Origin of the sequence: Vibrio owensii CAIM 1854 = LMG 25443, from assembly GCF_000817815.1 — a bacterium.
GTDB lineage: Bacteria > Pseudomonadota > Gammaproteobacteria > Enterobacterales > Vibrionaceae > Vibrio > Vibrio owensii.
This window is the reverse complement of record NZ_JPRD01000015.1, coordinates 334702-380039: the sequence shown is the minus strand read 5'-3', so window position 1 is coordinate 380039 and position 45338 is coordinate 334702. Positions and strand designations below refer to the sequence as shown.

The following is a 45338-nucleotide window of genomic DNA, read 5'->3' as shown; positions in this document are numbered from 1 at the left end:
TGCTGACCTTCACCTTGAGAACTTTCGCCATTTTCAGGGCTCTGTTCAGGTTGAAGTGTAGTAAGCCAATCAACAATCTCATTAGCAAGATTAACCGAATCCATAGAACACATAACACTACAGCCCTCGCTAACATACTCATCAAGAGTTTCCATGTAGTGAGTGCCGAGCATATCACGCACGTGTGAACGTAAGCTGTTGTATTCTTTTTTGACAGGATTGTTTAGGCGAAGCATTCGCAAAGCGATTTGCACATATCGTGCAATAATCTCAATCGGGTTCATGTATTCTGGATCAGGTATCCATCCTTGTTCTGACGCAATAACTAAACGCCGTTCAAGAATTCGTTTCAGTCCAGGATAATCATCACTACCACGAAGTTCGACGTATGGATCTTCAAAAGCCATGAAAAACGACATGCGTACTTCATTATGAGCTCTTTTGAGATACATCAACGTCCTTTCTTGAGAGTACATGTGATGACAAGCTTCATGGGCTGATTGCCCTTCCGCTATATCTCTGTTTATTTTTACTGACCAGTCTGCATTGGGAATCCCAATAACCGGCATTTTATTCCGCTGTCCAGTACTTGGCTTCTCTTCAAAAGAAAAAGCCGATGTACCATTAGTTAGTTCAATTCTTACTCTTGAACCGACCAAAGCGGTAGAGAACATTTGCATTGTTCCCATCATTCGTTTTGCGTTAAATGCACCCATTAGGTAGCTCCTTTTTCAAATTTAAAAAAAAGAGCCTCCCGTAACGGAAGGCTCCCGTTACGGGTGGCAGAACATCAAAAGAGACCATTAAATAGATCATTAATCTCGATTGCTTTAGCACCAAAAGCCGCAATTGGCTCTGGAGCTTGTTCTGGTTCTTTTTGGGCGTCATCTGACGCTTGTTGTTCATCAACAACTGGTTGTTCTTCTATCACAGGCTGTTCATCGATAATCTCTGCTTCACGAGCGTATGAGCTTACCGACGTATGAGCTAGCATAGACAACTGTTCTTCTGACTTTGAATCAGACTCAAGGAATGCTTTTTCGTCTTCTGATAACTCATCAGCGAAAGCAGGAACCTTATCTTCTTCTATGTCTAAAGTAACACCCAATGCTTCAGCAAACGCATCGGCTAAGTTGCTTAAGTCCTCTTCTTGAATAGCTAGTTGCTCTTCTTCCGTTGGACCTGTTACTACTTTTGGAGCATCTGTCAGTTCTAAATCAGCAACAGATAATTGGTCAGGCTCAGTTTGAACACCGTTGGATGTGATTCCTCCGAGGAGTTCATCCATTGTTGTTTCAATAACTGCTTGACCGTCACTAGCTGATTGAGCGTACATATCATCAAGACTGATTTCTGCACTCTCATCGGCCATCGCGTTTTCAGCAATTTCAACCTGCATTTGGTCATAAAGATCAGAAGATTCTCCATAACTAATCACAAGGTTGCGTACTGTTTCTGTGCATTTTAGCTCTGTCATTACATCCAGACATTTTTTCATCGCAGCGAAGTCTTTGATTGAAGTTGCTTTTGTGTTGTATCCATCCGGCAATAAAGCCACCGTTGAATCAAGCTTTTCCCCAATTGCAAAGAAACCCGGTTGCAATAATTGAACTTCCTCAACCTTAGACTTAAGGTTTTTAAGAATTTCGATTGCAACACCAGCAACACCTGAGTTACTGATTTTAGGATCTTCGAAACGTTTTCTTTTTTCTGGGTCAGCAACCGCATTTTTAATTTGGCGCAAGCTGTAGTTCCAGAAATGGGTAACGTCTTTACAGAAGCCATCTACAATCTGATCAAGCAAACTGCTTGTCATAGTTGTATCAGCATTACCCGATTGTTGTAACAACTCTTCGACTTCAGTCATTGCACCACCATGAATAGCCAAAGCTTGGGGCGCACTGATTTTCATACGAATTTGTTGTTTAATTTTTTCACGCTTAGGAACGTATTGTTCAATAATATCCTTGAGCTTGGGATTAAGAATCTTTTGCTCAGCAATAATATCTGGATATTTGTTATAGAACTCTTCCGTTTCATGTGTGAGCTTTGCCTGTATTGCCAGTAACTCTTTGTATACCATCAAAGCTTTATCGTGCTTCAACAGAAACATGTTTTGACCCAAGTTAAAACCTTCTTTTCTAAACAGAGCGTAGATATTATCTCGGGCTTGGTTCTGGAAGTTCAGGCTTGATGTTGGCAGAAGTTGTACAGAAGGGTTTTTTACCGCTTCTTGTCCTGACAATTCTTCACCTGATGCGGCATCATAAATCTTGGTATTTTTAATAGTGTATTTACCACCGATACCACTGATCATGACGTGAATCAGAATGAAAAGACCTTCATTACCCTGCATTCGAACAGATGTATTGCTGATGGCCTCATTGACGAACTCTTCATTGCTCACACCTTTTACTGATGGCGCGATTGGTTTTACAGTTGTGTTTAAAGTTGTAGTTTGGTTGTTCATTTGTAGCTCCTTGAAAGGTAGCTACTACTCCCCTGTAAGGGGTAAGTAGTAACCCCTTATGGGTGAGTGAAATTAGATATTAAGAATTTTGATTTGGTGTTACTTCGTACAACTGACCAGTTTCAAGATTGCAAGTAATCAGACCTTTGGCTAAATAACCTTTTTCTAATTTCTCTGCAATCTTAGTCGTGACATAGTCTCGTACGTTGTCTTCACCAGGGAACTTAGCCATCTCTACGTGGTAGTAAGAGATATCACCAGTTACCGGATTTCTGTAAATCGTATGCGTACCGCGACGGTCTGCTCCGATAGCCCAGAACTTTCTTTCATCACCTTCTACATAGACATATAAACCCAACTTTACGTTAGTAATGTCTTGAATAGGTGACTCTGGATAGTTAGGTTTTTCTTCTTCAGTAGATTGTATTTGCTGTGATTTGGCTTTTGGTTCAGCTGCAACTGGTTCAGCTTCTGGCTGTTCTGGTTGCGCTTTGGCTTCTGGCTTAACTGCAGTTTCTGTCTGAGCAATTGGTTCTGGTTTAGCTTGCGCAGCAACAACCTTAGGTTGTGCTACTTTCTTAGCTGGCAACAAGACTGGAGACTTCTCCAGAACATCACCGAACGCAGATTCAAGCATCAGTTCCAATGCACGAACATCATCTTCTTCAGCTGAATGGCCGATCGTTCTTTGGTAACCATCTCGGACGGTACGGTATTGACCGAACTTGACCAACTCATTTGCCCAACCTTTCATCAAACGAATTGATGCAGGAGTATTTAGACGTTGAGTTGTATCAGAACCATCGAGGACTCTGACCATTGCTTTACCTTCTTCTTCCAGACGTACGTTCTCAAGAGCCTTGATACACATGTCATAGAATAAGCCGAGCTTATTAACCAATCCATCTGTCAGACGCGGAAATGCGTCTTTCAGAATTAGCTTAATCACCTCCATTGAAGGGTAAGGAACGCGAGTCCACATAAAACGCGCACAAAAGGCACGGTCTAGCTTATCAACGTTATAAATACCACGAGCATCACCATTACCAGCTGTTTGACCAGTACAGATCAAACGGAATGAGTCATGCGGGAAGTAAGTTGTGCCTGTATCATCTACCGTAAAAGGTTTGTAATCTGCTACGTCGTGGCATTTAGCGACAACGTTTTCAGCACCTTTATCGATTTCATCAATTACAAGACAGTAACCTACCGATTCAGCATCGTATGCGCGTGGAAGTACACCTTCTTCAAAGAATGTCATCCCATCCTTAACCATCATAGTACCCATTAACTTATCTTCTTTCGAAGATGGAGTTAACGATACTTGTAGCAAAGGAATGTTTAGAACATCGCACACGTAACGTGGCATTTCAGATTTACCGGTACCAGTATCACCATATAAGCCTAAACTTAAATGACGTTCACCAACCAGGTACAATACTGTATCCATCAGAGCACGCTCATCTGGGTAATATATTGCAGGACCTTTACGGCAGTCTGGATGACGATACTTACGTTTCGCAAGAACTTCCTGAGGGTTCCCTTTCCAAAATTCACCAAACAAATCACCAGCATGAAAAAACTCAACTTCCTGCCATAAAGACCGTTTGTTGATTAGTTTGCGCTGTTCCTGAGTGGTATCATTATCAAGGTAAAGCTCGTATAGCTCTTCGTAAGACATGGCTTCGATAGCTATTGGCGTCACATCATGCTTAGAAACAAATTCAGCGTGTGTTTCACCAGTTGTGTTTTCGATTGTATTTACTGCAGCGTTAGTCATTAGTAGCTCCTTAGCTAATTAGTTTTTAAAGGCTACTAATCCCCTTGAGGGAGATTAGTACGCCCTCGAGGGTTTGTTACAGTGAGTTATTTAAACGAAGTTCAGAGATTAAGTGGTTCAAGTGACGTTTAACAACGTCAGCCTTAACGCCGTTGTGATCAAGATAATTCCAGTAAGTAACACTGGTTAACTTATCCTTGAGTTCAAACGTAGAGTCATTACGCATTTCGAACAGCTCGCAAGCTAGTTCAAATGCAAACTCAAGCGTATTGACAATGCGATACTGCAGATTTGGAGCCATGTCCATAGCCTTGTTAATTTCCATAACGTAAGCTTTTGAGTATCTACGCGCTAAATATTCAGCTCGATTTGCAGAATCATCAGCATCCATTCCAGCAACAACGCAACATTTGATAAAACCATCGGTTTGTACAAACTCCATTGCGCTCAAGTAGTCAGGATCTTTAAACGATTTACCGCCCACTCTTTCTAAGTCTTTTTTGACCAGATTAAGTTGAGCAATCGCTATCTCTTTAACATGTTTTTCAGTAAAGGTTACGGTAAAAAGTTCAGCTTCCGGATCGAATTCGCCATTTTTGGCTAATTGAACAGTTGGCCCTCGTTGAAACTCTTTAATCATGTCCTCGCTGTTAACTTCATACTGGAGCGCAAATGCACCATCTTCCGTTTCAGTGAATGTTGATGTAAAAGTTTTTTCCGCACCTAAGATTTGTCCATCACGAACTTGAAGAATTTGACGACTTTTCATGATTACGCCCCCATAAATTGTGGGTTTGAAGCGAACTTGAAGGTGCAGTATTTCTTCACCTCAGCTCTGATCTGAAAACGGTCGCAACGTTCAATAACTCGTGATTTACTGAAGTCTTTTACAAGAACTCCATTATTGTATAGACGGTTTGTGGTTTCATTATAAACGTACATAGTAGCTCCTTAGCTATAGTAACGAAGGACTACTATCCCTTGAGGGGTTAGTAAGTCCCTCATGGGTTGGTTAGATTAAAAATTATTCGTTTAAGTATTTCGTTAATTCGGCTTGAGACTCGGAATATTCAACTCCATCATCTAACGTTTTACCTTCTAGGCCTTCGCTATCCGATTTGATCATAAATCCCGTTTTAGGCCAAAAACCCGTCTCTAAATAGAGAGTGACTTTCTTACCATTATTCTCGAGTGAATTAATTTTTGTGAATTGCTTTGACACTCCGCTAGCATCCTGGAGGTGCTTTACGCAATCAAGGAATACACTGGACATAGGCATTACCCATTACGTGTCATTGCAAGTCTGTCTAGACGTGCGCGTAAACGACGAGAACGAACTGGGTCTTTCTCTGCCATTTGAGTCGCGTGCTTGTAACTAGCCATGCTGCCTCCTTAATTGTGAGTGTAAAAGTTGTGTTCCCCAACAGCAGCATTAGCTACTGCTCCTGCAATATCTTGCAAGACATCTTGAGGATTCATATCGTTATTCAACCAATCTGGTTCTTGAAGAGAACATTCCCCATTACCTTGCGTCATTGCCGCATCAATAATTTCTTGAGGAATGCTCGCTGCTTGAGTAGTCATTTGTGCTTCAGGCTGTTGAACTGGTTGAGTCTGTACCGGCTGTGAGGCTGGTTGAGACACAGGTTGTTCATTTACAACTGGTTGAGTTGTAGTCTGTTCCACAGAGTGCGTTTGAACTGGTTGAGATTGAACTGGTTGCGACTGCACCGGCTGTGAGGCTGGCTGAGACACAGGTTGTTCATTTACAACTGGTTGCGATGCTTTCTGCGGTTGTGACTGATGCTGAACTGGCTGCGACTGTACCGGCTGTGAGGCTGGTTGAGAAGCGGCTGGTTGAGCTTGTGCCGTTGGCGTTGACTGGTTGACTTGAGGTTGTGAAGATTGAGCACTTTGCCCCTTCTGTGGTACACCTCCGCGCTGCTGAAAAGCTCTTAAAGTATTTTCCAAAACACCTTTCATAAGGTCTTGATTGGTAATCATGTCAAGCATTTCAGGGTTATTCATGTAGGCATAGTAAAGACCTACAAGTGCACGATGTTCTCCAGGACGAATTTTAACAATCTTCTTAACGAACAATGTAATTGATGGATGACCATTGTATTGCGTAATCCGCAATTCGCCTTCGACAGTGATTTCATCTCCGCGCTTTATCTTTGCAGCAAAAGCTTTGGATTGTTTTTCACTAAGTAGAACATTAAGCCAGTTAGCAGCTTTGGTTGGAACGCCATCTACCATTGTTGGGTATTCTTGACAGATACCGAACTTGAGACAGCCATTTTGTGTTTTATTTACATTGCCGATTGTTCCGCCAAATGTAGTTGTGTTTTCATTACTGAACATGCCCATAGTCGTAGCTCCTTATTTAGATAGACAACAAGGGAACGACTCCCTTGCAAGGGAATGAAGTTCCCCTGTAGGGTTGGGTGTTTTGATTAATGTTTAAGATTTGTTATCAATTTTTACCTGCCGATGTAGGCCGGGTTCTTCATTGCCGCAGTGAATATCTGCTAAATCACGCCTAATGCTCATGTTTGACCTATGCCAAAATTTGCACGCACGTTAATTTACTAACTATCAGAAAGATGGTGTCACAATGTGACGGAGGTATCTTAAGAGATAGTAAGGGGTGGTTATCTAAAAGCTCTCCTTTTGAAAAGAACGCTTAGGTAATAGATGAACTCCACCTTATAAGAGGTGAAGACCTTCTTTGTTGACATAGCTAAGAGCACTAACTTGAACGCCCTTAGGTATACACCTAGATAATTAGATAACGGATATTTGATATTTCAGCGAGAACTGATTTAGTTTGGATATAGTGAGGAAGCCCGCGCAGAGATTGAAAAACCCTTTTTGGGGACCCTCCCTCTGGCAAGAGAAGTAATTTAAATCGAAGTCGATTGGTTTGGTAGGTGTTCATGATGATTATCTCTTTTCATTTTGGTTCTGTCAACAATCTGAAAGAGAAATACAAGGATAGCCGACCAATGGTCAGCTATCACATGTAATAAGATAGGATTAAAGGATATTCCAAAGTAAACTTAAAATATCCAAGATAATGTTTGCACTCATGGCACATACTCCTTTGCTTAACTAATGAAATGATCGCCAAACATCGCTGTGAGAGATCACCTTAACAAGTTTTAACCTAAACACCTTTTGGGCGGTAGGTCTTAAACAGATTAAAGAATCTGCCAAAGTAGACCTAACAGGTCAAAAATGATGTTCACACTCATGCACAACACTCCTCTTCTTCACACGCAGCTAATAACATCATTTCCTGTAGTTCTGGGGAAATGTCGTTATTTACTGATGGTAATTTTTCAATATTACTTAATTCAACGTCAAAACTTTCTTCATTGCATTGATCTAAAAGAGCCAATGTTTGAGCTTCAGATACATTATGTTCTGTAGATTCGACTTGTTGAACCGGAACAGCTTCCGGTAATTTCGCTTTAGTCGCTCTCTTACGAGGCAACTTGAGCGCCGTAGGTTTAGCTTTTTCTTCCTGTTTAAATGAATCGATCTTCCAGCCTTGCTTGGTCCACACCAACTTAACAAAGCAATTTCTTTGTTGAGCTCGTGTAAGATCAAAGCTAGGTAACTGTGGAAGCTTTTCATTTGCACCAAAAAATTTTACCGGGTCAGGGTAAATATCATAAGGTGTCTTAGCTTGTTTTGGAGGTGTCTCATCTAGAGTTGCAATTTTACTAGCAATTTCAGGAACTCGACTAGCGCGAGAGCTTGAATATAGATAGAAACACAAACTAGCTAAAAATATCCCACCAAATATTAGTGCGTATTGTTCTTCCCAATGCATAATGAAACTCCTAATTAATAATGCTTTTTCCAAGAAAACGCTGAATCAAACAAAGGTACAAACTTCACTATTGGTGCAGTTCTGTACGGAGAAAAAACATAAGTTGGGATGTCTTCCAATGTAGTTTTATCTGTTTCTTTAATTCGACGTGATTTGATTTTTTCTTTGTAGATTGAAATCAGATGTACAAAAGAACCATGTTCTTTTTCTGCCAATTTCCAGCGTGCATAAGCAGCTGTTCCACGAAAAACAAGCACTATCGAGGCAATGATCATTAAGCCAAACAAGAAAATCATAAGTAGCTCCTTAGAGTTTAAAGAGAGACTTATACCCCTTTAGGGGATAAAAGCCCCTCAAGGGTTGGTAGTTGTGTATATTGTTGGGTTGAGCTAATTCAAGAGTACTGAAATAACTTCAATTGAGTTAATGCGTTAAGGTCAGTGCATTTATTACTGAGGTCTCCGGGCCATAGCGGATACTATAAAACTTCATAAAACGAACTCATTGAGCGGTTGAATGAAATTTACTAACTATCAGTTGATTGATGTCGCGATGCGACAAGAATCTCAAGGGAGATAGTGAGGGTGGTATACGTAAGTACTCTCGAAGGAAAGTACTTACGTATAAACTAGTTGAAAATATTTTGGTACAGCTAGGAAGCCCGCGCAGAGATTCGAAAACCCATATCTGGGACATCCCTCTGGCTAGATTAGTTTTTTAGGAAAGAGTCCGATTGCAGTATCGGACGAACGCTCTGAAGTATAAACCACAGGTACACTTTAACGCAAACAATTAACTGCGCATTTCTGCTAATGATGACAAGAAAAAGGTTGATGTCGATCAAGCTCTTCCTCATCATCTTAAACAGTTTTACTTTGTATAGTTATCGATAGCAAGTTTGATTGTTCGCTCTATATCAGTGTTCGACTCAGGCTTATGCTCTGAAAGCAATGCACCCAACTTCGGATAGAACTCATATAACTTTACTATCGCGTCTTCTTCGCCAGTCATTTCAATCCATAGTCTTTCTGCTATGGGAACCACTTCCTCATATAGATGCTCAAGCAGTTCATAATGACCACCTATTGCCATGTCCTCTGATAACTCCGAAGGATTGTTAATTCCTTCTACAAGATAAACTAGTGAAAGTGCATAGTTTTTGTGGTCGGTAGTTGTAAGTGTCATATTGATTCCTTTTATGTAATACGAAAGGAACCAGCCCCATGAAGGGAAAGCCTGGTTCCCCATGGGTTTAGTTTTTGATTTAGGTTATTAGGTGGTAGTGATGGAAAACTTCTCTCCAAGCGAACTGTCGATAACTAATGTTTGAGAACTCAAATCTACTTGTGAGAATATTATTTCGTCAAACGTTATTGCATAGCTATACGAACCAATCCATAAGGTTATAGAAGTATTTCCAATCTCAACCTCCGTTACGTTGTTACCGTTAAGTATAACTTCGTCTTGAGGCACTTGAGATAAGACTTCTTCAATAAATGCATACGATGTAGCGGCATCAGAATAAGCAAATGGTCTAGAATCCTTTTCTATGAACCCACCAATTGCCGAGAGAATTTTATTACCTTTTAAGGCAATAAGATCTTCGCCTTTTAGCGTTCTAATATATTGGATTTTCGAAACCTCTGGAGTCGGGATAGTCGTAAATACTGGTAGACCATCTTCCTCCTCTCGTATCTGTACCGCTAGTTGTTCCGCCTGACTCACTAACTCATTGGCACGAGTTAGCATTTCGCTTTGTTTGTTGGTATCAATCAGTTCGAACTCTCCACTGGACATTTCCAGAAAGGTTCTCACAGCTAATGAACCCGCACCAAAGTCCTGGTCAATTATGCCAATTATGTCACCACAGGTTTTGTCTTCATAACCCGCATGTACTCGAATGCCTAGTTCGCTTATAAGTGCGTCCTTAGGGCTAGCTCCTACTTTGCGGTAGGCGTTGTAATTCGCTTGCGGGTCACCTTCATTTAGCGTTTCCTGCAAAGCTGAAATCATCGCTGCCTGACAGATTAGATCTTTGTTTTCAAATGAAATCATGTTGCTTTCCTTGTTTGCAGCAATACATCCGGCGTTCGGCCAGATGTATTACCACCACTGGTTAATTTTAAATAAAAGAATTAGACATTTAGTTCAGTAAAGCCAAATAAATCAACAAAGTTATATGCACCATTAATGACAAGAATATCTCCGACACTCATTGACGTATGGGACAACCCTTTGCTTGAGATCAATTCTCGCGCTTCACCTTTTGGTGAATAGTTCATTGCCTGTAGAGCATGGAATAACTCCTCTTTATCAGAGTTTGTTTGAATTACCCCTAACTCTTCATAGGTTTCATCGACAAAACTCTTATCAAAAACTATTCCGCGTTCTTTTGCAAAGGAATGTCCCATGCTTAAGTTTAATCGCGTTGTAGAATTCTCAGTTTTGACGTATAGAACTTTCACCTCCGCACCGTTTTCAGTGATTAGATCAGTGATTACTGGTAGGTCTTTCAAATTCATTGTGTTCTCCTAATTACTGTAATTTAGAGAACTACCCCTCAACCAAGGCAAGTAGTTCCCCGGCAGGGTTATTAAATAATTTTCCAATGGTAGTCTTCTTCAAAGGCCGACTTGTCTGCATGTAACGCTGAACCACAAGGTTCAAGCTTCACTGAATTAGACTTCATCGTTGCTTCGTTGAAAAGGTTTGGTTCACTCCAACTCTCAGTACATTCATCATAAAAGAGTTCGACAACACGATTATATTTTAAGCTTGTAGCATAAAATTTCATGTAACTTATCCTTTTGGCACTCGATTAAAGAATCTTCCAAAGATATGTTTCTTCCTCTGGATAGTAATCTCCAACTGCTACTTCAACATCAGGCTCAAGCTCAAAAGAGCCATTTTTAGCTTCACCCTCGTTGAAAGCGTACCAAGCCATGTGAGCACAAAAATCAAATCCCATTCCTGGTCTTTTAAGGCCTGCCTTTGCAAGTTTTTCCCCTTCAATTTTATCGTCACAATTTACGCCTGGATAAAGCTGGCCTGCACCGCACGAAACGGTATTGTCAGATGCATTCAAAGTGAATACTCCCTTTTTACCGTTAGGATCTGTTACTTCAATTTCAAAATAGCCCTCTATGCACTCAACAAGACAGGATTCTAAATTTAGTTTTACTGGAAGATAGTTTTGGGCCCAAGTATTGCGTGGAAACTCAAAGCCATGCTTTTCGTTAAACCAAATGGATTCGGTTTCATTAAGTGTTAGTTTGACTATTTCATTTTCGATTAGGTTTGTTGCGAAGAATTTCATAAGGTAGTCCTTATTGCTTGTGTAAAGAGATCTACCACCCAAAGGGATAAGTAGGTCCCTAATGGGTTAAAAATACTTCTGCAGAAGTTATTAGTGTTTGTAACTATCAATTGCCATATCAATCACAGCATCCCATTCAGACATAGAGCCTGGAGTTTGCTGGATGATCAGATTTGGCAATGAGTTTTGGTAATATTGGTATAAACACGTTGAATATGGCTGATCGCGGCAGAACTCTGACCATTTTTCTTCAGAGGACGGAATTACCTTATCCAATAGAAAAACAGTTAATTCAAAGTCACCTTCGAAATTAAGAGCATCTGCTAAACCGACGGTCAAATCATTATCTATTGCTACTACTTCCAAACCGGAAAGTAAGAAAGCCAGAGCCAGTGCATTACCTTTTGTACATTGTTGTTCTGTCCACGACATTAGTTTTCCCTCGTTAGTAATGAAAGACCAATGCCCCATAGGGCGATAAGTCCCCCATGGGTTAGTGAATTAAAACATTTTGTTTTTTATTTAAGCTAAATTTACTAGTTAGCTCATTACTAGAGTTCTCATTTCCACAGTGAGTATCTGTAAAATCACGCCTAATACGATTGTTCAGCCTTTGCTAAATTCCGTACGCACGTTGATTTACTGACTATCAGTAAGAAATTGTCACTAAGTGACAGGTTATCTTAGAAGACAGTAGGGGTTGGTTACCTAAAAGCTCTCTTTGAAAGCTCTTAGGTAATTGCCCGGGTTACCAGGCAAATTCACGGTAGCGGCACTGATTATCAGCGCCGGTAACCGGTAGTGTAATTTATAGGTATTGAATGCGACGTCTACCGAAGTCAGTAAACAAATCGCACCACAATGGATGATGAGCAACACTCTCGAACATCGGAGCAAATGAGCCTTTCTCTGTAATCTGATCGACAAGATCAACGACCGAGATGATATCTTCAACCGGTATTTCCACCAGCTTTTGATATGTACGCTCTGATGTGTCGCCATGTACAGTCTCAAGAGTTGGGTCTATGTATTTACCATCAACTTTCAACCATGCATGTGCTATCGGTAATGGAATGGATGCCAAGTAGGTTACACCTAGTACGTATGTTGCATCAAGGCAATGTGCCAATTGAAAGCAATTGTCATAGCAAGCCTTAACCTTCACCAGAGAACTAGCAAGATTTTTAACCTGTTCTGACATTTCTGTCATTTCAATACTACACAGATTCCCACTTACAATACCGAATTCACGTTCAGCAATCTCGACAAGTGACAGGTCGTTCATATCACGCTCCATAGACGCTTTCGCGACTGAGTGAAACAAGCTTTTTACGAGCTCTCTTCATCGTCAGTTCCATTACGGCGTTTTTACCGCCCTCATAGAATCGTTGCAACCTTTCCCAACTGGCAGGACCGGAGCATTTATCGGCAACTTGAAATGCGCAACAACGAACATTATCGTCATCAAGCAATGTCATTAGTTGATCAATCAGCTGTTGAGAATCAGTTATTAAAGAAAAGTCGATAGGCAATTCATTCAGCATTGCATCAGCTTTGTCTCTTTTCAACTCCTTGAAGGTTGTTTCTTCAAAACCATCAATTAAGAAGCACCGAGCATTTTTATCGTCAATATAATTAAGGATGTATAACGGATTTATGCCTCGCTTAAGGGGCACAATCGCTGTTCCACTATCTCTTAAAAGCCAAATATAACGACAATTGCCGTACTTTCTGATTATGTCAAAGTCGCATTTTAAATCGTCTTTGTGTAACCGAGGTAGATTTACGGCATTTGCTTGGTTTTTCATACTTTGGATTAAATTGTTTAATGTAGACATATTGTAGTCTCCTTGAGCTAATCATTAGAGAACTACTCCCCTCACGGGAAAGCAGTTCCCGGTAGGGTTGAATTAATAAATGGTTAACCGAATAGTGGGCCGCCAAGAAGCGTATCTACTGACTTATCGAAGCCATCATTGAAATAGTTATGAATCTTTTCCATTTCAGGATACTTCTGCACCATGTTATCTACGATTACCTCTATTTTTTCTAAGGTATCCGCAAATTCAATGCGATTGCCAGCCGCGACTTCTTGAACAGCTTTTATGTAGGTAGCGTATTGATCTGCCGCCTTGCATAATTCTTTTTCGTAACCACTTAGTTCAAAGTACTGAGCCATATGACCACGGAGATCGTCTGGCAAGGTACTGATTATTGCTTTTTGAGCTTTATCCTCAATCACTGCGTATGCTGCAGCCATTTCAGGTGTCGCATTTTTGACCAAACTGGATATATCCTGACTAACCGTCTCCTGCAGATCATGCAATAAACCGTGAGCCATCATGCGTAAAACATCGACATTTCTTCCATTATCTCGAGCTAGGTGACCAGCCATTAATGAGATAATCGAAACGACATATCCGTGCTCCAAAAGATTATCTGACATTTTTGTTCGCATAAGCGGCCAGCGTTGGATTAATCCTTGGCGCATAGCTAGAGCAAGAAAGCCTGAAGCATTTGGGTTTGTTGTTAATGAGTTCATCTTTAGGTCCTCTTAGGGTAATTATAAGTGGACACTACCCGGATGGTAATGCCCTATCCGGGTTAGAACTGACAATTCTGAGCAAGTAATTCCGCTACAGCATTATCGTATTTATCGCCAGTGAACACGTCTTCCGACTGTTGTTCCTCTGACCAAACTTCAAGTAGGCCGTAATCCCATTCCGCATAACCAAACAGTCCGACTGTAGTTTCAAAAACCACCGCTAGTTTTTCATGGTTATACGGGCATTCATAGAGCCTAAACGATACAACTGAATGACCTTCTCTACCTGCGCTTTCTCCAACTAGGGACCAAGACTGGTAGTGTGAGTCTTTTAACTGTCGAGTAAATTGCACTCGAGAGAAAAAGTACCCACCTAGAAGGCCAGTTTCTATTTGCAACATACTGGCAACAGACGTTAGATCAACATGCAATGCATAATTGAATTTGTCTATTTGATCATTCATATCCTGCTCATGTTTATCGCATGATGAGTTCAGCCATAGAGACTTAAAAGAAGTGACAAATTGTTCTTTTAGCCACCCTCGCTGACAAACCTTACTTGCGGTATTTAGCAGACTATTTTGAAATACAGGAACGACATTTAACATGCTACTGTCCCCTCATCAAAACCAAGTACCTGTTCAGGAAAGATATTGCTTAGGACGTTCATCACTGAGCGTACAGCTTGCGTTATTTTCACTTCAAGCTTTTGCTCTTGGTAAAAATCTACTGCTATTTGCTCCGCGCCTATTTCATCTTTAGCAACAACATAACGGTACAATGTATCCGTAAAGCCCAAACCAACAGCATGTACAGTTTGTTCTAGCACTACTGTTACGAAATAGCCTTGGTAACCAGATTTTAGTTGACGATTCATTGTCATAGTAAGCTCCTAAATTTGCTTTTTAGAGCCACTACTTCCCTATCGGGGTAAGTAATGGCCCCTTAGGGTTTTGTTTAGTATTGATTTGTATCTACGATTGGAAGAATGATTGATTTTCGATTACATCTGGACTGATGAGAGATTTCTCAAATATGTCTCGAGCATAACCGGCAACTGGATACTTGTCATTTTCATAACTCTGCATCAATGTTGCTTTTCGTAACTCACCCTTCTTGCGCTTAATGGCATCAAGCTGTTTTTGCAGTTCTGCTTCTTCACTTGCTAACTGCTCCCATTCAGGAGTATTAAGAAGTTGGTTCTCCGCAAAACTAACCAATTGAGTCGTAAAAAGATGACTTATGGTATTTAGCTCTTTACTATTGAATCGCTCAGCGTATTGATTAAGTTCAATAGTGAGTAATTCGCTGGCATAAACCGAAAGATCAATATCGAAAAAACGAAGCTTGGCTTCATTATCGATCACCTTCCGCTTATCGATGCTACGAGCTCTGCCGTAATGTGCATCTGTAAAGAACTCAACTTTTCCAACCAGAAAGCCATCTTCCAACCATGTTGTTAAACGTGATTGGATATCAGCTTCCTTGCGATGTGCAAAGGAAAAATCCTTTTGTCCACGATAGATACTATCTAGACACGTTTGTTTCGGTTGTGTAAAGCCCGCCACACCGAGTTCATTCAACACTTCTTTACTGATTTCAGTTTTGAAAGTGAAGACGATTCTGAAGCGAGAGAGCTTACTATCACCTATAGCCATAGGAGTGATGTTGTTATCAGAGACAAATATTGATTTATTAATATTTGCATTAACAACCACTTCTTTAAGACCAAATTTACGTTTTTCGATTGCGATTAAATTAGACATTTTTTCTCCAAAAATCGGCAAGATCAAGAAGCCGGTAAACCTCAGCAAATTGACCTCAAGATTAAATTTCCCAAACTACCAGACACGGTCAGAAGATAATCCGAAACCGTTGTTACTCATTAATATTCAAGATCCAAAGAAGGACGACGAATACAAACTTCAATCCCTTCGGCTTGAATAAGCTTTTTCACTTGTGCAATTGTCTCTGTCATACCAGTTGCGTTTCCATACACACTCACCTCCCAATGAAGCGGTCGTAAACACAGTGATATCCATGAAACCTTGCGGTTGTTTCCAAAGCTTGTTTGTAAACATTGATGGATGAAACGACGGGTTCTGATTGATTTTGCCATGATATAGCTCCTAATTACTTTTCAATAAAGGGAACTATCCCTACAAGGGATTAGCTCCCCTGCTAGGGTTGGTATATTTACTTAATGCATTGATGGATTAATCATTGCCTTATCGACAACGGCCATCACTACTTCAGTCTGATTTGTTGCCAAATCGGTTTGGTTGATTGCCTTTTCACACAGATCGAGCGCTCGGTTGGTGTCCTTAACGGCCTCCATTGCATCCCGGTTTGTCTCTCTGAGTAATTGGAGAACTTCAAAGAAAAGATCTTTTTGTTCCTGCGTTGGGTTGGTTGACAAAAAATTACGTGCTACGTCGGCAACAGTTTTAACTGACTTTGACGGTGGCACGCATCGATTTGTACAAATACCATCTACACACATTTTACACATTGCCTAACCCCTCACACTTCTGACAGACGATGAGTGTTTTCACCGTCACACTTAACAATCATCACCGGGATCAGACTTAATCGTCTTAACTCTCGGTGAAGCTCATATGCCCATGGTTCAACAATGACCCTAACTCCGCGAGAGATAGACCATGCTGCATTATCCACTGTTTCATTCAGGTTGAGATTTAGAACTACATCCTTTGCCAGACTTAGTATGTTGGCTTGAATTAACTGGGCTACTTCCTTGGCCGAACCTGTTTTAATCAACTCCTTACAGTTAGCAAAGTAATCGACAAGTCCAGTTGGGGTTGCGTACGAAGGCTCGACAATATTTTCTCCGGGGAGAACTTTGTCGATATTCGATGTCAGTGCGTTAATCGCATATCGTTTTTGGTTACGAGCCATTTGAAAGGTCTCGTTACGTTTACGTTTCTTAGCTTCTAACACGGTAATGTGATTGCGGTCTTTTACAATGAAACCAGCTGGCCCATTAGTAAAATACCACTCACCTTTCGAGTTATTTGCCGATGTTATATATCCCACAAACAGATAGCCAGGCGCTTGGTATTTCACCTTGTATCCGCAGTATAATGGTTCAATATTTGTTGTCATATGTAGCTCCTAATTCATAAAAAGTGAGGAACTACCCCCTATCGGGAAGTGAGTTCCCCGATTGGGTTTTAGTTTTTGACGCGTAATTGCTTATGTAATTTAATGAAGCGAGACTTGATGTGTGTAACATCAGCTTTTGCTTCATCGACCAAATAATAAGCGTTATTGCCGATAAGAGCATTCCAGGTAACCAGATCAGCCGTTATACGTTCTGGCATATGAAAGAATTCAATGTCAGAATGAAGATTGTACTGACATGGAGGCATACACCCGTAACGCCACCAGTAGGTTTCTTCAGAGATTTCTCCCTGTTCTTCCTTACGCTTTTCAAGCTTTTCTGCAGTCTTATTATTAAATTCTGCTTCTGACCAGACAACAATATTGTCTTCACCAGCTTCTGATTTTAGATAAGACAGATACACATCCACGGGCAGGTCAGAACCAGCACGAACCCCATCACCATTAAGAACCGTATTTGAAGTGTAACCAGCGACCTCTATTCCATCTTCACGATGGTAAGTATAGGTTTGCATACAGCCATACTTCTCAAATGATTCCAGGTTAACGATGTAGCGTGTTTCTTGATTGTTTGTTGATTGTGCAGTATTCATTTTGTAGCTCCTTAATAAAAGGAACTATCACCCTATGAGGGCGATAATTCCCTCAGAGGGTTGTGATTGATTAATTGAATTTAGCTTCAGCTAAAGCGAAAAAGCGATCAAGAATATGATTCATATCAGCGCTTGCTTCATCTATTAGCGTAAAAGCTTCATCTCCCATTAATGCATACCAATTGACTAGATCTCCTGAAACTCGAGTCATCACATGAAAAAACCGGTATTTATCCAAGGTTCTTTCACGGCAAGGTGGCAAGCATTCATATTGCTCCCAGAAGGTCGCAACAGGAATTTCTTTCGCCTCTTGTTTTAATGACTCCATACGTTCTGCAACTTTTGCGTTGAGCGTATCTTCATCCCAGATTTCAAGCGCACGTTTAGGCTCCATATTGTTGCGGTGCATAACGTAAGCATGTACTGGTAGGTCTTTGCCAAAAGGTTCAGTATCGCCATGAAGAACAACATCAGAGGTTGAGCAAACCAACTCACGACCTTTTTCGAGGTATGTTTGATTTACGATTGAACCGAATTCTGCGAAGTATTTAGGGTCAACTATATAGCGAGGTTTGAAAGCTTCTGAAGTGATTGATTGAGTTGTCATTATGTAGCTCCAATTTGAAAGTTAATAAAGGAACTACATCCCAACAAAGGGAGAATATAGCTCCCAGAGAGGGTTAGTTTTTAATGGTTTAGTATCAATTTTTTCCTGCCGATGTAGGCCGGGTTCTTCATTGCCGCAGTGAATATCTGCTAAATCACGCCTAATGCTCATGTTTGACCTATGCCAAAATTTGCACGCACGTTAATTTACTAACTATCAAAAAGAGGTGTCACAATGTGACAGTGGCATCTTAAGAGATAGTAAGGGGTGGTTATCTAAAAGCACTCCTAAGAGAACGCTTAGATAATAAATGGTTTATTTGAGATATAACTTGGAAGCCCGCGCAGAGATTGAAAACCCTTTGAATGGGACACTCCCTCTGGCAAGAGAAGTTTTTTAGTGATGGGTGAAGAGATCATAAGATCACATATTTTGTACATGTTGTCAAAGTAATATAACAGTGCCCCAAATGGAGCACTGTATATTCAACCAATTTAGGCGTTTTATCAGTTATGGGCGATTGTTATCCCAAAAACCTAGTTTTTGTAGTTGTGCTTTATGAGATTCATTTTCTTCCACTTTAAGTGGGTGCTTTTCTTCCCATACGTGCATTTCACTTACCAATTTTTCGATGTCTTCATCATACAAACCGTCAATCGGACATTCGATCATAGAGTGTAATTCACTTAAAGCATCTTGGTAGCCTTTCTCCGAAATAATAGCCATATTTTCACCTAGTTTAACGGGGTTACTGACACATAATACACATTCGAACCTTCTGTGCTATCTAACTCCTTCTGCAGCTTTAGAGCATTCTCTAGTGCTTCAGCGTTGGTTGGATAACCTCGATCATCGAGCTCTTTAAGCCACCAAATACCGAGACGAACAGCTGTTTGTCCGGCAACATGAGGGCAATGTTGGCTGTGAAGTAACTTACCGTTGACCAGAATTGCAAAGGCAGTTGAGTAAGGTTGCTTATTATCATTTTCAGTTGTCATAGTGATTATCCATTCAATTCATTAAAGTGTCTTAGCTAGAGTAATTTTCTTATCAAGCCGCATCGTAAATCGGGCATCAAGCAATTTTCTCTGTGCATAATTCACAAACTCTTTGTAGGTATTAACAGTAACTCTGCGATCGCAGACAAAACAGGTATCAAACCAACCAATCGCCTCAGGAAGATTGAATGCCAATGCCTTCAATTTGCTCCAGACTACGGGATCAACTATTTGACCTGCAGCTACTGTCTCCAAGCAGTTATCAAGTAAATAACTAAGCATTGCAGATTCGTCATACCCAACTGGGGTACCCGAGTCATACTTCGCTTCGCAGATAGAGCAGTAATCATCGTCACAATCATGATAATCGCAGTCCTGGCATGTAACGCTTACATAAGCATTGACACATCCACCATCTACACGGTCATAATCGCGCTGTATCGCTGTTTTACCGCATTTCGGACATTCGACCTTACATCGGCTACCATCAGTATCAACAACATTCTCTAAGACAAATGCGTTGTATTCGTCATGGCCTAAATGTGTATCAGAAAAAGTCATATTAGAGCTCCTGTTACGCATTGAAGGCGTTGTTTAATTGATGGAAACATAGATTCAATTGCATGTCCATTTGTACCGTTACAGAGCGTACAAGTAGTTTTATTGAATGAGTTTATTTCATTTGGAGGGGGTAACGTTGTCATATGTAGTCCTTAGAAAAAATTCAGGTACTACCCCCCTCGTTCGGGAAGAAGTACCCGATTAGGGTTTAAATTAGTTCAAGTTCAAACTGGCCGAGACCAAGTTCTGCTTCGAACTCTTGGTAAAGCTTGTTTGCTGTCGCATCAAAGTCAATAGCAGTTTCTGGAATAAATCCTTCGCAACTTTCAGAGCAAGAGCCAACATCTTCACCGCGAGAGCCTCGTAATGATTCAATTATTTCTTCATCAGTCACGTCATCATACATTGCAGCAATTCCTTCAAGAGAAAGTTTGCCGCGGTACATGACTTTGGGATCATAACCATCTTTCACACGCACTCTCTTGTCGCGGATCTTGTATTTCCACATTTGGAAGAAGCCCGGGTTAGAACGTATTGCAGCTGCAAGCTTTTGAGTTGACTTTTTCACGCAGTAGATACAATTTCCGTCATACTCCTCTAAATCGAGGTCGAACGGCTGTTGCTTCCACCAGCGAAGTACATCTGATTTTTCAATATCCAGTAGATCAGCTAAGTATTTGATACCATCTTTTGGAGTTAGTCGATCTGGCTCGTCAGAACGCATTCCTAACCACGTTACGTAGTTATTACGCCCTATATGGTCATTGCAGTAAGCTTGGCACACATCCTTCTTCATCCGCTCTGAACAGTACGGTCCCGAAATTGAGGGTGTACCATACTTAATCATCATGTCCATGAAAGGCTGAAATGGTTCCATTACTGCTGAGTTCATCAAGTCTTTAGGCTCATAGACCTCATAGGAGTTGCCTTCACCAAGTACCGGATTTACCTTAGCACGCAAAATTACCAGCTCAATACCCCAAAACTTAATGATATCGCGGATGAATTTGTACGTGTTTGGATGCTCAACACCAGTGTCGCAGAATAGAAACTTTACATTCCATCCATAACGTTCCATAGCAATTTTCATTAGCCAAACTAATACAGCTGAAGTGCGACCACCTGAAAAAGAGACAACATGAACTAGCTTGTCACCTTTGGTTTTTGTCGCAGTATTACTTACTGAATTGTATTGATTGTATTGTTCTATTTTCATTTTGTAGCTCCTTTAAGCTTAAGTAGGTTAAGAGGAACTACACCCTTTCTAGGGAATGAATAGTTCCCCTAGTGGGTTTTATGAAGAAGAATGTTATAAATTAAGCCAAGGCTATTAAGCGTTCGACTTTTCTTCGCTTTCCGTCTCGGAATTAGCTTCAAGGTGATTTGTTGACTTAGCTCCTGGTAAGGTGCAAATCAGATCAACAATCTCCATGATAATTGCTTCCAATTTAGGTCTATCTGTATCCGAACCATTGAATACATCGACATTTTCTAGTTCAGCACTCAGGACACTTAAACTGTGGCCGTAATTGAGGAATGAACTATCCAAATGACCAAAGTCTCGACACTTCGCCACAAGGTTATCAAGGACAACTAAGGTTAAATCAGCTTCAGTATGAGACTGATCAATAAACTTTTCGTTATCAGTTGATGCTTTGCGTAAGCGAAATGCCGTCACATTCATTAAATGCTTAAGTTGCTCTTTTAGATCAAGCAGCATGGCATCAATATCGTGATTGAGGATCTCGTTTTTATTAAAGTACTTTGAGTAGAAACCCTTTAACTTAAAGCTTTCTATCATTTGCTCAGATTTTAATTTGATATCATCAGCATACTCAGTTAACTCAGGCTTGCGTTCTAACAAATGTTTAATTTTGTTAGGCAAGTCTTTCGTTATCTTCATTTGCTCAATTTCAAACTTGTATCTGGCAACACTAAGTCTCTCGAGAACTTCATTATGCTTTGAGACTGGATATACCAATGCTTTACCAGTAGTGTAAAAACCGACATCTCGATTTAATTGATCTATAAGGTCAAAGCATTGTTGGAATCGTGCCAACTCTAACTTAGTCAAAATCGTTATTGATGTATTGGCATCAATCTCGATATTGCCTGTTAGGGAACGGTTTAATTCAATTGATTTAAAGTTTTTCATCATGTATTCCTTATTCACTTATCAGTAGAGTTTAGAGACACACGACGCCCCAGTAGGGAGCGCAATGTTCCCTGTTGGGTTGTTTATTAAATGTAATTAGAACTCGTTATAGCTTGCTTCCATCAGTATATGAAGGAGTATGCTATTTGATTTGGATTATTTCGTACCCATGAAAAGCTCGTAAAAGCATTTCTGTGGATAGACCATCCCATAACAAGGAGGTTAATCCCCTGTATGGGTAGTTTAATTTAAGGTTGGTTAATCAATTTTCGCCTGCCGATGTAGGCCGGGTTCTTCATTTCCACAGTGAATATCTGTTAAATTACGCCTTATGCGGATATTCAACCTTCGCTGAAATTTGCACGCACGTTAATTTACTAACTATCAGAAAGGAGGTGTCACAATGTGACAAGCTCATCTTAAGAGATAGTATGGGGGGGTTTTCTAAAGGCTCTAATAAAAAGCACTTAGAAAACCACCAGCCACTCCGCGCATATAGACTGGTGAGTTTACTCTAGCATCAGTGACCTATTGACTAATGCATTTCGATATCGGCTTCCGGGTGGATTTTAAAAGCCTGAGAGCAATGTTCACATTCTACCTCTGTTCCTCTTGGATCACCGATATAACCCTCTGTCATTTCATCGCAGTGTGGGCATTCAACTGTCACCTCTTTGGCCGTCATACTTGTTGCTTCTTTCACGTTACTATCCTTTGTTGGGAATCTCTGTTGCAGACAAACGTTGCTTGAGAATAGCAACGAGTAACTCAGCGTCGTTCAACGCATCAATTGGGTCTCTTTGCTTAGTAGCCTCAAGCTGCTTCTTTATCCAAAAAGAACATGCTGGATCGGCTAGTACTCGACCTTCTAAGGGGTTATTAGGATGACTCATTTGTTGTACCGATATGGTTAATGGAATTTTAACACCGCAGGAAATAAGTAGATCGCTATGTGCGAATCGACCTGGAGAATCATTAGTAAGAAGCTGTCACAGTGCGACCTGGCGACCTTTAAATTTGATTAGGTGGCATACCAAAAAACTCTTAACAAGAGTGCTTAAGTATAACTTGGAATAGTGAATTTTGGATAAAGAAAGGAAGCCCGCGCAGAGATTGAAAACCCTTTTTGGGACATTTCCCTCTGGCTAGATTTGTTTTTTGAACTTACTGATGTTTGCTGCTTAACAATTATACTGAAATTAGCTTGGGGGTCAACATAGCAGAACTGTCGCTACTGCCAGCCCCCTCTATAAGAAAAACTTTCGACCTTGTGTCTTCTTTCGAAGTCTACTGCGAGTCTATTATGATCCAAAGTGAATAAGGCCCTAACGTTAGGGCCTTATTGATTAAGAAATGACTATTCTTCAAGCTTTGATTCATCTAATGGGAAGTAAGCCCAGTTAGATTGACCATCACCATCGATATAATCATACACCGAGCCCCAATTTGGATTGGTGTCCGGGTCATCCGCCAAATCAGCTACATTCTGATAGATACAAGTGGCGAGTTCAGTCATAGGTTCATTGCGACTTTTTTTGCGGAATGATTTGCCCAACAACAGAGCACGAACACCAACTGTAGGTACAGATCGCACCTTTCCACCGATTTGATAGTTCACGTTTTGCTTACTGTAGAAAGAAGCTTGCTGAGAGATTGCGTCGTAATTCAATGCAGCCAATGTCCATTTACCTGAAGCTAAGTAGTCCTGCACAACTTTATATGGTGCGCCGCCAACTAGAACAAGTGGTTTGCTTACATCGTTAACATCGCCTTTATTTTTCACTTCAGTCACATGGATATTTAAGCCGAAGAAGTAACCTAGAGCCTCGGCTGAGACCATGGAACCTCCCCACGATCCAATTTCCTGACCTTTAAGCATCGACAGTTCAAACTTCTTTGGTTGATCGTCGTTACCAAGTCCAAATTTACTCCACAGACTTTTGCTTTCATTCGTTTTTGGTTGGTAGCCCTTTGGAATTAGAAGATGTACAGCCTCTTCATGCAAGCCAGTCAAAATCTTAATTCGATTCTGGTTTACCTTTTTAGGGTTACGCTTTGCGTTGTAATTGAGCACATCTTCTTGAACAATGCCAAGAGAGTACTCTTTATTCATCATCCCAAGTAGGTTTGAGACAGAGCCTGTAGTCTCAGCAACATTCAAGTCTGTACTAATAGTGTCAGCACAGTAACTTTGAATGTCTTGACCCATTGCATAGTAGTTGCCATCCGTACCGCCTGTACCCATATTTAGTGTTTTTGCCGAAACGGGTACCGCCGCGATTGCTACCATCATAGATAGCACTGTAGCTTTTAATTTCATTTTTACTTCCCTTTCTCTAATCAATTAAAACGGACTTTCTGAAGTCGTTGTATTGTTTTGGTAGCTATCTGTACTTGAGCCAGTTGAATCGCTGCCAGCTAAATAGCTCATAGCCGACAACGCCAATACGATGGTAAAGATAACAGCGACAACAATTCGCATAACCGTAGTTGTGCCCTCAGGCTTAGTTTGTTCTTTTGACATACGCCCCTCTCTAATCGTTGTCTAGTTCGTAATCTGCAACTGAGTTTTCAATAGTAACCATCGCTTCTTGGAAGTCCTGATCGATTGCAGCGAAGGCTTCCATACCCAGCATATTTTCAAGCGAATCTTTTTCTGATTTAGCAAAGCTCATCGCATCATTTACGATCTCGCTAAATTCAGCCATATCCTTGTACTCCTTCACTTTCAAGGATAGATTTTTGTGCGCGTGCCCTGCCCGTTCAACACTCTGCTGTACCAATTCATAGGCCTTTTCGACTTTTTCAGCCATCTGGCACATACGTGTATAGTGACTTGACGACTTGTCAGTTTCAGCGAGTTTTGATTTCACTTTATTGACATATCCACCCATTTTATCGCGGGCTGCGCGAGCACCATCCAGTCGAGTTTGTGAATCTATGACCAAATTTGTAAGCGTCTCGATTTTGCGAGTTTTCGCCTCTTCAATCATGTTTGCAATGACACGATTTCGCATTTTTTGCTTAATGTGCTTATCGTTCATCTTCAAATATCGGAGGGCATAGAACATTAATGCCATACCCCCAACACCGACAAGTAAAGCAAGGGTACCGGTAATAATTTGTAAAGCGATAAAGCCGGCCAGAATCACACCTACCAAACTAAATGCAACAAAGCCGATATTGCGTGCTGTAGCCGTAACAGGAGCGTTCTGTTCACGTTTAATTTCTGCAATTTGGTTATTACCTTGCTCTACGAGACTGCCTAGGTGTAACACCTTAGTTGTTTCTGTCACAAGCTACCTCCAGTAACATTTAATTCCATATAAATTTCCATTGTTGGTTAAGTTGTTATGTAACGCTTATTGAATTTAAGCATGTACCAATTGCCCAGCCGTATACATGCGCATAAGATCAGGAACCTTGTGTATGTGGTTTAGATCAGAGAATCACTGGCTGCTATCAGTGTTCAATAAGTCATAAAAAAAAAGCCGCGAATGACGCGGCTTTAAATTTTGATTTAAAAGTCATGTGTATCAACATAACGATACCTAAAAATCCTGAAATAAGACCTTTAGGTATTAGCCCGGTCACCCAGGCTAGCGCACGACCACTTCCGTAGTTGTAGGTCGGATTAGTTTCTCTTTTCGAAGTAAGTCAAGCACCAAAGCTCCGACTCTATCTTTTCTGACAACGAAGAAAATAGGAGAAGCGAGATGCCTTTTCTTTCCATCGATCGTAACGGTATTAGTTGACTGCTCGTATTCTACATATTGTTTCATCATCATATTCTCTTAGTTGGGACTCCCTTAAGCACGCTGCGAGCAACATGCTTAAGGTGGAGCCCCAACCGAACAGATAATGAAATAGAATCTAAGTCATACCGATACTGGAGGAACTAACGCGCTAGCCCAAGCCAGTATAACGTTAGTCCTCTTCCTCGGAGTTACTTGTTCATAAAAAGAACAACTTGATTACTTACTTCATTGTCATCAGTATCGATTGTGACATCGTTAGTACTGAAACTTACAGAAGACAGACACAAACAAATGGACGCTAAGACCTTATAGATCATAGTTCAGTCCTCGCGAACTCAAGAGCTCGATGAACTTCCGCATTGAATGCTTCTTGCGTTTCACAACTTATCACCACCACATCACCTTCGGAATATGAAACGATCTGTAATTTCTCCTGTAGAGAAAAACAACAATTTATACTGTCCCCATAGAGCCAGTGATAATCGTGACCGTTTAGGTAGTTAGTTTGCAACTCTTCGAAATCAAGAGCTGAACTTCGTACCAAATTATTTCCGAGGCAGGATAACTCAGCATTAAAGAAATTCTTATCTTCTAGCTTGCACAGTACAGTTAAGAATTTAACTGCTCGTGCTACGTATCGCTTATCCTGGTGTTCTTTTACCCAAGGAGCTCGTCGTTTTATCCAGTAAAGTTCGCCCACTACGTGGTCAATCATTCTTGATATCTGATTTGCATTAAGGGTTTTAAGATAATCAATCAAAGACCAGCTGTTAGCCGGCTTTGCAATGAAGTTTTCGATTGCTTTTTCCATGATAAGTAGCTCCAATTTTGTTGAGAGACACTTACCCCCTAGTAAGGAAGTAAATGTCCCTACTAGGGTTTAGATTTAATAAGGCCAATGTTGGCCCGTTGTTTGATTACTGAATAGAATGTTTGATTAGCATTTCGATAAAATCGAAGAACCGACCTAGCATAGAATCAGCAAAACTTATCAAACCGGTTATGCCGAACCACATAGAAGTACGCACACCGTGATCTGGGTGATTTAAGTACCAATAAACTTTGCGCCACATTGATGCACGTTGAATCACAAGGTTTAAAGGTTCCTTTGAGTGAAATTTCACACCAAGTAAATCAGCAGTATCGTATTGGATTCCTACCGATTGCTTAGTTACACCTTTCGTTCCTCCAGATCCTATGCAAATAGCAAGAGTCCAAGTGCCATTGTCGGGGTTTTTAATTACGACGGGCTCTCTACGAAAGAATTTTCGTTTATCTTGTTTTGTAGCATCAATGTAAGCATTGTGCATTCTTACTACAGGTCTGGCGAAGTCGCCGTTAGGTAGTTCGATACATCCATTAAAGTTAGCTTTCACAACCATAATTATTACCCCAATCGACTTCGCACAAACATTGCCGAAAATACTGCAATCAGTACGATAGTTCCTATTGAACCTCCGAAGAGGACAAGAATTAACGTTATTTTGCTTTCTATTACGTGTCCGAATAGCGTGTAGTTGATGTCTTTATCCATAGTTGTAAGTCCTATTTAGAATTCTGAATTTGACAAACAAGCACTCCAGATGGAGTGCAGGCTTATCAATAAGTTCAAGTTATCAAGCTGTCATTCAATAAGAACAGACTTAAAACTTACCCAGAATCTTTATAGGCAACGTCGAAGTAAACATGCACACCAGATGCGATCACAGAGACTATTTGTCCAATGACGAACAGAGCTACGTGAATGTCCATTGCACCAACTTGAGTTAAGATACCGTAAAGACCAACGCCAGATAGACCGACAGCATTAGCAATTACAAGGTTACATGCTGACTGTGCGATCTTTTTGCTTGGGCTGTTATTTACAGAATCTTTATTCACCTTACGGTTACACTTTTTTTTCTGTTGCTTCGCAAGTTTTTTCATCACATTGTGATTTTTTACTTGAGTAGACTTTTGCTTTTTTACTTTATTAATATTGCTCATAATTTATTCCTCATTTAATTTTAAAAAAAAGGTACAAATATGAGCATCCCGAAGGGTGCTAATTTGTACCCTTCGGTAGTTTTAATTCATGTTTAGTGAATTATGTTTAAAGTTTGTATAAATGCCAATATTGCAATTATCACATCGTATTTATCCAAGATTACTCTTTTTGATTTTAACAATATGACAATCGCATATATAACAGTTACAGTTATTAACCCTTGAGTCATCCATATACATGCCGTTGCTAAGTTAGCACTCATTTGGAACACACCACCTATAGCGAGCACACTTGACACAACGAAAATTCCAAACATAAGCATATGTTCTGAATTTCTAATATCAAACCTATCCTTTCGGATCTTGTATGCACCTACAAAAGCGATGTCTATTCCTAAGAATGCATTCTGTACAAACACTGGAACAAAAGGCCAACCTATAATATTGAAACAAACCAAAACGACAAAACAGATTAGAAACACTTTATCTGAATGAGGGACTACCTTATTGGATAGTTTTTCATCATATTCAGTAAATCTATCTACTTTAGAAACGTTTGTTTGCTTGCTATTTTCTTTATTTGAATTTTTCATTTTTTATGTACTCCTGTTTTATTTATTATGAAAAATATTTTTTAAATAACCCAGAAAGCACAGCATCCAACTAGAGGACGTGCCCCTAGAGGGATATTTAATTGTCTATCAAAGATAGAAGTCTTTAGCCTGCCAGAGACAGCGGTCTTCAATTTCCACAGTAGAATATCTGCAAAACCAAATGATCAGCATTTAAAATCTATATTTCAAACGTTTTCATGTAGTTTACTGCCTATCAGTAAGATGATGTCACGATGTGACGGGGTATCTTAGAAGATAGAAAGGGGATGGATAGCTAAAGTCTCTTTATCAAAAAGAACTTAGCTAACTGCCTGGTAAAACAGCCAGGCACTGTCACCAAAAGCGGAAAATGTGAATGCGGTAACCATCATAACTGATAGTTGGAGTTGGGGTTTCTTTAAAGTCACTAGGTTTAGTAAGCTTAAAGAAACCCCAACATAACTTGTGCACTAGCACAGCTTTTGAAGGGGAAGACTCCGACATCACCTATTCAGTGTTGTCGTTGTCTTTTTTTACTTTTTTTCATGAGATAGTAAGTGTTTTTTATTCCACTGTTCTATCTTTGGCGCATAAAGCGTCAGTAGTCCTATGAATAAGCCAACACCAAAAACGATATGTACTAAAAGCATAGGAATCTCCTTATTGTTTACTTAACTAAAATTATACTACTTTTTAAGCTTGTTAGCGACAGCTACCAAAACCAAACCAGCTACGAACAATTCAACTTGCGCAAGCGTGATTTTGTGGTCCAAAGCAGCAGTTACAAACGCACCTGTAAAACCAGCTTCACCGATTTTCTCAAGGAAGTATGCGATTGTGGCAGTATATTTTTTTAAGTAAGCAGTTAGTTTATCTAGGTAGTAACCTAGTACGTATTTGTAATGGTTCATAATTTTTCTCCTCTTTTAATTATTTGATTTAATTTAAAGAGGACTATCCCAGAAGAGGGATAAGCCCTCTTCGGGTTTGTTGTTTTGTTGATGATTAGTATTCACCGCATCCACATGGACAAGTGTTTGATGTGAGGCCGTGTTTACAGTACCCATCTTCATTAAAGGGGTTTTCATCGTAATTGTGAGAATCATGGTAGTAATCCCAGCGTGCTGACTCTGATAGTAAGGCCAATGCCAATTCACGTTCTTCAACTGTGAGCGAAGAAAGAACTTTGTCTATCTTTGCTGTTACAGAATTTGAAAAAAGCTTTTCGGTATGATGACCTTCGTTACATGCAGATTCCTGACATTTGTCGAATTTAGCTGCTAACTGTTCTTTCGTAATCATGACAATCTCCTAATTAAGCTGATTGATGTTTACGAGCGACCAGATCGGAAAAAAATGAGTAAATATCCCATCCTTTTGTTCCAAGCTTTCCAGTCTCAGCCATTGATTCAATTTCAAATAGAGTCATGTCCTTGCCAAATAACTCCATAGCGGTGTCTTTGACTGATTGTTGGTTCTCTTGTTTGTTCATGGTATGCACCTTTCGTAGCAAGAGAAGAGATCTGCTACCCGATGAGGATAGAAAACTCTTCGGAGTGGCTAGATTTCAACAATGACATTTCCTGTATTGTCATAGACTGTTTGAGTTAACAGATTTGCCTTTAGCATATGTTCAAGCGCGTGTGCGATTGGGCCAGTATGGTGATAGCAAACATGCCCCATTTCAGAAACAACTTTTCCTGTTAATGGGTCTCTCAAATTCTGATTGACGATGGTAGAACTTATATAAGCCCCGTCTTCCCCATAGCGTGCGCCGATGTGAAAAATCTCAACATCTTTGCCAGGAAAACAGTAAAGCTCAAAGTAACCGTTATCAACATTGCATGTACCTAGATCAACAAAACCTTTAGTGTCAGACCAAGGGTTGATAAATTTAAGTTCAGTCATTTTCGTTCTCCAATTATTTACAAATACGATGAATAGTCTGTTGTGAACCATTTTCGTTCCAGGTGATATTGTTTAGATATTGTTCTGGTTTAATGTAATTAACTGATTTCAAGATCTTAACTAGCGTTTCAGCTAGATCTTTATGAAGAAAACGACCGCCAATAGATTTCTTAAACTCAACATCTGAGTATTCAAAACCTGCTGGATAGTTGTCATTTTTAACAGTCAATTCAACTTCAACAGCACCGCTTTGCTCAATTAGACTTTTAGTACCTAAACGAGTAATTGGTGATATTTTCAGTTGATAAGACTTGCCGTTGACATCGAAGCGTTTGAAGTAACCTTCACCTTCTAGTGCAACAAGTTGTAAATTGAATAAATTCATAAGTAGCTCCTTTAAAAAAGTTTGAAGGAACTACATCCCAAAGGGGATACATGTAGTTCCCTTTTTGGGTTGAATTAATTTTTTAGCCTGCTGACAGGGGTCTTCATTTCCATAGTGAATATCTACTAAATATCTAATTACGAACTCAATGAGCGGTAAAAAGAGATTTACTAATTATCAGAAAGATGATGTCACAGTGTGACGTTGTATCTTAAGAGATAATAAGGGGGGTATACCTAAAAGCTCTCAAAGAAAGCGCTTAAGTATAAACCTGGTTCAGCACCAGGTTAGCGCACCAAAACCTCAATAGGACCTTGGGTAAGATTTGAATTAGCCAGCCAACTACTAACCATTGCCCCTAGACGCTCTTTTCTTGCAAGAACGAACAGTGGCGAGTTTAACTGGATGTGACGACCATTTAACTCAAGAGTATTTGTTCCAGAATCGTAATATGCTTGCATGTTTTATCTCCGTTGGGGTTCCTCTTAAACCTACTCTATGAATGGATTTAAGAGGAACCCCAACATAAAATATGCCTCAGCATATAAATGTTGGTTAGTTCCGTGCACTAAAAATATTTATAGCTAAGTACGAGTTAAGTTCACTAACACCTTCCCAAACAAAGGAACTCGTGAAAGTTTCATCTCTCGTTCAATAGCCTCAATATCTTCTTTTGTAACTACAGTATCCTGCATTTCTCGTTTCCAAGATTCTTCAGATAGAACTGCTCCCAACCAAAATCCAAATACATCATTAATAGTCAAGTCGTCAAATGGTTCATTGATTATTAATTGATTCGGATTTGAAGCAATCACCGCTTTGATAGAAGTGACTTTCATTGGGTTTACAGTACCGTTGAGTATGTACTCTGTTTGTAGCTGTGCAAATAGTACTTCGAACTTTGTCATGGTAAGCAGCCTCCAAGCTGAGATACTTAAAGGATACCTATCCTTAAGCGGAATTAGTAAGCATCCCGGTTAAGGTTTGATTTGAGTTAGTTTCAGATTAGCGCTGTGCTTGACGAATAAGGTCAAACTGGATTTTATCTTTGCGCTGGTATGAAAGTTTGTTGGATGGAAAGACTGAGTCTAAATAACCTAATTGCTTAAAAAGTAATTTAGCTGAGACCAAGAAACAATTATTTACAAGCACAACATCTTCTGATGAAACGTCATCATTGTTATGAGTTGGTTTCAAGATATTGTTGTAAAATTGCTTTTCATACCAAACTCCGCCTTGTTTATTAGAAAAGAACTCCATCAAATCGTGAGATTTAAAAGTATATAGTTCTTCCATGCGGATATCTGTAACTTCATTGTTGATTATGATTTGCATAAGTTTTCCTCATGATGAGAAATATACTTATGGCATCCGTGAGGAATATCATAGGTATATCCCTCTGGATTATTGAATTGTTGTTTATAGTAAATGCGATTATTTCAGTGCATTAGTTACTGAGATTTCCAGGCCATAGCGGATACTACTAAATTTCGAAGTGCGAACTCTTTGAGCAGCATTAAGAAATTTACTTATTATCAGTAAGATGATGTCACGGTGTGACGAAGTATCTTGAGAGATAAAAAGGGGGGTATACCTAAAAGCTCTCGTTAGAGAACGCTTACGTATATATTGATTTTGTTTTTTTTGGGTACAACTAGGAAGCCCGCGCAACGATTTTACTTGAACCCTGTGTTCAGGGGCGTTCCCGTTGGCAAGAACTAGTTAGGTAAGACCTTAATAGACAGTCACTATCAAGTGACTGTCAATCATATTACATGAAGTTCTAGAACTCATCAAGAAATCTGGATTTTTTATTCTGAGGAAACGAGATGTAAAGCTCTTCAATGGCACGTGTCATCCCTACAAAAAGCAATCTCCTTTCCTCTGCAATCTCTAGCCGTGAACTTCCCTTAGGGGGCAGAACATCTTTTGCCACATTCATGATCCAGACCTTATTCCATTGAAGCCCTTTTGATGAATGGAGAGTTAGGAGCTCAACTCCTTTTTTTTCTTCTTCTTCATCATCCTTATCGTTCCCCTTCTGAGCTTTCTCAACGATACGCATGAATGTCTTTGCCGCTTCGCGAAATGATGAACTTGTGCTTTTTCGTACGATCTTTGAAAATGTTCCAAGCATAGATACTTCGCTTTTCTTTAGTGTGGCCTGCCCTTCGATCATTCGATTTACCACCTTCAGCCCCTCATCGATCGAATGGTCAAAAGAAAGCAATTCGGCAATAGTACTAAATAGGACCTCATCTGGTGTTGTAGCGGCAACTTTGCCTTCTGGCAACTGGTAGTTTTCGATAAGATGCCTACGACTTAAACCACCAAACTCTTTACTATCTTCTATATCGGCATCACTAGCACCCATCCATGCAAGGATATCAGGACCATTCTTCTTTTGACGTTTAACAAACATCTCGAGAATCTTGTAATAGGTATCACAGAAAGGTGAACTTAATAGCGAGTCTGCCTCTTTCGTTACATAGGGGATACCGTTGTCCTGGAACATGCCTATCAGTTCCCATAGCTTACGGTTCGTTCTCGCTAACACCGCCCAGTTACTAGGGTCTTCGTCAGCTTTTATCTTCTCTAGTATCTTATCTAACTCATCTTCAAAGTTAGTAGCCTGAACAATTGCAACCTTGCCACCCTCGTTATGGATAGACTGCATATCTTTATCGAGTCTATCCTTGTTATTCTCAATCAGCCTCTGACCAGCAAAGAGTATCTGTGGTTTGCACCTGAAGCAAACATTCAGGACACGCGTAATGGCATTGAATTTCTCTTTATATTGAATAAAGTTTTCATAGCCATTACTACCACGAAAACTGTAAATACTCTGGTCATCATCCCCCACCACCAATGTGGTTGTGTCAGTATTCGCGTACGCCATCAACCACCTCAACTGCGATTGGTTACAATCCTGAAACTCGTCAACTACGATGTGCGATACGGGTAGCCTCGGTACATTTCCATTCTCCTGGCCCTTGACTACAGCTCGGCAAATTGATGGGAAATCCCACTTTTTTCGTTCCCGTCTAAATTCATCAAATTTAACAAATATGTCGTATCCATCAGGATTCTTGTCAATTTCATCTTCAGGGATATCAATGAAACCAGAAAAGTGGTCTACGGCACTCAGGGCCACATCCATTTTGGTTTTCGTGTGACCGGTAGATTTCACAGCACGCATTACAAGGTTGTAACGCTCTCCCGGGTTTATCAGTTCAATCTTAGCCCCGCCGAGAGCTTTTCTTAATTGCTCCAAAAAGGTACTGTCGAATGTTGAAACACGTGCGTGCGCGTCATAAGTATCTCGGCCCATCTTACTAATCAGACGTTCCCGTAATTCTTTGGCAGCTTTGCGGGTAAAGCTGATGGCCCAAACAAAGGCGTAAGGATTCTCCTGTATACGTTGAACTATGTATTCTACTGATGTATGACTTTTGCCCGAGCCGGGCAGCGCGATACAAGCGCAATGATCCTCAGTATCGACTACTGCTTGCTGCTGTGGTAATAGACTCATTTTTAATTTTGCTTAGAAGGGTTCATAACTAGAATCTCATGTATTCTTTGAACTTTCAATTAGATCAGAAGCTACGCAAGTGCCGAGCACTCTTTAAGCATTTGAATAATATAGTTTTAATATCACATTAACGGACCGTAATGTTAAGGAAGGGATAAGACTCTGGGTGACTACTTATCTTATTCGTGTGTTTGCACCAAAATTTGTTACCGTTCCTGTCCATTCCCTTTATTTATCGATATGATCAGAGCCTGTATTTGTTCAAATGTTACTATTTACATATAGCGATTACATATTAAACCATTGGATTACGAAATTTGAAATTAGGATGAATTAAGCATATGAAAAAGATTTCTCATTTTAGCGTCGTTGCGATGCTATCTGTCACTGTATCCGTCTCAATGCTTTCTGGATGCTCGTACAATCGTGTTACCGCAAATAATACCGAGTACATGGAAACTAAGTCATTATCTGATGATATGCCGGAAACAGGTTTTAGTGACGCTCAACAGTTCTTATACAGTATCACTCGAGTTAAACCTGAGGGTTCGAACAATCTTGATGACTTTAACGCATTCCAATTCACACAAACAGATCCTACTTTAGCAAATGCAGCTGGTGCCGCTTTAGCTATCCCACAAAGTCCCTGGCTTGCATTAAACAACTTCTTAGTCTCTCAAGGTAGAGATCAGGTTACTCATTACCGAAATAACATGCTTATTCTACTATCTCCCATGAAAAGCACTTCATCAACTCCAAAAGAAGATTTTCATGCTGAAGTAGTAGGTGTTGCTGATGAACTAACCGCTGATGCAATGACGATGATAAAGGATGCTTATAATCTCGCTGGCACCCCCGTCGATCATGTCTTTGCTGATGTTGAACAACGCTCTGGTCATTTTAGCTGGTTCAGCCCAGAATTCATTATTCCGTCTAACGTTGACTACTGCCCTTCAGATATCGAATCATTAGATGCGCTAGGAGACAGTGAGCTTGAATATTGTTCGACTGCACTAACAAACCGACTGTTCGTTAACTTTAACAACCCTGCAAATAAACATGCCGTACCTTTAGCTATCAACGGTAGCTATGGCTACAAGATCATTTATCTACCAGATGGTTTTCCTGTTGAGTTCCTGAAGTCTGACAACCCGAATTCTTACGTATTTATGCCGTCATTCATGTACCATAAGAGTAATATTCTATCCAAGATGGATAAGAACGCTGTGTTAGACATGGCCCGAGAAGGACGAATTTCTCTAAACCCATTACTTAAGAATATACACACCGGTGAATACCACTATTTCAATGACGAGATCAAGTCATATCAAGAAAGCCCATTGATTAGAATCGATGAAGAAAAGGTTTTTAGTAGTAGTCAGTTGTGATTTATTTCCGTGAATTACTTTAAACAAGACCGCCTAGTGGCGGTCTTGTTGCTTCATATCTATATCATTTGAATGACGCTAGTGCTTAGTCAGCAAAAATCCCGGTCTGGCACCCCTGTAAATTTGAAGAGTCTGAACACTCAATTGAATTCAGAGTATCAGCTGCGTCTATAGCTTCCCTATAGGTCGTCTGCGCATCATTTTGGTCGCGTAGTTCCTGTAGTGATGCTGTATCGTTTCGACCATATGGGTTTACATAGCTATTGTCTTTTGTCCATTCAACTAAGGTATCTTGCCCATCTGGAAGAGTTCCACTTTGGACCGCAAGTTCGTACCATTCACTCAGATCGATAATACTAAAGTCAACTAAAGCAACCTCAGCAATAGAAAGACCGCGGCATTGTTGGGTGTTATACCATTGAGCCGGGCTATATGACGTTCCGAATGGCTCTGGTTGCTGTATAGCTTGAGATACAATAATTCTGGACAGTACAGACTCAAAGCAGCAATACTTATCCTTATGTTTGTTCATGCATATGCCAAATTTCTTGTTACAACTTTGCTTATATGCAAACAAACATTTTTTCCCTTTGATCTCTTGCGGCATATCCATTTCTTCGTCTTTACATCCATTAAACTTTTGATATAAAGCCAAAGCGATTTGTACGACAGCATAAGCAGCTGCGATCCATGCCATTGCCACAGCAACCGTCGCAATCCCTTCTGCAACTACTGACGCTGCAGTCGTACTCCCTGCCCCACCAGATGCAGCACCAAGACCCATAGACTTACCGGCTTCAATAATTGCGGCTTTCATCGCTTCTGGTAATAAATTAACAATATATTTTGAAGCGTAATTGATAACCTCAGCTTTAATTTTACTTTTTAGCTTCTCTGTAAGGTAGTCTACCCACATGTTTTCGCCAGCCGAACCATTTTCTTGGGTTGGCCGTTCGCTATCATCACCTTTAGTATTATCTAGTTGATTTGAATGTGTGTCAGCTGTTTGACTCGTAACATAACCCCATGGGTCATTGGTAAAAGCATCATATTGAGTACTAAAAGTATCACCAGCGGATTCGATCGATTTCCATGCACCAGTATCAGCGACACCCCACCAGTCATTTGGTACCCAGCCATCACCTTCACCTTCACCGATAATGGTACCATCGGTACCAAACATGGCATTACCCATTGATTCTGAGATGCCGAACTGAGAGTCTGCAAACGATGCTAGTGACATCATATTTGTTGCCATTTGAAATAGATCAATAGTTCGGCCTTTAAATTCCTCACAACAATCAATTAAACCAAACTGGTCATAGCTGCAATAGCGCTTTTTGCCAACGAATACTTCGCATGTATTAGCATCGCTGTTATCGGCGCAATTCATGTAGTTTCTCATTTCGCTGACTACTGCTAATTGAGATACTACCTCTGCAAAATCAGTATTTTCCCCTGAGGTTCGTACATCACATTCATCACCTTCGCTGCAAGGAAGAATTTGCTGACAAGTTGATTCTACAGGTACTTCTACCCAAGCGTTGGAGTTATCAACGCAGGTATATGTATTTTGCTCATATAAGCAACTGCCATCATCTTTTTCGTAACCATCAACACATTCTCGACCACTCCAGCTGCATTGTTCGTCATTATTAGCTAAATCGGTGCACGTATCTGGAAGTGACTTGATTTGTGAATAAGAAAGCCCGTCAACTTTCCCACCATTCAGCGGGTCATATGTAACATCTTTAGCATGAGCTACCATACATATTGATGGGTTCGTATCGCCATCAAATAATGCTGGCATATTCAGGTCAAATTTTTTCGTTAGACCAGTAAGCTTAACGTATTGTAGAGATACGGATGTAAAAGCAAATCGACCTGTCTTTATATCATGATCTGTTGGGGTGAAATCTATGTATTTCGTTCCATCGACTATGAAATAGAAGTATCCGTACTCATCTTGATGTATTTCAAACTTGTATTTTTTATTGTTTGCCCACTTTAATGAGGTATTTGAGTAAATATTATCAACTACGAGCGCTGAGTTCCCGTAAGCATCAGTTTCGTACTTATCCACCGGAAAGTTTATACCCCAGTCACCGAACCTGCCTTCTAATGTACGGTAATTGGCATAGGACTTGACCATATGCAGTCCCTGCCAAGCTCCATTGCTTTTAGTATTACCTGTCCACAGAATCATGTAGTAGTGGTTGTTATCATCGTCTGCAGCACCGGGAACATAATCATCACTTTTTGGATCTTTATTCCAGATAGGTGTTTCTGGATACCCGACAATGAAACCAAAGGTGTCATCATCACTTCCTGGCATTGTTATGTTACCTTCGAACCAGATTTCACCAACATCATCTGCTGAACCATATGCCGACCAAGGTCCATTTTGCGTCGAAGTTGCATCATACCCACCATTGGATATATTCCAGTTCTTTACATTATCCCACTCGATCCAGTCTTCCATACCAATGGTACGATCTTGGTCAATTCCTAAATCGCACTCCCAACCAGATGTTGTATAGTAGTTCGACTGAATTTTTTCTAAACAGCCTTCTGGTTCATATATGTTTTCGAACTCCCAGTCTGTATAAATATCTTTGTTAAATTCTACATCTACGTAAGCAAAAGCTTCACCATCACCAGCAACCCCAACCTTATAGTTAAAAGAAATTTCGCTGTCATCACGTATTGCTGTTTGAAATTGACTGGTTACATCGTTTTGACCATCAAACACCCAGCTTGTACTTAGCTCGCATCCAGTCGATGTAGTTGGGAAACCACTGTTTGCCCAAGGTCCACCCTTGCCCCTGTATATCTCATTACCATCGGCACTTAGCACAAAGATATCATCGTAAACAGCTCTGTATAAGACAGCACTTTTTACATCAATGTCATTAGCGAATTTTAGAACAATGTTACTATCATATATTGAACATGCTTCACCTGGATTTTGATGTAAATAGTTATCTCCGTCTTTCCCTAAAGTTAGACGAATCCGTGTTGGGGATAATATTTGGACATTTGCGTTGTCAGCGCCTTCAATTATTTTAAGGTTAGGCTCAGTAACTTTCCTTTTTACCTGACATGAGTTGTAATTTGACACTACTGGCTTGTTACATGTTTGATATGTAACAACTTGCTTTGATGTATCCAATACAGTCTTCGTGGTCGCGGCTGTACTACAATCTCCAAAATAAGTATTTGTTCCATCTGCGACACTCTCATAAATGTCTTGGCTTGAGGTAAGCCATTCCTCTGTCGGGTCAATACCAGAAGGACGATTCTTATCTATGGTGTCGTCCACTACTGCGTATGCTTCTGCAGCCAGATTGGGTGTCTTATTCCTATTCGTATCGCCTAGATAGCTTTGATAGGAATTGTAGTTTGTAGTTATGGCTTTCGTTTGAGCTGACTCATTCCAATAGGTACCGGATATATCAGCATATGAGTTATTGGTTGCGTCATTTTCCCCGATCGTACTTACACTACCAATATTTGTATTACTTTGTAGTTGTGCGTTCGCTTGTGAATTAAGAAGCCCCATATCTAGGGTCACATTTCCACTCTGGTCAGCCGATTGAGTTTTAGTTTTTTGCACACCGCCAACAGCAAAACCAAAGTCTGCCCCCATAGCATACGCCCCTTCAAAAGATGTAGGGTCATCGACGTTTAAAACACAAGCTCCAGAGGCCTCATCGTATGTACGATCACTCGTACAAGTGACTGAGCCAGAAGGCGATATACATTGTCCATTGCTGTATGAATACCCTGAAGGGCAAGTTACAGAAGCTTCGTTAACACAAGCTCCCAAATTTGCATCATACGCTAAACCGTCTGCGCACGTGTTGATCAAATCTTCATACCAAGTTCTTATACAGGTTGTCACTACTCCTGATTCGGAATCATAGTAATTTGGATTTTCAGAATCTGTTCCGGTTGGGGTTTCCCATTCTGGTTGCGTGTTGCTTGGGTTAGAAGCATTTGGAGTTGGACACTGACGCACTACAGATTCATACGCACTCCGGTAGCACATAACCGGGTCACTAGCTGTCATTGGTGCCACTGGGCTTTCTATTGACCAATCAAGGTTAGGCAAATCTAATTGAACAATTTCGCCTGAATAACAATATCCCTCTGCTACCCCTTTTGCAGTACATTTCGCTGTAATCGGATCAATGTTTTCTATTGGGTCTTCTGACGCAGGACAACTCGCAGTTGGAGAACTAAGTGGCACATTACAAAGGTCAGGACAAACATATGAACTTGTTGATGGTGTGTACCATGCTCCTCGGCATTTACCATTCGATAGCGTTTTACCTGCAGGACAATATGGATTTTCAGAAGAACCTAATGGATTTGATACTGTTCGACATTGCTGCCCATTTGTACCTCCTGACTCTTCGTTAGTGGCACATAGTACTGCAGCTTTCTGAGAAAAATATTTAACACAGGAGTCAATATAAATTCCTAATGCGGACATGTACACATCTGTAGGTGTATATCCTGAAGTAGAACAGCCTTCCAAAATTGGAGTTGTTTCTTTCAAGATACATTGACTTCCACTTCGTGAGTAACCATCAGGGCAACTTGTTTCTGGAGCCGAAAGAGACGGTGCTGCATTCACTTCAGGCGCATACAACGTTGACGCAGCGATAGAAGCACCGCCTCCTAACCCCAAAGCCCAAGGGTTACTAATAACCTTTGTTGCTTGAACTACAAGTCCAAGAGCTCTATAAGGGGTAGAAACAGAGTTCACTCCTTGAAGCAACATAATCATCATACTGAAATATGTGACTATTATCTGTTTAAATGTTTTTCTCATAGTATATTTCACTACACTTTATTGTTGTGATGAAAATGGTATGCAGCAGTCCGACCAACGGAAAACGTTATACACAAATGTTGTATCTTTCCCCGAGCCTGGAGCCATACGACCAAGTCCATACTTGAGATAGTTTTCCCCTAGTGGATGGCAGCATGTTCCTTCTGTCTCTGCTACTGGAAAAGCTAACTGAACCTTATACTGTGATTTAGGTATAGTAGGGTTGTATAGATACTCGCACATTGCGTCCTTTCCCATCGTCTGAGGACTTAACCCCAAACGGTGTGATTTTGCAATTGCCCTCTGTGTTACCAACGATGAAGCTTGTATTGGATTATCAGCTGCACCTGTAATATTGCCTGTCAACGGGTAAAGGGAACCGTCACAACCAGCGCAATGCCAAAGTTTAAGACTACCTTCACCAGTTGCCATTATTTGAGCACAGTCATAAATACATAGAGCCTGTCCAACAGGATTTGCGAATGCTACAGCATCAGGATTTATCAGAAATGACATTAGATCGTCATACCACTCAACTGTCAAAGGCGACATAAACAATATATCAAGATCTACAACACCTGGTGACTTATCACACTCAGATACAGCAAGAACTTTCATCATTTTTAGTACTGGTGACGCAATGTAATTATAATGATACTGGACCATTTTTAGAGACTGATCCCCCGTTTGCGATCCATCTTGAACAGGAGCGTCGGCAGCTTTATTATCAGACGAGGTTCCTATATGGGTATAATCGTCATTCAGCTGAATGCCACCCAAAGTAGGAGAACAGTATGGGATTGTACTAACCTCCATAATTTGGTCTGGTTGGCGAAACCCTACGCTGAAACCAGGAGCAGGAATACCAAGGGCATCATCGCACGCACATAAGTAGTCCTCATTTGCCCCCTCCGGCGGATCAGTCATGCCAAAGAGAGTTATCGGCAATGAGCATGACCAGCACAAATCCGTCATCATCCCCTCAAAATACTTACTATCAGGACACTGAGAATCCATGCCAGCATAAGAAGGTGTTATAGATAGAAACGAAAACAGTCCAAACGTGACAATTGCGGTCAAACATTGTTTAGCAGATTTCAACATTAAAAGTGGCCTCCAACTTTTGAAAATAGAAGTAGACTATTTTGTCGAATACTTTCAGCTAGTTCGGGGTTTTGACTGGCTATAAAAACCCCAATTACAACACCAATTAAGATTTTCATTGTCATAGAATAATCCCTTGTATAGTGTCAACTAGTGTAAGAGTTACTTCACGTATATGGGCAGCTACATCAGGGCTATTACTTGCTAAAAATACACCGATCACTACGCCTACTAGTACTTGGAATGCTGCTACCATTACTTTGTCTCTCCTGTAATTTTTTCGTGGATTTGATCTAAGGTCTCAACGCCATACTCATGAATCCAGATACCTTTACCGCCGATAATATCGACTCGAATTGGTAGGCTAGTAATCTTGAAGCGATCTATATACGCAGGCTGCATCATATATATACGGCTATCTAACTCCTGCTGCAATTCACTGATACCTTCGAACTGTTTTTCGGCATCTAAGTGACTAACAATTACAATAGGATTTCCCTTATTGTCTTTCCATAATCTATCTTTAATTAGACTTTTCTGGCGGTCATCTCTTGGGTCGATAATGAACAAAGAATGTTTAACACCGTCAAATCCAAGTAGTGGATTAACAACATCGCCTTTTCTTGCCATTAGCTTAGTTCCAGCATAAACATCTTTAGTAAAGACAATTCGAGGATCTAGTTCGTAATCGGAATCTTCTTTAGGGACTGGTAATGAAGGAAAAGTCAATTTAGCGAAATAGTTTTTCACTGCTATTTCTCTCTGCTTCTTCCAGTCGATTTCAGCATACTTTCTTTGAAGTAATTCGAGTATATCTTCTTCAACAATTTCTACAGTCTGACTGATACTACCAAGATCTTTATATCCACTTTCCTCTCGACCCTTTTCTACGATCCACTCTGGCGACGCCGAACCTTGAGCAACAACCTCTACATCACCGCGGATGTAAACCATGGCGGGAGCCATTTTAATGTTGTAAGCATTGAACAAACGTGGATCAGTGATAATCTTTGGCGGAACTTTCATGTTCGCCTTTTGAAATAAAGTCATGAACCATTTTGATGTATCGATAATGCTCTGAGTGTTGGGAATCATTCCGCGAATCACGACTGTTGCACCAACACGTTTAGCTTGAACTAACACGTCGATGATGTTTTGTTCGTCCATTCCTGAGGTAATGAAGTAATATAGGTCCTCATTGTCTTTAAGAAGATCTGACTTTCCAGAATTTCCTCTAACCAACTCTAGATCTTTATCTTTCGAGTCCGGATATAGAGCGGCAATTCTTTTTTCCACCTTTGAACGGCCAGAATTCGCGATAGATTGTACCAATGCATCATATTCAGAAACATCTCTGGTCCATTCTGGCTGGTGCTCTTCCTTCTTTACAAGTTCTTTGACAACCTTATCTTGTTCACGGAACATCTTTGCGTCTTCTTTAGTAAAAACTACCGATCCAGGATACTTTTCATTCAAAGGGGTTTCAGTCGGTTCTTTCGATATTCCTTCTAGGTAATGTTTACTTGCATCATAAGCACTTTGTCCGTCTATCATTAAACCTTCAAATTGCTTATGCGTGCTTTTTAACGCTTCAATCTCGACTTGAGTTGGCTCATCTGACGCAATAGCACCACAAGCTACAACAAGACTGAGCATAGAAACGAAGGGACCTTTAAAATAATACATACGCTTTTCCTAGGATATATGAAGCATCTGCCAAGCCAACTACGCGGCTATCGAGTGAATACTGTGTATCACCCATGAGGAATAGTTCATTCCCCTTAAGATTCCACTCCGTTGGCAGATTCCTCTCTTTCTTTAATTTGTAATACTCTTTATTTGGTGGTGCATATTTCTTGAAACCATTACTGTTTTCAATATACATACCATCGTAAGTTACTTTCTGTCCCGCGACACCACCTACCATTTTAGTGTATCGATATTTATCCGGTAGAATGCCGTAATGACCTTCAATTGAAATTAGATCGCCAGGTTTGATTTCTTTGTCCTTTGTGTCCAAAAGATAGACCCAAGCACTTAGGCATCGTTGCGGCGTGATATCAATATTAACCTTGTAACGAGTCAAGAAGGCAGACAAGGCTCCGTATGCGCATAGACTTATCACGGCGCAAGTCACAAGTCTTTTGAGTACCGAGGTTTTGGGCTTAACAAAACCAATCGGCTCTCCGTTTAAAGCTAGTGAAGTCATTTACTGCTCTCTTTTTTGAAATTTGTATAAAAAAAGCCCCCGAAGAATCGAGGGCCTTGGCTAACTATTCAGTTAGTTTATTTTGCATCACTAAAACTTGAAGGAACGTTGTAAGTTAGCTCTTCAGTTACAGATTCATCAGAATCGTCAGTAGCTGTGAGTCTAACCGTTACTTGTGTGCGACCTGTAAGCTTGTCACCATCAAGGATATAGTCCCTTGTGCTACCTGATAGATCAAGTTCAGGGATTTCGATTTGATAACTTCGAACGTCGCCGTCTTCGTCATCACAGTCCGCAGTAAACTGGACAGAACTCGATCTCTCTCTGTACGTGATTTCACAAGTAGGAAGCTTGTTAGGCACTACCGTAATAGTTTGCGAAATTTCATCCGTTGCCCCGAGCTCGGATTCAGCAACAAATTTAAACGTGTAATCGCCTGCTTCCGTTGCTGTATAAAGTAGTTTTTCACTACCTTCACCAGTTAGAATCTTTTCTCCATTCACGAACCAAGAGCTCTGCTTAACACTATCTTTCTTGTGATTGTATATCACAGACGGACGAATAGAGATGTCCACAGGATATCTGTTTGTTGCATTACTTGTGCGAACTTTAAGTTTTACTTCTGCTGGATCTGGAGTTTCAGCTACAGAGTATACAGTGAATAGTTTTTCGTTTCCACGTTCATCTTTAATAAGAACTGCAAATTCGTTGTTACCTGAAGCGGTTACTTTATAGTAAGCACGCCCTTTGGTATCGCGGTTTCGCGTATCTGTTAAAGTAACGCCATCACGATTCAACCATTCAAACGCATACGTCATTTCAACTTCTGGCTCTTTCACCATATTTGCGTATACAGTCACTGTCGTTGGGGCATACAGATATTCTTGCTTGACCGTGATATCCCAGTCTGGGAATTCATAGGTAAGCACATCCATTACAGCTTCAGTTGTGGACTCGCTATTTGGCACTCCAACTAATTCACCCTTAATGAAAAAAGGTTTAGTTTGTCTATTTGCGGCCAAATCTGCGTCAGTTACCAAGTATTTAGCTGTTAGTGTGAACCGTCCATCTCTTTCTTCTACAACTGTGGTATCGATTTTGTCACCTGTTGGTGCATACCAAGACGCTGCTAACTTATGGCGAATATCTTTATCTACTGATATTTTCGCTACAAGTTCAGTTTCAAAGCCTACCTCAGATGTTTTATCAGTGTAGGAACGCACTTCAATTGGTTCCGCATCTTTAATACGAACCGACTCACGCTCCATTTCCCAACGGGACTCACCAGCCTGCTCAGTTCCAGAGAAAGCCACCTTAGCACAGACCTTTATCTTACTTGCTTCATTAACAACAAACTCATGCGTCAAATTACCAGGGACAAATGTTTCGCAGTTATCTGTACTCCAAAGAACATCATATGCTCTAGAGGCATCGTCTGGAACAACCTTGGCTACGTTAGTAAGGCCCGTAAACTCATTTGAGTATGTTACTAACTCAAATGATGGCACTTGGTAAACCAGAATATTATCAGTAACTATTGATGATTTAGCTTCTGTGTATTGGTTTACTACCTCAGCTTTGAACAGGTAATTACCAGCGTCATTTACTTTATAGCTGATAGCACG

Annotated in this window: 54 protein-coding genes (1 of these 54 running past the window's edge); 1 reads left to right on the top strand and 53 read right to left on the bottom strand. The window is 40.4% G+C overall.

What is annotated here, in order from left to right:
- The 48 genes from H735_RS10800 to H735_RS10575 all read right to left on the bottom strand — a co-directional run.
- Positions 1 to 716: hypothetical protein (locus tag H735_RS10800; protein WP_042979811.1), on the bottom strand; the 716-nt coding region annotated here is incomplete at its 3' end.
- 74 nt (positions 717 to 790) lie between these two features.
- A complete protein-coding gene (locus tag H735_RS10795; protein WP_020197946.1) occupies positions 791 to 2470 on the bottom strand; it encodes a DUF3150 domain-containing protein in 1680 nt (559 codons plus the stop codon).
- A gap of 79 nt (positions 2471 to 2549) precedes the next feature.
- A complete protein-coding gene (locus tag H735_RS10790; protein WP_020197945.1) occupies positions 2550 to 4250 on the bottom strand; it encodes an AAA family ATPase in 1701 nt (566 codons plus the stop codon).
- Between the two features lie 76 nt (positions 4251 to 4326).
- A complete protein-coding gene (locus tag H735_RS10785) occupies positions 4327 to 5019 on the bottom strand; it encodes a hypothetical protein (RefSeq protein ID WP_020197944.1) in 693 nt (230 codons plus the stop codon).
- A gap of 2 nt (positions 5020 to 5021) precedes the next feature.
- Positions 5022 to 5192 carry a hypothetical protein gene (locus H735_RS30865; RefSeq protein ID WP_020197943.1) on the bottom strand — a complete coding sequence of 57 codons (171 nt, stop codon included), beginning with the start codon at positions 5190 to 5192 and terminating at the stop codon, positions 5022 to 5024.
- A gap of 450 nt (positions 5193 to 5642) precedes the next feature.
- On the bottom strand, positions 5643 to 6620 hold the full coding sequence (locus H735_RS10775) for a hypothetical protein (protein WP_020197940.1): 978 nt from the start codon (positions 6618 to 6620) through the stop codon (positions 5643 to 5645).
- A gap of 883 nt (positions 6621 to 7503) precedes the next feature.
- On the bottom strand, positions 7504 to 8091 hold the full coding sequence (locus H735_RS10770; protein ID WP_020198076.1) for a hypothetical protein: 588 nt from the start codon (positions 8089 to 8091) through the stop codon (positions 7504 to 7506).
- A 14-nt stretch (positions 8092 to 8105) separates the two neighbouring features.
- A complete protein-coding gene (locus tag H735_RS10765; RefSeq protein ID WP_020198075.1) occupies positions 8106 to 8387 on the bottom strand; it encodes a hypothetical protein in 282 nt (93 codons plus the stop codon).
- Between the two features lie 574 nt (positions 8388 to 8961).
- Entirely contained in the window at positions 8962 to 9276 is a 315-nt protein-coding gene (locus H735_RS10760; RefSeq protein ID WP_020198074.1) for a hypothetical protein, read from the bottom strand.
- Positions 9277 to 9363: 87 nt separating this feature from the next.
- A complete protein-coding gene (locus H735_RS10755) occupies positions 9364 to 10146 on the bottom strand; it encodes a hypothetical protein (protein WP_020198073.1) in 783 nt (260 codons plus the stop codon).
- 80 nt (positions 10147 to 10226) lie between these two features.
- Positions 10227 to 10613 (bottom strand): hypothetical protein, encoded by a 387-nt coding sequence (locus H735_RS10750; protein WP_020198072.1) that lies wholly within the window; start codon positions 10611 to 10613, stop codon positions 10227 to 10229.
- A gap of 71 nt (positions 10614 to 10684) precedes the next feature.
- Entirely contained in the window at positions 10685 to 10885 is a 201-nt protein-coding gene (locus tag H735_RS10745; protein WP_020198071.1) for a hypothetical protein, read from the bottom strand.
- A 24-nt stretch (positions 10886 to 10909) separates the two neighbouring features.
- Complete coding sequence (locus H735_RS10740) at positions 10910 to 11407, bottom strand: hypothetical protein (protein ID WP_020198070.1); 498 nt, start codon at positions 11405 to 11407, stop codon at positions 10910 to 10912.
- A gap of 90 nt (positions 11408 to 11497) precedes the next feature.
- Positions 11498 to 11839: a hypothetical protein gene (locus H735_RS10735; protein WP_020198069.1), complete on the bottom strand. Its 342-nt coding sequence runs from the start codon at positions 11837 to 11839 to the stop codon at positions 11498 to 11500.
- A 376-nt stretch (positions 11840 to 12215) separates the two neighbouring features.
- On the bottom strand, positions 12216 to 12692 hold the full coding sequence (locus H735_RS10730; protein WP_020198068.1) for a hypothetical protein: 477 nt from the start codon (positions 12690 to 12692) through the stop codon (positions 12216 to 12218).
- A gap of 1 nt (position 12693) precedes the next feature.
- Positions 12694 to 13245, bottom strand: coding sequence for a hypothetical protein (locus tag H735_RS10725; RefSeq protein WP_020198067.1), 552 nt, complete (start codon positions 13243 to 13245; stop codon positions 12694 to 12696).
- Positions 13246 to 13328: 83 nt separating this feature from the next.
- Entirely contained in the window at positions 13329 to 13949 is a 621-nt protein-coding gene (locus tag H735_RS10720) for a YfbR-like 5'-deoxynucleotidase (RefSeq protein ID WP_020198066.1), read from the bottom strand.
- A gap of 62 nt (positions 13950 to 14011) precedes the next feature.
- The gene (locus H735_RS10715; protein ID WP_152447706.1) at positions 14012 to 14416 is read right to left on the bottom strand and encodes a hypothetical protein; all 405 of its coding nucleotides are present in this window, start codon (positions 14414 to 14416) and stop codon (positions 14012 to 14014) included.
- Between the two features lie 137 nt (positions 14417 to 14553).
- Entirely contained in the window at positions 14554 to 14835 is a 282-nt protein-coding gene (locus tag H735_RS10710) for a hypothetical protein (protein WP_020198064.1), read from the bottom strand.
- 91 nt (positions 14836 to 14926) lie between these two features.
- Positions 14927 to 15718, bottom strand: coding sequence for a hypothetical protein (locus tag H735_RS10705; RefSeq protein WP_020198063.1), 792 nt, complete (start codon positions 15716 to 15718; stop codon positions 14927 to 14929).
- Between the two features lie 119 nt (positions 15719 to 15837).
- Entirely contained in the window at positions 15838 to 16071 is a 234-nt protein-coding gene (locus H735_RS10700; protein WP_020198062.1) for a hypothetical protein, read from the bottom strand.
- A gap of 81 nt (positions 16072 to 16152) precedes the next feature.
- Positions 16153 to 16464, bottom strand: a complete 312-nt coding sequence (locus H735_RS10695) for a hypothetical protein (RefSeq protein WP_152447705.1) — start codon at positions 16462 to 16464, stop codon at positions 16153 to 16155.
- Positions 16465 to 16475: 11 nt separating this feature from the next.
- Entirely contained in the window at positions 16476 to 17078 is a 603-nt protein-coding gene (locus H735_RS10690; RefSeq protein ID WP_020198060.1) for a hypothetical protein, read from the bottom strand.
- A gap of 68 nt (positions 17079 to 17146) precedes the next feature.
- Complete coding sequence (locus H735_RS10685) at positions 17147 to 17689, bottom strand: hypothetical protein (protein WP_020198059.1); 543 nt, start codon at positions 17687 to 17689, stop codon at positions 17147 to 17149.
- Between the two features lie 70 nt (positions 17690 to 17759).
- The gene (locus H735_RS10680) at positions 17760 to 18296 is read right to left on the bottom strand and encodes a hypothetical protein (RefSeq protein WP_020198058.1); all 537 of its coding nucleotides are present in this window, start codon (positions 18294 to 18296) and stop codon (positions 17760 to 17762) included.
- A gap of 510 nt (positions 18297 to 18806) precedes the next feature.
- Positions 18807 to 19022 carry a hypothetical protein gene (locus tag H735_RS10675; RefSeq protein WP_020194651.1) on the bottom strand — a complete coding sequence of 72 codons (216 nt, stop codon included), beginning with the start codon at positions 19020 to 19022 and terminating at the stop codon, positions 18807 to 18809.
- An 8-nt stretch (positions 19023 to 19030) separates the two neighbouring features.
- On the bottom strand, positions 19031 to 19294 hold the full coding sequence (locus tag H735_RS10670) for a hypothetical protein (RefSeq protein ID WP_020194650.1): 264 nt from the start codon (positions 19292 to 19294) through the stop codon (positions 19031 to 19033).
- A 21-nt stretch (positions 19295 to 19315) separates the two neighbouring features.
- Positions 19316 to 19855: a hypothetical protein gene (locus H735_RS10665; protein ID WP_020194649.1), complete on the bottom strand. Its 540-nt coding sequence runs from the start codon at positions 19853 to 19855 to the stop codon at positions 19316 to 19318.
- A 208-nt stretch (positions 19856 to 20063) separates the two neighbouring features.
- Positions 20064 to 21071, bottom strand: a complete 1008-nt coding sequence (locus H735_RS10660; protein WP_020194648.1) for a phosphoadenosine phosphosulfate reductase domain-containing protein — start codon at positions 21069 to 21071, stop codon at positions 20064 to 20066.
- Between the two features lie 114 nt (positions 21072 to 21185).
- The gene (locus tag H735_RS10655; protein ID WP_162184038.1) at positions 21186 to 22013 is read right to left on the bottom strand and encodes a hypothetical protein; all 828 of its coding nucleotides are present in this window, start codon (positions 22011 to 22013) and stop codon (positions 21186 to 21188) included.
- 532 nt (positions 22014 to 22545) lie between these two features.
- Positions 22546 to 22713, bottom strand: a complete 168-nt coding sequence (locus H735_RS30860; protein WP_020194646.1) for a hypothetical protein — start codon at positions 22711 to 22713, stop codon at positions 22546 to 22548.
- 4 nt (positions 22714 to 22717) lie between these two features.
- Positions 22718 to 22903: a hypothetical protein gene (locus H735_RS10650; protein WP_020194645.1), complete on the bottom strand. Its 186-nt coding sequence runs from the start codon at positions 22901 to 22903 to the stop codon at positions 22718 to 22720.
- Between the two features lie 464 nt (positions 22904 to 23367).
- A complete protein-coding gene (locus H735_RS10645) occupies positions 23368 to 24330 on the bottom strand; it encodes a TAXI family TRAP transporter solute-binding subunit (RefSeq protein ID WP_020194644.1) in 963 nt (320 codons plus the stop codon).
- Positions 24331 to 24354: 24 nt separating this feature from the next.
- Positions 24355 to 24534, bottom strand: coding sequence for a hypothetical protein (locus H735_RS10640; RefSeq protein WP_020194643.1), 180 nt, complete (start codon positions 24532 to 24534; stop codon positions 24355 to 24357).
- Between the two features lie 10 nt (positions 24535 to 24544).
- Positions 24545 to 25306, bottom strand: a complete 762-nt coding sequence (locus tag H735_RS10635) for a hypothetical protein (RefSeq protein ID WP_020194642.1) — start codon at positions 25304 to 25306, stop codon at positions 24545 to 24547.
- 775 nt (positions 25307 to 26081) lie between these two features.
- Positions 26082 to 26579, bottom strand: coding sequence for a hypothetical protein (locus tag H735_RS10625; protein ID WP_020194640.1), 498 nt, complete (start codon positions 26577 to 26579; stop codon positions 26082 to 26084).
- A 106-nt stretch (positions 26580 to 26685) separates the two neighbouring features.
- Entirely contained in the window at positions 26686 to 27150 is a 465-nt protein-coding gene (locus H735_RS10620; protein ID WP_020194639.1) for a hypothetical protein, read from the bottom strand.
- A gap of 268 nt (positions 27151 to 27418) precedes the next feature.
- Entirely contained in the window at positions 27419 to 27754 is a 336-nt protein-coding gene (locus tag H735_RS10615; protein WP_020194638.1) for a hypothetical protein, read from the bottom strand.
- A 92-nt stretch (positions 27755 to 27846) separates the two neighbouring features.
- The gene (locus tag H735_RS10610; protein WP_020194637.1) at positions 27847 to 28347 is read right to left on the bottom strand and encodes a hypothetical protein; all 501 of its coding nucleotides are present in this window, start codon (positions 28345 to 28347) and stop codon (positions 27847 to 27849) included.
- 686 nt (positions 28348 to 29033) lie between these two features.
- The gene (locus H735_RS10605) at positions 29034 to 29258 is read right to left on the bottom strand and encodes a hypothetical protein (protein ID WP_020194634.1); all 225 of its coding nucleotides are present in this window, start codon (positions 29256 to 29258) and stop codon (positions 29034 to 29036) included.
- A 94-nt stretch (positions 29259 to 29352) separates the two neighbouring features.
- Complete coding sequence (locus tag H735_RS10600) at positions 29353 to 29649, bottom strand: hypothetical protein (RefSeq protein WP_020194633.1); 297 nt, start codon at positions 29647 to 29649, stop codon at positions 29353 to 29355.
- Between the two features lie 13 nt (positions 29650 to 29662).
- Positions 29663 to 29839: a hypothetical protein gene (locus H735_RS30855; protein ID WP_020194632.1), complete on the bottom strand. Its 177-nt coding sequence runs from the start codon at positions 29837 to 29839 to the stop codon at positions 29663 to 29665.
- Between the two features lie 68 nt (positions 29840 to 29907).
- Positions 29908 to 30255 (bottom strand): hypothetical protein, encoded by a 348-nt coding sequence (locus H735_RS10595; protein WP_020194631.1) that lies wholly within the window; start codon positions 30253 to 30255, stop codon positions 29908 to 29910.
- Positions 30256 to 30268: 13 nt separating this feature from the next.
- A complete protein-coding gene (locus tag H735_RS10590; RefSeq protein ID WP_020194630.1) occupies positions 30269 to 30640 on the bottom strand; it encodes a hypothetical protein in 372 nt (123 codons plus the stop codon).
- 287 nt (positions 30641 to 30927) lie between these two features.
- Positions 30928 to 31101 carry a hypothetical protein gene (locus H735_RS30850; RefSeq protein ID WP_020194629.1) on the bottom strand — a complete coding sequence of 58 codons (174 nt, stop codon included), beginning with the start codon at positions 31099 to 31101 and terminating at the stop codon, positions 30928 to 30930.
- 123 nt (positions 31102 to 31224) lie between these two features.
- Positions 31225 to 31548 (bottom strand): hypothetical protein, encoded by a 324-nt coding sequence (locus H735_RS10585; RefSeq protein ID WP_020194628.1) that lies wholly within the window; start codon positions 31546 to 31548, stop codon positions 31225 to 31227.
- A 97-nt stretch (positions 31549 to 31645) separates the two neighbouring features.
- Positions 31646 to 31975, bottom strand: a complete 330-nt coding sequence (locus H735_RS10580; protein ID WP_020194627.1) for a hypothetical protein — start codon at positions 31973 to 31975, stop codon at positions 31646 to 31648.
- Positions 31976 to 32423: 448 nt separating this feature from the next.
- Complete coding sequence (locus H735_RS10575; RefSeq protein WP_020194626.1) at positions 32424 to 34172, bottom strand: 3'-5' exonuclease; 1749 nt, start codon at positions 34170 to 34172, stop codon at positions 32424 to 32426.
- A 341-nt stretch (positions 34173 to 34513) separates the two neighbouring features.
- Between H735_RS10575 and H735_RS10570 the strand changes: the two genes are divergently transcribed.
- On the top strand, positions 34514 to 35560 hold the full coding sequence (locus H735_RS10570; RefSeq protein ID WP_020194625.1) for a hypothetical protein: 1047 nt from the start codon (positions 34514 to 34516) through the stop codon (positions 35558 to 35560).
- Positions 35561 to 35645: 85 nt separating this feature from the next.
- Here the strand turns inward: H735_RS10570 and traN are convergent, their stop codons facing one another.
- The 5 genes from traN to H735_RS10540 all read right to left on the bottom strand — a co-directional run.
- Positions 35646 to 40400: a conjugal transfer protein TraN gene (gene traN / locus H735_RS10565; protein WP_080641561.1), complete on the bottom strand. Its 4755-nt coding sequence runs from the start codon at positions 40398 to 40400 to the stop codon at positions 35646 to 35648.
- 18 nt (positions 40401 to 40418) lie between these two features.
- Positions 40419 to 41504 (bottom strand): TraU family protein, encoded by a 1086-nt coding sequence (locus H735_RS10555; RefSeq protein ID WP_020194622.1) that lies wholly within the window; start codon positions 41502 to 41504, stop codon positions 40419 to 40421.
- A 255-nt stretch (positions 41505 to 41759) separates the two neighbouring features.
- Positions 41760 to 43190, bottom strand: coding sequence for a TrbC family F-type conjugative pilus assembly protein (locus H735_RS10550; protein WP_020194619.1), 1431 nt, complete (start codon positions 43188 to 43190; stop codon positions 41760 to 41762).
- Positions 43177 to 43713: a S26 family signal peptidase gene (locus tag H735_RS10545; protein WP_020194618.1), complete on the bottom strand. Its 537-nt coding sequence runs from the start codon at positions 43711 to 43713 to the stop codon at positions 43177 to 43179. The genes H735_RS10550 and H735_RS10545 overlap by 14 nt, the downstream gene beginning before the upstream one ends.
- A 77-nt stretch (positions 43714 to 43790) precedes the next feature.
- Positions 43791 to 45338 carry the 3' portion of a hypothetical protein gene (locus H735_RS10540; protein WP_020194617.1) on the bottom strand. Its footprint extends 2784 nt past the window's final position, so 1548 of the gene's 4332 nt are visible here — the last part of the coding sequence; its start codon lies off the right edge, out of view; it ends in the stop codon at positions 43791 to 43793.

Coding starts and splice junctions, on each gene's coding strand:
- H735_RS10610 (WP_020194637.1), bottom strand. CDS start 28,347: ATGAAAAATTCAAATAAAGAAAATAGCAAGCAAACAAACGTTTCTAAA.
- H735_RS10580 (WP_020194627.1), bottom strand. CDS start 31,975: ATGCAAATCATAATCAACAATGAAGTTACAGATATCCGCATGGAAGAA.
- H735_RS10720 (WP_020198066.1), bottom strand. CDS start 13,949: ATGAACTCATTAACAACAAACCCAAATGCTTCAGGCTTTCTTGCTCTA.
- H735_RS10675 (WP_020194651.1), bottom strand. CDS start 19,022: ATGGCTATTATTTCGGAGAAAGGCTACCAAGATGCTTTAAGTGAATTA.
- H735_RS10645 (WP_020194644.1), bottom strand. CDS start 24,330: ATGAAATTAAAAGCTACAGTGCTATCTATGATGGTAGCAATCGCGGCG.
- H735_RS10570 (WP_020194625.1), top strand. CDS start 34,514: ATGAAAAAGATTTCTCATTTTAGCGTCGTTGCGATGCTATCTGTCACT.
- traN (WP_080641561.1), bottom strand. CDS start 40,400: ATGAGAAAAACATTTAAACAGATAATAGTCACATATTTCAGTATGATG.
- H735_RS10725 (WP_020198067.1), bottom strand. CDS start 13,245: ATGTCTACATTAAACAATTTAATCCAAAGTATGAAAAACCAAGCAAAT.
- H735_RS10790 (WP_020197945.1), bottom strand. CDS start 4,250: ATGACTAACGCTGCAGTAAATACAATCGAAAACACAACTGGTGAAACA.
- H735_RS10665 (WP_020194649.1), bottom strand. CDS start 19,855: ATGACTTTTTCTGATACACATTTAGGCCATGACGAATACAACGCATTT.
- H735_RS10545 (WP_020194618.1), bottom strand. CDS start 43,713: ATGACTTCACTAGCTTTAAACGGAGAGCCGATTGGTTTTGTTAAGCCC.
- H735_RS30850 (WP_020194629.1), bottom strand. CDS start 31,101: ATGCAAGCATATTACGATTCTGGAACAAATACTCTTGAGTTAAATGGT.
- H735_RS10660 (WP_020194648.1), bottom strand. CDS start 21,071: ATGAAAATAGAACAATACAATCAATACAATTCAGTAAGTAATACTGCG.
- H735_RS10600 (WP_020194633.1), bottom strand. CDS start 29,649: ATGATTACGAAAGAACAGTTAGCAGCTAAATTCGACAAATGTCAGGAA.
- H735_RS10755 (WP_020198073.1), bottom strand. CDS start 10,146: ATGATTTCATTTGAAAACAAAGATCTAATCTGTCAGGCAGCGATGATT.
- H735_RS10670 (WP_020194650.1), bottom strand. CDS start 19,294: ATGACAACTGAAAATGATAATAAGCAACCTTACTCAACTGCCTTTGCA.
- H735_RS10760 (WP_020198074.1), bottom strand. CDS start 9,276: ATGACACTTACAACTACCGACCACAAAAACTATGCACTTTCACTAGTT.
- H735_RS10680 (WP_020198058.1), bottom strand. CDS start 18,296: ATGACAACTCAATCAATCACTTCAGAAGCTTTCAAACCTCGCTATATA.
- H735_RS10745 (WP_020198071.1), bottom strand. CDS start 10,885: ATGAAATTTTATGCTACAAGCTTAAAATATAATCGTGTTGTCGAACTC.
- H735_RS10690 (WP_020198060.1), bottom strand. CDS start 17,078: ATGACAACAAATATTGAACCATTATACTGCGGATACAAGGTGAAATAC.
- H735_RS10550 (WP_020194619.1), bottom strand. CDS start 43,190: ATGTATTATTTTAAAGGTCCCTTCGTTTCTATGCTCAGTCTTGTTGTA.
- H735_RS10785 (WP_020197944.1), bottom strand. CDS start 5,019: ATGAAAAGTCGTCAAATTCTTCAAGTTCGTGATGGACAAATCTTAGGT.
- H735_RS10640 (WP_020194643.1), bottom strand. CDS start 24,534: ATGTCAAAAGAACAAACTAAGCCTGAGGGCACAACTACGGTTATGCGA.
- H735_RS10655 (WP_162184038.1), bottom strand. CDS start 22,013: ATGATGAAAAACTTTAAATCAATTGAATTAAACCGTTCCCTAACAGGC.
- H735_RS10585 (WP_020194628.1), bottom strand. CDS start 31,548: ATGACAAAGTTCGAAGTACTATTTGCACAGCTACAAACAGAGTACATA.
- H735_RS10750 (WP_020198072.1), bottom strand. CDS start 10,613: ATGAATTTGAAAGACCTACCAGTAATCACTGATCTAATCACTGAAAAC.
- H735_RS10625 (WP_020194640.1), bottom strand. CDS start 26,579: ATGGAAAAAGCAATCGAAAACTTCATTGCAAAGCCGGCTAACAGCTGG.
- H735_RS10685 (WP_020198059.1), bottom strand. CDS start 17,689: ATGAATACTGCACAATCAACAAACAATCAAGAAACACGCTACATCGTT.
- H735_RS10605 (WP_020194634.1), bottom strand. CDS start 29,258: ATGAACCATTACAAATACGTACTAGGTTACTACCTAGATAAACTAACT.
- H735_RS10740 (WP_020198070.1), bottom strand. CDS start 11,407: ATGAAATTCTTCGCAACAAACCTAATCGAAAATGAAATAGTCAAACTA.
- H735_RS10695 (WP_152447705.1), bottom strand. CDS start 16,464: ATGTGTAAAATGTGTGTAGATGGTATTTGTACAAATCGATGCGTGCCA.
- H735_RS10735 (WP_020198069.1), bottom strand. CDS start 11,839: ATGTCGTGGACAGAACAACAATGTACAAAAGGTAATGCACTGGCTCTG.
- H735_RS10700 (WP_020198062.1), bottom strand. CDS start 16,071: ATGGCAAAATCAATCAGAACCCGTCGTTTCATCCATCAATGTTTACAA.
- H735_RS10730 (WP_020198068.1), bottom strand. CDS start 12,692: ATGAACGACCTGTCACTTGTCGAGATTGCTGAACGTGAATTCGGTATT.
- H735_RS10590 (WP_020194630.1), bottom strand. CDS start 30,640: ATGAATTTATTCAATTTACAACTTGTTGCACTAGAAGGTGAAGGTTAC.
- H735_RS10555 (WP_020194622.1), bottom strand. CDS start 41,504: ATGTTGAAATCTGCTAAACAATGTTTGACCGCAATTGTCACGTTTGGA.
- H735_RS30865 (WP_020197943.1), bottom strand. CDS start 5,192: ATGTACGTTTATAATGAAACCACAAACCGTCTATACAATAATGGAGTT.
- H735_RS10710 (WP_020198064.1), bottom strand. CDS start 14,835: ATGACAATGAATCGTCAACTAAAATCTGGTTACCAAGGCTATTTCGTA.
- H735_RS10620 (WP_020194639.1), bottom strand. CDS start 27,150: ATGGTTGTGAAAGCTAACTTTAATGGATGTATCGAACTACCTAACGGC.
- H735_RS10595 (WP_020194631.1), bottom strand. CDS start 30,255: ATGACTGAACTTAAATTTATCAACCCTTGGTCTGACACTAAAGGTTTT.
- H735_RS10770 (WP_020198076.1), bottom strand. CDS start 8,091: ATGCATTGGGAAGAACAATACGCACTAATATTTGGTGGGATATTTTTA.
- H735_RS10650 (WP_020194645.1), bottom strand. CDS start 22,903: ATGAGTCATCCTAATAACCCCTTAGAAGGTCGAGTACTAGCCGATCCA.
- H735_RS10775 (WP_020197940.1), bottom strand. CDS start 6,620: ATGGGCATGTTCAGTAATGAAAACACAACTACATTTGGCGGAACAATC.
- H735_RS10715 (WP_152447706.1), bottom strand. CDS start 14,416: ATGAATGATCAAATAGACAAATTCAATTATGCATTGCATGTTGATCTA.
- H735_RS30855 (WP_020194632.1), bottom strand. CDS start 29,839: ATGAACAAACAAGAGAACCAACAATCAGTCAAAGACACCGCTATGGAG.
- H735_RS10705 (WP_020198063.1), bottom strand. CDS start 15,718: ATGTCTAATTTAATCGCAATCGAAAAACGTAAATTTGGTCTTAAAGAA.
- H735_RS10795 (WP_020197946.1), bottom strand. CDS start 2,470: ATGAACAACCAAACTACAACTTTAAACACAACTGTAAAACCAATCGCG.
- H735_RS10615 (WP_020194638.1), bottom strand. CDS start 27,754: ATGAGCAATATTAATAAAGTAAAAAAGCAAAAGTCTACTCAAGTAAAA.
- H735_RS10575 (WP_020194626.1), bottom strand. CDS start 34,172: ATGAGTCTATTACCACAGCAGCAAGCAGTAGTCGATACTGAGGATCAT.
- H735_RS10765 (WP_020198075.1), bottom strand. CDS start 8,387: ATGATTTTCTTGTTTGGCTTAATGATCATTGCCTCGATAGTGCTTGTT.